The 53463-nt window shown below is 69.3% G+C and carries 70 protein-coding genes and 1 pseudogene (1 of these 71 running past the window's edge); 5 read left to right on the top strand and 66 right to left on the bottom strand.

Translation table 11 applies throughout. From position 1 onward, the window contains the following. Nucleotides 1–55: 55 nt before the first annotated feature. A complete protein-coding gene (gene dnaG, locus WEB29_07260) occupies nt 56–1900 on the bottom strand; it encodes a DNA primase (protein MEX2136737.1) in 1845 nt (614 codons plus the stop codon). A gap of 135 nt (nt 1901–2035) precedes the next feature. Here dnaG and WEB29_07265 point away from each other — a divergent pair, with 135 nt between their 5' ends. Together WEB29_07265 and WEB29_07270 are read left to right on the top strand one after the other, a co-directional pair. Continuing rightward, nucleotides 2036–2674 (top strand): hypothetical protein, encoded by a 639-nt coding sequence (locus WEB29_07265; protein ID MEX2136738.1) that lies wholly within the window; start codon nt 2036–2038, stop codon nt 2672–2674. Between the two features lie 107 nt (nt 2675–2781). Continuing rightward, nucleotides 2782–3318 (top strand): hypothetical protein, encoded by a 537-nt coding sequence (locus tag WEB29_07270; GenBank protein MEX2136739.1) that lies wholly within the window; start codon nt 2782–2784, stop codon nt 3316–3318. A 15-nt stretch (nt 3319–3333) separates the two neighbouring features. Here the strand turns inward: WEB29_07270 and ppdK are convergent, their stop codons facing one another. The 6 genes from ppdK to recO form a co-directional block, all read right to left on the bottom strand. After that, a complete protein-coding gene (ppdK, locus tag WEB29_07275) occupies nt 3334–6114 on the bottom strand; it encodes a pyruvate, phosphate dikinase (GenBank protein MEX2136740.1) in 2781 nt (926 codons plus the stop codon). An 83-nt stretch (nt 6115–6197) separates the two neighbouring features. Then, nucleotides 6198–6557 (bottom strand): helix-turn-helix domain-containing protein, encoded by a 360-nt coding sequence (locus tag WEB29_07280; GenBank protein MEX2136741.1) that lies wholly within the window; start codon nt 6555–6557, stop codon nt 6198–6200. Next, entirely contained in the window at nt 6554–7282 is a 729-nt protein-coding gene (locus WEB29_07285; protein MEX2136742.1) for a tetratricopeptide repeat protein, read from the bottom strand. Before WEB29_07285 ends, WEB29_07280 begins: the two co-directional genes overlap by 4 nt. Further along, complete coding sequence (locus WEB29_07290; GenBank protein MEX2136743.1) at nt 7279–7698, bottom strand: nuclear transport factor 2 family protein; 420 nt, start codon at nt 7696–7698, stop codon at nt 7279–7281. The genes WEB29_07285 and WEB29_07290 overlap by 4 nt, the downstream gene beginning before the upstream one ends. 4 nt (nt 7699–7702) lie before the next feature. Further along, entirely contained in the window at nt 7703–9070 is a 1368-nt protein-coding gene (locus tag WEB29_07295; GenBank protein MEX2136744.1) for a glycine--tRNA ligase, read from the bottom strand. Between the two features lie 84 nt (nt 9071–9154). Next, complete coding sequence (gene recO, locus WEB29_07300; GenBank protein MEX2136745.1) at nt 9155–9940, bottom strand: DNA repair protein RecO; 786 nt, start codon at nt 9938–9940, stop codon at nt 9155–9157. Nucleotides 9941–9979: 39 nt separating this feature from the next. Here recO and WEB29_07305 point away from each other — a divergent pair, with 39 nt between their 5' ends. Then, on the top strand, nt 9980–11029 hold the full coding sequence (locus WEB29_07305; protein ID MEX2136746.1) for a polyprenyl synthetase family protein: 1050 nt from the start codon (nt 9980–9982) through the stop codon (nt 11027–11029). On the opposite strand, the gene WEB29_07310 is transcribed toward WEB29_07305, so the two are convergent. From WEB29_07310 to infA, 33 genes are all read right to left on the bottom strand, one after another. Continuing rightward, a complete protein-coding gene (locus tag WEB29_07310; protein MEX2136747.1) occupies nt 11026–12426 on the bottom strand; it encodes a hemolysin family protein in 1401 nt (466 codons plus the stop codon). The genes WEB29_07305 and WEB29_07310 overlap by 4 nt on opposite strands. Then, nucleotides 12419–13807 (bottom strand): bifunctional UDP-N-acetylglucosamine diphosphorylase/glucosamine-1-phosphate N-acetyltransferase GlmU, encoded by a 1389-nt coding sequence (gene glmU, locus WEB29_07315; GenBank protein MEX2136748.1) that lies wholly within the window; start codon nt 13805–13807, stop codon nt 12419–12421. The genes WEB29_07310 and glmU overlap by 8 nt, the downstream gene beginning before the upstream one ends. Beyond that, nucleotides 13804–14208: a Rid family detoxifying hydrolase gene (locus WEB29_07320; protein MEX2136749.1), complete on the bottom strand. Its 405-nt coding sequence runs from the start codon at nt 14206–14208 to the stop codon at nt 13804–13806. Before WEB29_07320 ends, glmU begins: the two co-directional genes overlap by 4 nt. Nucleotides 14209–14236: 28 nt before the next feature. Further along, nucleotides 14237–15103, bottom strand: coding sequence for a 4-(cytidine 5'-diphospho)-2-C-methyl-D-erythritol kinase (locus tag WEB29_07325; protein ID MEX2136750.1), 867 nt, complete (start codon nt 15101–15103; stop codon nt 14237–14239). Continuing rightward, nucleotides 15100–15993 (bottom strand): 16S rRNA (adenine(1518)-N(6)/adenine(1519)-N(6))-dimethyltransferase RsmA, encoded by an 894-nt coding sequence (gene rsmA, locus WEB29_07330; GenBank protein ID MEX2136751.1) that lies wholly within the window; start codon nt 15991–15993, stop codon nt 15100–15102. Before rsmA ends, WEB29_07325 begins: the two co-directional genes overlap by 4 nt. Beyond that, on the bottom strand, nt 15990–17033 hold the full coding sequence (gene tsaD / locus WEB29_07335) for a tRNA (adenosine(37)-N6)-threonylcarbamoyltransferase complex transferase subunit TsaD (protein ID MEX2136752.1): 1044 nt from the start codon (nt 17031–17033) through the stop codon (nt 15990–15992). The genes rsmA and tsaD overlap by 4 nt, the downstream gene beginning before the upstream one ends. Next, nucleotides 17030–17554: a ribosomal protein S18-alanine N-acetyltransferase gene (gene rimI, locus WEB29_07340; GenBank protein MEX2136753.1), complete on the bottom strand. Its 525-nt coding sequence runs from the start codon at nt 17552–17554 to the stop codon at nt 17030–17032. The genes tsaD and rimI overlap by 4 nt, the downstream gene beginning before the upstream one ends. Next, on the bottom strand, nt 17545–18180 hold the full coding sequence (gene tsaB, locus WEB29_07345) for a tRNA (adenosine(37)-N6)-threonylcarbamoyltransferase complex dimerization subunit type 1 TsaB (protein ID MEX2136754.1): 636 nt from the start codon (nt 18178–18180) through the stop codon (nt 17545–17547). Before tsaB ends, rimI begins: the two co-directional genes overlap by 10 nt. After that, nucleotides 18177–18653, bottom strand: a complete 477-nt coding sequence (gene tsaE / locus WEB29_07350; GenBank protein ID MEX2136755.1) for a tRNA (adenosine(37)-N6)-threonylcarbamoyltransferase complex ATPase subunit type 1 TsaE — start codon at nt 18651–18653, stop codon at nt 18177–18179. The genes tsaB and tsaE overlap by 4 nt, the downstream gene beginning before the upstream one ends. Nucleotides 18654–18679: 26 nt before the next feature. Beyond that, nucleotides 18680–19720 carry a hypothetical protein gene (locus WEB29_07355; GenBank protein ID MEX2136756.1) on the bottom strand — a complete coding sequence of 347 codons (1041 nt, stop codon included), beginning with the start codon at nt 19718–19720 and terminating at the stop codon, nt 18680–18682. Then, a complete protein-coding gene (locus WEB29_07360) occupies nt 19717–21384 on the bottom strand; it encodes a glutamate mutase L (protein MEX2136757.1) in 1668 nt (555 codons plus the stop codon). The genes WEB29_07355 and WEB29_07360 overlap by 4 nt, the downstream gene beginning before the upstream one ends. Next, complete coding sequence (locus tag WEB29_07365; protein ID MEX2136758.1) at nt 21381–22025, bottom strand: hypothetical protein; 645 nt, start codon at nt 22023–22025, stop codon at nt 21381–21383. Before WEB29_07365 ends, WEB29_07360 begins: the two co-directional genes overlap by 4 nt. Continuing rightward, a complete protein-coding gene (locus WEB29_07370) occupies nt 22022–22897 on the bottom strand; it encodes a hypothetical protein (protein MEX2136759.1) in 876 nt (291 codons plus the stop codon). Before WEB29_07370 ends, WEB29_07365 begins: the two co-directional genes overlap by 4 nt. Next, a complete protein-coding gene (locus WEB29_07375; GenBank protein ID MEX2136760.1) occupies nt 22887–23504 on the bottom strand; it encodes a hypothetical protein in 618 nt (205 codons plus the stop codon). Before WEB29_07375 ends, WEB29_07370 begins: the two co-directional genes overlap by 11 nt. Before the next feature lie 5 nt (nt 23505–23509). Beyond that, nucleotides 23510–24352, bottom strand: coding sequence for a DUF6754 domain-containing protein (locus WEB29_07380; GenBank protein ID MEX2136761.1), 843 nt, complete (start codon nt 24350–24352; stop codon nt 23510–23512). Then, nucleotides 24353–24604 (bottom strand): hypothetical protein, encoded by a 252-nt coding sequence (locus tag WEB29_07385; protein ID MEX2136762.1) that lies wholly within the window; start codon nt 24602–24604, stop codon nt 24353–24355. It lies immediately after the preceding gene. 40 nt (nt 24605–24644) lie between these two features. Then, a complete protein-coding gene (alr, locus tag WEB29_07390) occupies nt 24645–25799 on the bottom strand; it encodes an alanine racemase (GenBank protein ID MEX2136763.1) in 1155 nt (384 codons plus the stop codon). After that, entirely contained in the window at nt 25796–26698 is a 903-nt protein-coding gene (locus WEB29_07395) for an NAD(P)H-hydrate dehydratase (protein MEX2136764.1), read from the bottom strand. The genes alr and WEB29_07395 overlap by 4 nt, the downstream gene beginning before the upstream one ends. A 4-nt stretch (nt 26699–26702) precedes the next feature. Then, entirely contained in the window at nt 26703–27083 is a 381-nt protein-coding gene (gene acpS, locus WEB29_07400; protein ID MEX2136765.1) for a holo-ACP synthase, read from the bottom strand. 19 nt (nt 27084–27102) lie between these two features. Beyond that, nucleotides 27103–28932, bottom strand: a complete 1830-nt coding sequence (glmS, locus tag WEB29_07405; protein MEX2136766.1) for a glutamine--fructose-6-phosphate transaminase (isomerizing) — start codon at nt 28930–28932, stop codon at nt 27103–27105. 15 nt (nt 28933–28947) lie between these two features. Then, nucleotides 28948–30276: a phosphoglucosamine mutase gene (gene glmM, locus WEB29_07410; protein ID MEX2136767.1), complete on the bottom strand. Its 1329-nt coding sequence runs from the start codon at nt 30274–30276 to the stop codon at nt 28948–28950. Further along, a complete protein-coding gene (locus tag WEB29_07415) occupies nt 30276–31499 on the bottom strand; it encodes a CdaR family protein (protein MEX2136768.1) in 1224 nt (407 codons plus the stop codon). Before WEB29_07415 ends, glmM begins: the two co-directional genes overlap by 1 nt. Beyond that, nucleotides 31500–32483, bottom strand: a complete 984-nt coding sequence (gene cdaA, locus WEB29_07420; protein ID MEX2136769.1) for a diadenylate cyclase CdaA — start codon at nt 32481–32483, stop codon at nt 31500–31502. 64 nt (nt 32484–32547) lie between these two features. Then, the gene (gene rpsI, locus WEB29_07425) at nt 32548–32940 is read right to left on the bottom strand and encodes a 30S ribosomal protein S9 (protein ID MEX2136770.1); all 393 of its coding nucleotides are present in this window, start codon (nt 32938–32940) and stop codon (nt 32548–32550) included. Beyond that, complete coding sequence (gene rplM, locus WEB29_07430) at nt 32937–33383, bottom strand: 50S ribosomal protein L13 (GenBank protein ID MEX2136771.1); 447 nt, start codon at nt 33381–33383, stop codon at nt 32937–32939. The genes rpsI and rplM overlap by 4 nt, the downstream gene beginning before the upstream one ends. After that, nucleotides 33380–34150: a tRNA pseudouridine(38-40) synthase TruA gene (gene truA / locus WEB29_07435; GenBank protein ID MEX2136772.1), complete on the bottom strand. Its 771-nt coding sequence runs from the start codon at nt 34148–34150 to the stop codon at nt 33380–33382. Before truA ends, rplM begins: the two co-directional genes overlap by 4 nt. Nucleotides 34151–34223: 73 nt before the next feature. Further along, nucleotides 34224–34565 (bottom strand): 50S ribosomal protein L17, encoded by a 342-nt coding sequence (rplQ, locus tag WEB29_07440; protein MEX2136773.1) that lies wholly within the window; start codon nt 34563–34565, stop codon nt 34224–34226. A 15-nt stretch (nt 34566–34580) separates the two neighbouring features. Beyond that, a complete protein-coding gene (locus WEB29_07445) occupies nt 34581–35600 on the bottom strand; it encodes a DNA-directed RNA polymerase subunit alpha (GenBank protein MEX2136774.1) in 1020 nt (339 codons plus the stop codon). A 21-nt stretch (nt 35601–35621) separates the two neighbouring features. After that, complete coding sequence (gene rpsD, locus WEB29_07450) at nt 35622–36248, bottom strand: 30S ribosomal protein S4 (protein ID MEX2136775.1); 627 nt, start codon at nt 36246–36248, stop codon at nt 35622–35624. Between the two features lie 4 nt (nt 36249–36252). Next, the gene (gene rpsK, locus WEB29_07455; GenBank protein MEX2136776.1) at nt 36253–36648 is read right to left on the bottom strand and encodes a 30S ribosomal protein S11; all 396 of its coding nucleotides are present in this window, start codon (nt 36646–36648) and stop codon (nt 36253–36255) included. A gap of 15 nt (nt 36649–36663) precedes the next feature. Further along, nucleotides 36664–37035 (bottom strand): 30S ribosomal protein S13, encoded by a 372-nt coding sequence (gene rpsM / locus WEB29_07460; GenBank protein ID MEX2136777.1) that lies wholly within the window; start codon nt 37033–37035, stop codon nt 36664–36666. 6 nt (nt 37036–37041) lie between these two features. Further along, nucleotides 37042–37155 (bottom strand): 50S ribosomal protein L36, encoded by a 114-nt coding sequence (gene rpmJ / locus WEB29_07465; protein MEX2136778.1) that lies wholly within the window; start codon nt 37153–37155, stop codon nt 37042–37044. Then, a complete protein-coding gene (gene infA, locus WEB29_07470; GenBank protein MEX2136779.1) occupies nt 37152–37370 on the bottom strand; it encodes a translation initiation factor IF-1 in 219 nt (72 codons plus the stop codon). The genes rpmJ and infA overlap by 4 nt, the downstream gene beginning before the upstream one ends. A 632-nt stretch (nt 37371–38002) precedes the next feature. Here infA and WEB29_07475 point away from each other — a divergent pair. Both WEB29_07475 and WEB29_07480 read left to right on the top strand, forming a co-directional pair. Next, the gene (locus tag WEB29_07475; protein ID MEX2136780.1) at nt 38003–38848 is read left to right on the top strand and encodes an IS1 family transposase; all 846 of its coding nucleotides are present in this window, start codon (nt 38003–38005) and stop codon (nt 38846–38848) included. Between the two features lie 31 nt (nt 38849–38879). Continuing rightward, nucleotides 38880–39674, top strand: a complete 795-nt coding sequence (locus tag WEB29_07480) for a hypothetical protein (protein ID MEX2136781.1) — start codon at nt 38880–38882, stop codon at nt 39672–39674. 54 nt (nt 39675–39728) lie between these two features. Here WEB29_07480 and map read toward each other — a convergent pair whose 3' ends face one another. From map to fusA, 26 genes and pseudogenes are all read right to left on the bottom strand, one after another. Then, nucleotides 39729–40496, bottom strand: a complete 768-nt coding sequence (gene map / locus WEB29_07485; GenBank protein ID MEX2136782.1) for a type I methionyl aminopeptidase — start codon at nt 40494–40496, stop codon at nt 39729–39731. Continuing rightward, nucleotides 40490–41185 carry a nucleoside monophosphate kinase gene (locus WEB29_07490; protein ID MEX2136783.1) on the bottom strand — a complete coding sequence of 232 codons (696 nt, stop codon included), beginning with the start codon at nt 41183–41185 and terminating at the stop codon, nt 40490–40492. The genes map and WEB29_07490 overlap by 7 nt, the downstream gene beginning before the upstream one ends. After that, nucleotides 41182–42465 (bottom strand): preprotein translocase subunit SecY, encoded by a 1284-nt coding sequence (gene secY, locus WEB29_07495; protein ID MEX2136784.1) that lies wholly within the window; start codon nt 42463–42465, stop codon nt 41182–41184. The genes WEB29_07490 and secY overlap by 4 nt, the downstream gene beginning before the upstream one ends. 1 nt (nt 42466) lies before the next feature. After that, entirely contained in the window at nt 42467–43138 is a 672-nt protein-coding gene (rplO, locus tag WEB29_07500) for a 50S ribosomal protein L15 (GenBank protein ID MEX2136785.1), read from the bottom strand. Further along, nucleotides 43135–43335 carry a 50S ribosomal protein L30 gene (rpmD, locus tag WEB29_07505; protein MEX2136786.1) on the bottom strand — a complete coding sequence of 67 codons (201 nt, stop codon included), beginning with the start codon at nt 43333–43335 and terminating at the stop codon, nt 43135–43137. The genes rplO and rpmD overlap by 4 nt, the downstream gene beginning before the upstream one ends. 112 nt (nt 43336–43447) lie before the next feature. Beyond that, nucleotides 43448–43945, bottom strand: a pseudogene (rpsE, locus tag WEB29_07510) (30S ribosomal protein S5). Between the two features lie 11 nt (nt 43946–43956). Further along, nucleotides 43957–44316, bottom strand: a complete 360-nt coding sequence (gene rplR, locus WEB29_07515) for a 50S ribosomal protein L18 (GenBank protein ID MEX2136787.1) — start codon at nt 44314–44316, stop codon at nt 43957–43959. Then, nucleotides 44313–44864 carry a 50S ribosomal protein L6 gene (gene rplF / locus WEB29_07520; protein MEX2136788.1) on the bottom strand — a complete coding sequence of 184 codons (552 nt, stop codon included), beginning with the start codon at nt 44862–44864 and terminating at the stop codon, nt 44313–44315. Before rplF ends, rplR begins: the two co-directional genes overlap by 4 nt. 12 nt (nt 44865–44876) lie before the next feature. Then, entirely contained in the window at nt 44877–45275 is a 399-nt protein-coding gene (gene rpsH / locus WEB29_07525) for a 30S ribosomal protein S8 (GenBank protein MEX2136789.1), read from the bottom strand. Nucleotides 45276–45377: 102 nt separating this feature from the next. Beyond that, nucleotides 45378–45563 (bottom strand): type Z 30S ribosomal protein S14, encoded by a 186-nt coding sequence (locus tag WEB29_07530; protein ID MEX2136790.1) that lies wholly within the window; start codon nt 45561–45563, stop codon nt 45378–45380. 11 nt (nt 45564–45574) lie between these two features. Then, entirely contained in the window at nt 45575–46243 is a 669-nt protein-coding gene (gene rplE, locus WEB29_07535) for a 50S ribosomal protein L5 (protein ID MEX2136791.1), read from the bottom strand. Beyond that, entirely contained in the window at nt 46240–46569 is a 330-nt protein-coding gene (gene rplX, locus WEB29_07540; protein MEX2136792.1) for a 50S ribosomal protein L24, read from the bottom strand. The genes rplE and rplX overlap by 4 nt, the downstream gene beginning before the upstream one ends. Before the next feature lies 1 nt (nt 46570). Then, nucleotides 46571–46939 carry a 50S ribosomal protein L14 gene (gene rplN, locus WEB29_07545; GenBank protein ID MEX2136793.1) on the bottom strand — a complete coding sequence of 123 codons (369 nt, stop codon included), beginning with the start codon at nt 46937–46939 and terminating at the stop codon, nt 46571–46573. Further along, nucleotides 46936–47211 carry a 30S ribosomal protein S17 gene (gene rpsQ, locus WEB29_07550; protein MEX2136794.1) on the bottom strand — a complete coding sequence of 92 codons (276 nt, stop codon included), beginning with the start codon at nt 47209–47211 and terminating at the stop codon, nt 46936–46938. Before rpsQ ends, rplN begins: the two co-directional genes overlap by 4 nt. Then, nucleotides 47211–47453, bottom strand: a complete 243-nt coding sequence (rpmC, locus tag WEB29_07555; protein ID MEX2136795.1) for a 50S ribosomal protein L29 — start codon at nt 47451–47453, stop codon at nt 47211–47213. The genes rpsQ and rpmC overlap by 1 nt, the downstream gene beginning before the upstream one ends. 2 nt (nt 47454–47455) lie before the next feature. Continuing rightward, nucleotides 47456–47869 carry a 50S ribosomal protein L16 gene (gene rplP, locus WEB29_07560; protein MEX2136796.1) on the bottom strand — a complete coding sequence of 138 codons (414 nt, stop codon included), beginning with the start codon at nt 47867–47869 and terminating at the stop codon, nt 47456–47458. Between the two features lie 3 nt (nt 47870–47872). Continuing rightward, nucleotides 47873–48643 carry a 30S ribosomal protein S3 gene (gene rpsC, locus WEB29_07565; GenBank protein MEX2136797.1) on the bottom strand — a complete coding sequence of 257 codons (771 nt, stop codon included), beginning with the start codon at nt 48641–48643 and terminating at the stop codon, nt 47873–47875. Continuing rightward, nucleotides 48643–48984: a 50S ribosomal protein L22 gene (gene rplV, locus WEB29_07570; protein ID MEX2136798.1), complete on the bottom strand. Its 342-nt coding sequence runs from the start codon at nt 48982–48984 to the stop codon at nt 48643–48645. The genes rpsC and rplV overlap by 1 nt, the downstream gene beginning before the upstream one ends. Nucleotides 48985–48995: 11 nt before the next feature. Continuing rightward, entirely contained in the window at nt 48996–49280 is a 285-nt protein-coding gene (gene rpsS / locus WEB29_07575; GenBank protein MEX2136799.1) for a 30S ribosomal protein S19, read from the bottom strand. A 9-nt stretch (nt 49281–49289) separates the two neighbouring features. Then, a complete protein-coding gene (gene rplB, locus WEB29_07580) occupies nt 49290–50120 on the bottom strand; it encodes a 50S ribosomal protein L2 (GenBank protein MEX2136800.1) in 831 nt (276 codons plus the stop codon). Between the two features lie 4 nt (nt 50121–50124). Beyond that, entirely contained in the window at nt 50125–50421 is a 297-nt protein-coding gene (gene rplW, locus WEB29_07585) for a 50S ribosomal protein L23 (protein MEX2136801.1), read from the bottom strand. Further along, on the bottom strand, nt 50418–51041 hold the full coding sequence (rplD, locus tag WEB29_07590) for a 50S ribosomal protein L4 (GenBank protein ID MEX2136802.1): 624 nt from the start codon (nt 51039–51041) through the stop codon (nt 50418–50420). The genes rplW and rplD overlap by 4 nt, the downstream gene beginning before the upstream one ends. A 2-nt stretch (nt 51042–51043) precedes the next feature. Continuing rightward, nucleotides 51044–51667: a 50S ribosomal protein L3 gene (gene rplC / locus WEB29_07595; protein ID MEX2136803.1), complete on the bottom strand. Its 624-nt coding sequence runs from the start codon at nt 51665–51667 to the stop codon at nt 51044–51046. 19 nt (nt 51668–51686) lie between these two features. Next, nucleotides 51687–51995 carry a 30S ribosomal protein S10 gene (gene rpsJ, locus WEB29_07600; GenBank protein ID MEX2136804.1) on the bottom strand — a complete coding sequence of 103 codons (309 nt, stop codon included), beginning with the start codon at nt 51993–51995 and terminating at the stop codon, nt 51687–51689. Nucleotides 51996–52001: 6 nt separating this feature from the next. Further along, entirely contained in the window at nt 52002–53204 is a 1203-nt protein-coding gene (tuf, locus tag WEB29_07605) for an elongation factor Tu (GenBank protein ID MEX2136805.1), read from the bottom strand. Nucleotides 53205–53225: 21 nt separating this feature from the next. Then, nucleotides 53226–53463: the final stretch of an elongation factor G gene (fusA, locus tag WEB29_07610; GenBank protein ID MEX2136806.1), read on the bottom strand. The gene runs 1838 nt beyond the window's last position; 238 of the gene's 2076 nt are visible here — the last part of the coding sequence; its start codon lies off the right edge, out of view; it ends in the stop codon at nt 53226–53228.

The following is a 53463-nucleotide window of genomic DNA, read 5'->3' on the forward strand; positions in this document are numbered from 1 at the left end:
GCGCGGACGACGGCGGTCCCCTTGGCCGGCTCCTTGGTGATGGTCTTCGCCACGATCAGTCCCTCCTCGCGCCGACCGCCTGGGCCGGTGATTCCATTTCCCTGTTGAGATCGGCCTTTTCGCGGCCGAGCTTGTTGATTTGTTGCTTGAGTAACTCGAGCTGGGTCCCGTCCTCGTCGCGCTGCGCTTCCGCGAGCAGGAGCTGCCCGTCGTGGATCGCCTCCTCGATGCGCGTCGCGCGGAGCCGCAATAGACAGGTACGGAGTTGGGCACGCGCCTCGCCCGGATCGAGCTGTGCGCCATTTCCGTTGGCCGCCAGGTTGGCCAGCAGGTCGCGGGCGAGGCCCGCGGTCACGGGATCGAGGCTGCCGACGAAGGTCTCCAGGTCCGCCGCCGTCGCGTCGCCCTGCGCCACGCGTTCGCGCCAGGCGGTAACCAGGGCGCCGGTCGCGGCATCCCGGAATGGAAGCGGGCCCTCGGAGGGAAGCTCGGCCGTCAGCGCCGGATATCGGAGCAGGAGGCTCAACGCCTCGCGCTCGAGCGGTCCGAGCCCCCCCACGGCGGGAGTCGCGGTACCCGGACCCACCGGCAGCGGGGCGAGGCGCGGGGCGCGGCGGATCGGCTCGCGCGCGAGCGCCTCCAGCAGGACACTCTCGTCCACGTTGACAAGGCGGGCCAGCCGCTGGAGGTATCCCCGCTTTTCGACTGGGTCTCCCACCCGTTGTAGGACGGCTAGCACCCGCCCTGTGACCTCGCGCTTCCCGGCTACGCTGTCGAGGCCGACCTCCCGTGTCATCCGCTCCATGAAGTATTCGACCAGCTCCTTGGCGTCGGCGACCGCAGTACGCCACGCCTCGGGATCAGTTCTGATCAACTCGTCAGGATCCTTCCCCGCCGGAATGCGCACGACGCGGATCTTGGAAACACTCTGATCGGGTCCAAGTTCCTCGAGCAGCCCGCGCTGCGTGGCTGCCTCGCCGGCGAGGTCGACGTCGTAGGCGAGTGCGATCCCGTCTGCGTAGCGCGTCGCCAGCTCGATCTGGCCCCTCGTCAGCGCCGTGCCGAGGCTGGCCACCACGTTGGCGAAGCCGGCCTGGTGTGCTGCCATGACATCGGTGTAGCCCTCGACGATCACCGTGAGCTTCTCGCGCCTGATCGCGGCCTTGGCAAGGTCGAGGCCGTACAGCGTCCGGCTCTTGTCGAACAGCGGGCCGGCCGGCGAATTCAGGTACTTCGGACCCTCCGCGCCCGGCATGACCCGGCCGCCAAGGCCAACCGCCCGGCCTGAGGCATCGCGGATCGGGATGATGATCCGGCCACGAAACTTGTCGATCACGCCGCCACGGCTCGAGGGCGAGGCGAGCCCGGCGGCGAGGAGCTCGTCATTGGTGAAGCCGCGACCGATGAGCCGGCGCGTCAGCGCATCCCAGCTGGTTGGCGCATAGCCGATCCCGAAACGCTCGAGCGTTTCGGCGGTGAGGCCGCGCTCGTCGAGGTAGGCGCGAGCCTTCTCGGCCTGGGTCGCCTGGAGCAGCACTTCGCGGTACCACGCGATGGCCGCCTCGAGCGCTTCGCGCAGGCGACGCCGATGTCGGTCTTCCTTCGCCGTCTGCGCCGACAGCTCGACACCCGCCTTCTCGGCGAGGCGGGAGAGCGCCTCCCGGAAGTCGATTCCGTCCCGTCGCATCAGGAAGGTGAAGATGTCACCGCCCTCGCCGCAGCCGAAGCAGCGCCAGCTCTCGCGATCGGGAGTGACGATGAAGGATGGAGTCTTCTCGGCGTGGAACGGGCAGAGCCCCTTGTAGGCAGAGCCCGCCCGCTTGAGGGCGACGGTCTCCCCGACCACGTCGATCACCGGAAGCTTGGATTTGATCTCGGCAGCAATGCCGGAAGAGGTCATGCGAAAGATGCACCCCACGCCGTGCGGCGCTTTGTCAAGGGCTTGTCAAGAGGGATGCCGGTATTTTACCACGAAGTCAAGTTTCGGCTGCTGCCTGGCCCGTCGATGATCAGGGTTGCTCGGAGGGAATACACTTTGCAGTCGCTGGTCCGAGCCGACACGCCAGGGAGGAGTCCGACGGCCACTTTTCAGCCTGCGCCCGCGCAAGATGACGCGCTGCTGGCGGCCGCCTTCCGTGAGCTGCACGGGGCACGGCTGCACGGCTTCGCCATCCTCGTCACGCTCGGCGATCGGCAACCCGCCGAGCGCGCCGCCGGCTTCGCACTCGCCGCGGGGGCCGAGCAGGCCGCCGCCCTGCGCCACCCGGAGCGGGCTGCTGCCTGGCTCCGCGCACGAGTCTTGCGGGGCCTGTCGCAGCGGCGATCGGTCACACGATCGACCTCGCTCGAGGCGCGTCGCACGGCGCTAGCCCCCCTGGGCCTGGATGAGGTCGTATATCGGGGGCTGGCCGCCCTCAGCGTCAACGCCCGGGCTGCTCTCGTGGCATCGGCGATCGAGCGGTTCGACCCGATCGACGTCGAGACGATCCTGGATGCGGCGCCGGCCACGACGCGGCATGCGGTCGCTGGGGCACGAAATCGATACCTGCGATACGCCACCCGCGCCTCCGACGATGAGGCCGATGCGGCTCTGGATGAGCCTACCGGCGAGCTCGCCAGTCGCGTGCAGCGCGTCGCGAAACGCGCCTTCTCGACGAGCGACGCGTCCCGATGAAAGAGGCACATGGGCGCTTCCACGACTGGCTCACCGCAGGAGCGGATGGTGATCCACCTCGGGACGTTGCGGTGCACGCGTCGGTCTGCGCAGAATGCCAACAGTCGATGGCCGCGCTCGATGAGCTCGCGAACGTCAACCCCGCCATGGCGAGCATCCCCGGCGAGCCGATGGGCCGCGAACGCGGGCGACTGGCAATGGCAGGGCGGCTCGTGGGGGCCACCGCGGTCCTGTTCAGCGCGGCGATCCTGGGCGTGGGCGTCTCCCAACTGATTGGGGTATCGCATCCAAACGGCCAGGTCGCAAACACAAGTCCCACTCCAGACCAGAATGTGCTGGCGGAGACCGCGACGCCACAGCCGAGCCCTGAGCCCACGACCGCGCCGCCCCAGGAGACGCTGACTCCGCTGGGCACGCCGGGTCCGACGGCAGTTCCGGACCCCTCGTCGACCCCTTTCCCGTATTGGACATTCATCCCGACCCCATTCCCGACGGCCCAGCCAACCGCGACTCCGCCCGAGACGCCGGTGCCGAGCGTGTCGCCGTCCACCTCGGCGTCGCCGTCCACCTCGGCGTCGCCCTCCACCTCGCCGAGCGCGTCGCCCTCCGCCCCGCCGAGCGCGTCGCCCTCCGCGTCGCCGTAGGCCGAAGTCCTTGGGCTAGCGGTCGCGGACCTCGGCTGAAGCGAGGGCTGCCTGGGCGGCGGCGAGACGCGCAACTGGCACCCGGAATGGCGAGCACGAAACGTAGTCGAGCCCGACTTCGTGGCAGAAGGCGATGCTGGCCGGATCGCCGCCATGCTCCCCGCAGATCCCAACCTCGAGCCCCGGACGCGTCGCACGGCCCCGCTCGGTCGCCAATCGCACGAGCTGACCGACACCCTCGCGGTCCAGGACCTGGAACGGGTTCTCGGGCAGGATCTTGCGCTCGACGTACTGCAGCAGGAACTTCCCCTCTGCGTCGTCGCGGGAGTAGCCATACGTCATCTGGGTGAGGTCGTTGGTGCCGAAGCTGAAGAACTCGGCGTGCTCGGCGATCTGGTCGGCGGTCAGCGCCCCGCGCGGAACCTCGATCATCGTCCCGAACTTGTAGTGGACCTGCTGACCGCTCTCGGCAACGATCTTGGCCACCTCGGCCTCGAGCACGCGCCTCGTTTCGGCGAGCTCGTTCACGTGGCCGACCAGGGGGATCATGATCTCCGGCAGCGGGGTCTTCCCCTCCCCCGCCACGCGAGCCGCCGCGGCCAGGATGGCGCGGGTCTGCATCTTGACGATGTCGGGGATCATCAGCCCCAGCCGGCAGCCGCGCATGCCGAGCATCGGGTTCTGCTCGCGCATCGCCTCGACCGCCGACAGGAGCTCATCGGCCTCAGCCAGCTCGGCCTCGATTCCCTCCGGCAGCTCTGATGCGGAAGTCAGCTCGATCACGGTCCGGAGCCGGGTCACCTTGGCCAGCAGCTCATCGTGGCTGGGCAGGAACTCGTGGAGCGGCGGGTCGATCAGCCGGATGACGACCGGCAGCCCATCCATCGCACGGAAGAGGCCCGCGAAGTCATCGGTCTGGAGCTGTTGAAGCTCCGCTAAGGCGCCGTCGAAGATGGCGACGGTTTCGGCATCGTCCGGGGAGAGCTCGTGCCCCCCTCCCAGTCGTCGCTTGGCCTCGGTCGCTCGGGTGGCGGCAAGGATCATGCGGCGCACCGTGGGCAGCCGCTCCTCCTCGAAGAACATGTGCTCGGTGCGGCAAAGGCCGATCCCCTGCGCCCCGAACGCCCGCGCTCGCTCGGCATCCCGCGGGTAGTCGGCATTGGCCCACACCTGCAGGCGTCGGACCGCATCGGCCCAGCCAAGCAGGGTCGCCAGGTCGTGCTCGTCCTCGAAGCGCGCCTCGATTGTCGGCAGCTCGCCGGCGTAGATCTCGCCGGTGGTGCCGTCGATGCTGATCATCTCCCCCTCGCGAACGGTGCTGCCCCCGGCCTCCATCGTGCGCTTCGCATAGTCGATATGGAGCGACTCGGCGCCGGCGACGCAGGGCAGCCCCATGCTGCGCGCAACGACCGCCGCGTGGCTGGTCGCCCCACCCCGCGCCGTGAGCACGCCACGAGCCGCCAGCATCCCGTGCACGTCGTCGGGGCTGGTCTCGATCCGGACCAGGATCACCGGGTGGCCGGCCGCCTTTGCCTCCTCGGCCCGATCCGGGTCGAAGATCGCCTGCCCCGTTGCTGCACCGGGCGAGGCGTTGAGCCCCTTGGCCAGGAACCGGTCCGAGGCCATGGCCTTGGCCGCCTCGTCGAAGCGAGGCAGCAGGAGCTGCACGATCTGCGCCGGCTCGACGCGCCCGAGCGCCTCCTCGCGAGTCAGGATCCCCTCACCCACCATGTCGACCGCGATCTTCACCGCGGCGGGGGCGGTGCGCTTCGCCGATCGCGTCTGGAGCATGTACAGCTTGCCGCGCTCGATCGTGAACTCGAGATCCTGGACGTCGCGGTAATGACGCTCCAGCCGCTCCCCGATCTCCGTGAACTGCTCGTACACCAGCGGCAGCTCGTCGCGCATCTGGCTGATCTTGGCGGGCGTGCGAACCCCAGCCACCACGTCCTCGCCCTGGGCGTTGGTGAGGTACTCCCCGTACAGGACGCGCTCCCCGGTGTTCGGGTCTCGCGTGAATGCGACGCCGGTGCCCGAATCGGCGCCCATGTTGCCGAAGACCATGGTCACGATATTCACCGCGGTCCCGAGGTCGTGCGGGATCTTGTTGAACTCCCGGTAGTCGTGGGCGCGCTTGCCGAACCAGCTGTCGAAGACGGCGCGAGTGGCCAGTTCCAGCTGACGGTACGGGTCGGTCGGAAACTCCTCGCCGGTGGCCGTCCGCACGATGGCCCGATATTCGTCGGCCGCCTCGCGAAGGTCGTCAGCAGTCAGGTCGGTATCGAGCTTCGCGCCACGACGCTCCTTGAGCGCGTCGAACGGCTCGTCAAAGACGGTGGCCGGGATCTCGAGCACGATGCGCCCGAACATCGCGATGAACCGGCGCCACGCGTCATAGCCGAAGCGCTCGTTGCCGGTCAGAGCGATCAGACCGGCGACCGTGTCGGGATTGAGCCCCAGGTTGAGGACCGTGTCCATCATGCCGGGCATGCTGAAGGCCGCCCCCGATCGGACGCTCACCAGCAGCGGGTTGGCCGGGTCCCCGAACCGCTTGCCGGTCTCCTCCTCGAGGGCGTTCATGTGCCCCAGGACGTCGTCCCACAGGCCGGGCGGGAGCTCCTTGCCAGCCGCGTAGTACGCGTTGCAGGCCTCGGTGGTGATCGTGAATCCGGGCGGGACCGGGAGTCCGGTATTCGTCATCTCGGCCAGACCGGCACCCTTGCCGCCAAGCAGCGCGCGCATCCCGGCGTTCCCCTCGCGGAAGGTGTAGATCAGCTTCGTGGCGGTCGTGGCCATGCGGCGCTCGAGGCTCCTCCATATGGGGATCGCGGGGGGCTGATTCTACCCGGCGGGATCGATCTGCCGGTCACCCGCGGGTCTCAGCCGGGTCTGCGACCCGAGAGCCGCCGACGGCCCGGCTGCCGGTAGCGAACCTCCAGCAGCGGCCAGAGATCGGAGACCAGAACCCGGTAGTCTCCGCCAACGACGGTCGCGCGCAGGCGTCCCGTCCGAATCAGGCGCCGCACGTGCTCAGGGTGGAAGCCGAGGATGATCGCCACCTGCCGCGTGCCAACCACCAGCGCCTCGGGGTCGACCTCGGCCGACGGATCCATGCCAGCCATCGCGACCGCCATCGCCTTGGCCCGATCCGCGGTCAGCGCCACCGCCTCAGGCTCGGAGCGTCGCATCGCGCTGGCCATCGCGGCGGCCAGTCGCTCGCGCAGATCGCCGACCTTCATCGCACCCGCAGCCAGCCGCGTCGCAGGGCGAACGCAAAGACACCGGTCGACAAGGCCAGCAGGCGGCCGAGCCAGCCGGCTCGAGGCCGGTAGAGAGATCTGGCCTTGGCGATGATCCGCCCTCGGTCGCGGCCAGAGAGCTCATCGGCCAGGGCGCGGAATTCGCCGAAGGCAGCCGACTCACGCGCGGCCAGCCACAGGGCATCGGCCACTGCCTCTCGCGCGGTGGCGTCCCCGGGCCGCAGGTCGGCTGCGCGCGTTGCTGCCGGGAGTGCTGCCGCGGCATCGCCGAGGTGAATCAGGCCGCGGGCCAGGGCGAGCTGGGCGTCGAAGTTGCCAGGATCGAGGCGGACGGCGCGACGCGCCGCCTCCACTCCCTTTCCCGCCTCGGCCGCCTCGATCCGCTCGGCTGCCTCCGCCACCGTCCAGGCCACCTGGCGGGGGTCGCGGCGTGCCAGGCGGGCGTATTCGGCCGCCGCGTCCGCATGCTCTCCCCGCTGGGACTGGATCTCGGCCAGCAGCTCGCGGTAGCGGACCTCGTCGGGGTCGAGACGGACCGCGTCCATGGCGTCGGCCTCCGCCTCCTCGAGCCGGCCGAGCGCAAGCAGGGCCCGTGCCCGTGCCTCGTGCGCCGCGTCGTCGCCCGGCCGCTCGGCCAGGACGGCGTCGGCGCTACGGACGATCTCCTGCTGATCTAGGACGGAGGGAGGCGATTCCCCGTTCACTCGACCACGACTTCCGTCGGGGCGTAGCGCGATGTCATCAGCCGCATGACGCGCCACTTGCCCGCATCCAGGCGCCACGTGTACGCCAGTCGCCCGTAGACCCGCTCGACAAGGTGCTCCCGGCGCGACCGACGCGTCTCGATGAACGAGCCGACGACGGCCGCGAGGGGCCCCTCGACTGCAACCAGGTCATACATCGGCTCGAACGAGATTGTCTCGAACCCCGCCACGAACTCGGCGAACGCCTCGCCGATCGCCTCGGGCCCGGCGATCGCCGGCTGCTCCGGCCAAAGGAGCTGTGCGTCGTCCGCGAAGCAGCCCGCCAGCGCCGCACCAGCGTCGTGCCGGAACAGATCGTCGAAGGCGCGCTGTGCGGCCTCGAGCTGGATCCGCGATCCTTGCGACCCGGTTCCCATCGGCTCAGTCTGCGGCCGCGGGCCCACGCTCGGTACCCTGCCAGGCAGCGCCGGCCACCAGGGATGCAAGGCGCTCCGGAAGGGCACTCATCACCACCCGCTGCTGCGTCATCGAATCGCGCTCGCGGATGGTCGCGGCGCCGTCGGCAAGGGTCTCCACGTCGACCGTCACGCAGAACGGCGTGCCGATCTCGTCCTGGCGGCGATACAGCTTGCCGATGCTGGCGGTGTCGTCGTAGGTGGCGGGCATGCGCAGCTTCAGGTCGCCGGCCAGGCGCTGTCCCAGCTCGACCAGCTCGGGCCGGTTGCGGAGGAGCGGCATGACCGCGACCCTGATCGGCGCCAGCGACGGGCGAAGGTGCAGCACCACCCGCTTCTCGCCCTCGACCTGCTGCTCCTCGTAGCCGTCGAGCAGGACGGTGAGCAGCGCACGATCCACCCCCATCGCCGGCTCGATCACGTACGGCGTGACGTGCTCGCCGCTCGCCTCGTCGAAGATGGACAGCGACTTGCCGGACGCCGCGGCGTGCGCCTTGAGGTCGTAGTCGGTCCGGTCGGCGACCCCCTCCAGCTCGGACCAGCCCATCGGGAATGCGTATTCGATGTCGGTCGTCTGGCGGCTGTAGTGCGACAGCTCGTCCGGATCGTGCGGCCGCAGCCGGAGACGGTCGGCACCGACCCCCATCGCATCGGTCCACCAGCGCAGGCGCTCCTCGACCCAGTAGGCGAACCACTCGTCCTCCTGCGAGGGATGGACGAAGAACTCCATCTCCATCTGCTCGAACTCGCGGTCGCGGAAGATGAAGTTGCCGGGTGTGATCTCGTTGCGGAAGCTTTTCCCGATCTGGGCGATCCCGAACGGCAGCTTCCTGCGCGCGGTGGTGGCCACGTTCGCGAAGTTGACGAAGATCCCCTGGGCCGTCTCCGGGCGCAGGTAGGCGACCGATGCCGACTCCTCGAGCGGGCCGACGTGGGTCTGGAACATCAGGTTGAACTGGCGCGCCTCGGTCAGGGTGCCACGGTTGCCGCAGTTGGGGCAGGCGATCTCCAAGGGCGGCCCCTTGAGATCGTCAGCGCGGAAGCGGAGCTTGCAGTTGCGGCAGTCCACCATGGGGTCGCTGAAGCCGGCGACGTGACCGGAGACCTCCCACACCCGCGGGTTCATCACGATCGCCGCGTCGAGCCCCACGATGTCGTCACGCAGCTGGACCATGTGCCGCCACCAGGCCGCCTTGACATTGTTCTTGAGCTCGACGCCGAGCGGTCCGTAGTCCCAGAAGCCACCCATCCCGCCATAGATCTCGCTCGACGGGAAGACGAACCCGCGGCGCTTGGCGAGACTGACGATGACTTCCATGTTCGGCGCGGGCATGCCGGCGAGTCTAGCGCAGCCGATCAGCTCGCCCGCCCGGCTCGGTCATGGGCGGGTGGCCTCGTCTGGCTGGTCGGGGGAGGGCTAGGCCGGCGCAGCGACCCCTCGCAGCGCGACCTCGTCGAGGAAATCGCGGCTGCGCAGCTCGCGTTCGAGGACGGCAGACACGCTCGCATGCAAGAGATGCTCGACCTCGCGCTGCGTGACGCCCGGCACACGCAGCCGCAGCACCTCTGTCAGCGGGGAGCGCTGGAGGTGACGCATCACCTTCAGGGCCGCCGCGGAGATCTGCTGCGTCCCGAGCGCGTCGTGCGAGCACTCGGGGCCGACGACCCCACCTGCCACCGGGGAGTAGGCATTTCCGTTTGGCTCGATCTCGACGCCGCAATCGAGGCATTGCCCGAGCTCTGGCCGGAAGCCCATCGCCTCGAGCAGGTGCAGCTCGAACCAGCGCGCCACGATCGCGCGCGAGACCGCGGCAGGGGCGGCGTCGAGCGCCGCCAGCGCCTGGGCCAGGAGCTCGAAGGCCTGGTGCGATTCGGCCGATCCCTCGCAGAAGCGATCGGCCAGCTCCACGACGTACCAGGCCGCCGCGGTCGAGTGCAGGTCGTCACGCAGGCCCAGGTGCGGGTCCTCGAGCGAGGCCTGGGTGACCACGTCGAAAGTCCGTCCCACGGCCAGCACCAGGTGCACGTCGCTGAACGGCTCCAGTCCGCCGCCGAGCCGGGAGCGTGGCCGGCGGATCCCCTTGGCGATCACGCGCAGCTTGCCCAGGCGCGGCGTCAGGACCGTCAGCACTCGATCGGCCTCGCCGAGGTCCATGCTGCGCAGCACGATCGCCTCGGTCTTGTAGAGGCGGGCTCGGCTCACCGGCGCATCGACCTCGGGTACCCTTGGGGCGTGGACGCCATGAGCCAGTTTAACGACCTGCTGGTCGAGATCGAGACGGAGATGCGTTCCGTCATCGGCGAGCACGATGGGCGCGCCCGTCCCCTGTACGAGATGCTTGGCTACCACCTCGGGCTCGACCAGATGGAGGGGCCGCGCGGCAAGCGGCTGCGCCCGCTGCTGGGCCTGCTCGCCTTCAAGTCCCTCGGCGGCGAGTATCGCAAGGCGCTCCCCGCGGCCGCCGCGGTCGAGCTCGGGCACAACTTCAGCCTGGTCCACGACGACATCGAGGATTCCGATCGCGAGCGACGCCACCGGCCAACCCTCTGGGCGCTGTGGGGCGTGCCGCTCGCGATCAACGCCGGGGATGCGCTCTTCGCGCTGTCGCGCCTTGCTCTGTATCGGCTGATGAAGGAGGAGGAGTACGAGCCGCAGAAGCTCCTCGACGTGATGCGCGTCTACGACGAGACCTGCCTGGCGCTGTGCGAGGGCCAGTACCTGGACATCAGCTTCGAGCGCCGCACCGATGTGACCGTCGACGAATACCTCGAGATGATCTCCAAGAAGACCGCCGCCCTGATCGGCGCCTCAATCGAGACCAGCGCGATGATGGCCAGCGACGACCAGGACGTCATCGATGCCTACCATCGGCTCGGGCGCGATCTCGGCATGGCCTTCCAGATCGCCGATGACCTGAAGGGCAGCTTCTGGGCCAGCGCCGACTCGGGGAAGGCGGCGGCGGGCGACATCCGCAAGCGCAAAAAGACCTATCCGGTGGTGTGGGCGATGCGGAACGCAGCCGCGGAGGACGTGGCGCGCCTGATCGCGATCTACCAGCCGGTGATCCGGGCCACGGATGGCTCCGGCCCACCGGACGGCGACATGCCGATGTCGGAGGGCCTGACCGAGGAGGTGCTGGAGATCCTGGAGCGCTCCGGCGCTCGGGAGGCCACCGAGCAGGAGGCCCGCCGCTACCGGGACCTGGCGCTGGTGGAGGCACGATCGCTTCCGGTGCCGGCGGAGCGCGTCGAGGACCTGCGCATGCTCGTCGAGAGCATGATCAGCGCCTAATCGGCGTCGGCGGCCGCCAGCTCCTCGATCGCTGACTCCGGCTGGCGGGGGCGCGTGGCGATCACCTTGGCGATGCGTCGCGGCTCGGCGGTCTCGACCGTCAGCGTCACGTCCCGGAACGGCACCACCGCCCCCGGCAGCGGGATGCGGCCGACGCGGTGCACGATGTACCCGCCGACCGTGTCGTATTCGTCCTCGTCCTCCTCCTCGGTGTCGGAGAGCTCGAACAGGTCGCGCAGGTCGTCCATGCTGACCCGCCCGTCGACCCGGAACGCGATCTTGTCGTCCTCCTCCAGCGCCTCGACCAGCGACTCCTCGCTGTCGTACTCGTCCTGGATCTCGCCCACGATCTCCTCGACCACGTCCTCCATGGTGATCAGGCCGGCCGTGCCGCCGTACTCGTCCACCACGATCGCGATGTGTCGCTTGTCAACGCGCATCTCGTGCAGCAGCTCGTCGACCGGCTTGGTCTCCGGCACGTAGGCGGCGGGACGCGCCAGCGCGCGGACGTCGATCTCGGATGACGGCGCGGCGCCGGGCCGCAGGAACGGCAGCAGATCCTTGGCGTAGAGGATCCCGACGATGTTGTCGAGGTTCTCCTCGTAGACCGGCACCCGCGAATGCCCGGCGCGGACGATCATGTCGAGCACCTCGTCGATCGGGTCGTGGACCTCGACCGCGCGGATGCCGATGCGCGGAACCATCACCTGGTGAACCTTCGTCTCCGCCAACTCGATGACCCCGTGGATCATCTCCTTCTCTTCCTCTTCGATGCCGCCCTGCTCGCTGCCGGTCTCGACCAGCATCTTCAGCTCCTCGGTCGAGAGGTAGCCCGCCTGCGGCCGATCCCTGCCGCCCAGCGCGCGGACCAGGACATTCGAGACGGTCGAGACGAGCCACACCATCGGTCGCAGGAGGCGATCGAACCAGCCGATGGGGCGCGCGACGAAGATGGCGAAGCGATCCGGGAAGCTGAGGGCGAGCGTCTTGGGCACCAGCTCGCCGACGATGATCGAGGCGAGCGCGATGAGCAGCGTGACGAGCACGAAGCTGATGTTCCCGGCGGCGTCGCGAATCGGCCCGAGCGGGATGAGTCGCACGAGGCTGGCAAGCGACCCGGAGAGGGCCACGGCACCCACCGCGGAGGCCAGAAAGCCGAGGAAGGTGATCGCGATCTGGATGGTGGCCAGGAAGCGGCTGGGGTCCTCGGTCAGGCGCTGAGCCACCCGCGCCGCACGGCTCCCCTCGCCGACCAGCTGGTTGAGGCGGTGCCGCTTGACCGTGATCAGTGCGATCTCGCTCGCCGCAAAGAAGCCGCCAACCAGGATGAGCACCATCACGATGGCGAGATCAAGGATCGGGTTGCCGGTCGCTCCGCTTTCGGCTGTCTCAGGCATCGTCGCGCGCTGACGAACCTCCCGAATGCGGATTCCGCCGGCGCGTGCCGATGCGCCGCGCCGGCATGCCGACCACCGTCTCGCCGGCCGGCACGTCGCGGGTCACGACCGCCCCGGCCCCGGTGCGGGCGCCCGGCCCGATGCTCACCGGCGCGCGCAGCAAGGTGTCGACCCCGATGAACGCCCCATCCCCGATCGTGGTGCGGTGCTTTGCGCTCCCGTCGAAGTTCGCCGTGATCGCCCCGGCGCCCACATTCACCGCCTCGCCCAGATCGGCATCGCCCAGGTAGCTGAAGTGGTGGATCTGGCTGCCGGCCCCGACGCGCGTCATCTTGAGCTCGGCGAAGTTGCCGATCCGGCAGCCGGGCCCGATCTCGCACCCCGGCCGCAGGTGGCTGTACGGCCCGATCTGCACGTCCTCGGCCACCACCGACGACTCGACCACGCTCGACCAGACCACCGTTCGCGCTCCGATCCGGGAGTCGGTGACCTGCGATTGCGGACCGATCACAGCCTCCGGCCCGATCGAGGTGGCGCCTGACAGGACGGTCCACGGCTCGATCCGTGCTTCCTCGCCAATCTGGACGTCGACGTCGATGAAGGTGCTCGACGGATCGACGATGGTGACCCCGTTGCGCATGTGTCGTTCGGCGATCTCGCTCCGCATGATCCGCTCGGCGGCGGCCAGCCCGGACCGATCGTTGATCCCCATCGTGAGCTCCGCTCGTGGCGAGCTGACCACCACGACGTGGCCGCCGCTCGAGACCGCCATGGCCACCAGGTCGGTCAGGTACTGCTCCCCCGAGCGCGAGGCAGGCACCGCGCTGATGTTGGCCCGCAGCCATCCTGCGTCGAAGCAGTAGCTCCCGGCATTGACCTCGCCCAGCTCCCGGACCGCGGGGTCGGCGTCTTGCTCCTCCACGATCGCCCGAACCGAGCCGTCGGCATCGCGCAGGATGCGGCCGTAGCCGCTCGGGTCGGCCGGCTTCGAGGCGAGGAGCGCGATGCAGGCGTCCGCAGCGGCCCGTACCGAGAGGAGCTCCTCGAAGAGGGCCGCCGGCACCAGGGGCGCGTCTCCCATCGCCACCACCACCTGCCGGGTGCCGGGGTCCAGTTGCTCGAGGCCGATGCGCACGGCATCGGCGGTCCCCTTCTGCGGCTCCTGTCGGACGGTCGTCACGCGGCCGTCGAGTGCCGCCTCGACCTGGTCCGCGTCATGCCCGACGACGACCACCCGCTCCTCGATCCCAGCCTCCGCGAGCGACGCGAGCACATGCTCGAGCATCGGTCGCCCGGCCAGCGGGTGGAGCACCTTCGGTAGCCGGGAGCGCATGCGCGTGCCCTGTCCGGCGGCCAGGACGACCGCCGCAGTCCCTATCACGATCGTGCCGGCTCCTCGTCAGAGGCGACCGCAATCATCTCGATCTCCACCAGCGCGCCCTTTGGCAGCGCCTTGACCGCGATCGTGGATCGTGCCGGGAAGGGTGGCGACAGGTGACTGGCATACACCTCGTTGACCGCCTGGAAGTCACCCATGTCGGCCAGGAAGATGGTGGTCTTCACCACCTCGTCGAGGCTCGATCCGGCCGTTGCCAGGACCGCGGCAAGGTTGCGCAGGGCGCGATCGGCCTGGGCTGCGACGCCATCCGCGAGCGCGCCGTCGGAGGGGTCGGCCCCGACCTGCCCCGCGGTGAAGACGAATCCGCCCACGCGGATCGCCTGGCTGTATGCGCCGATCGCGGCGGGCGCGGCATCGGTCTGGACCTGGTCGCGGACCGTCATGGCTCCTCTATCGGGCATCGGCCTTCGATCATCCCATGCTCGGCGCCGTGGCGCCAGCATCCTGCGGCGCCTCGCCGAGCTCGAGGATCCCTGCCGGCTCCCGCCGGAGGCGTGTCAGGGTGACCCGCACGCCGGTCCTTCGGAGGCGGGCGGCGATCGCCGTCGCGCGCTCGGCGTCGTCGGTCAGCGCGAAGATCGTGGATCCGGAACCGGTCAGGAGCGGCTCGCCCCCGGCATCCGAGACGTGCCGCATCAGGTCGCCCAGCTCGGGGCGCAGGCGCAGCGCGGGCGCCAGGAGGTCATTGGCGTGGGGCCGATCCGCGGCCAGGTCGGCTGGACGCAGCTCGCCGAAGACGGCCTCGGTCGACAGCCGGAAGGCTGGGTGGGCGAGGATGGCATTGGCTGGGGCAGGGCCACCCAGCGGCGTCACCACCTCGCCGATACCCGTCACGCGAGCGGCGGCGGCAGCGGCAGCGAAAAACGGCACGTCGGCGCCGAGGCGCGAGAGCGAGACCAGATCGGCCGGCGCGGCCACATCCGGCGCGCCCGAAGCCCTTCGACCAAGGCGCCAGGCCGCCGCGGCATCCGACGAGCCCCCGCCGAGCCCGGCGCCGGAAGGGATCCGCTTTTCGAGCGCCAGACAGACCTGGTCGGGTTGCGCGCCGGTGGCTGCGACGAGGCCGCGCCAGGCAAGGTTGCTGTGATCGGTGGGGATGTCATCGCCCGGCGCCGCCTCGACCCGCAGCCCCGGAGCTCCCGGCAGGAGCAGCAGCCGATCGGCGAGCTCAAGCAGCACCATCTCCGTCTCGAGCAGATGGAATCCATCCGGCCGCCGTCCCACCACCCGCAAGGACAGGTTCAGCTTGGCCGGAGCCTCGAGGCTGAGCGGCGTCAATCGTCGCCCGCCGTCGTCGTATCGAGAAGCGGTACGAGATGCCCGCGGAGGCAGTCCCACTCACCGAGGGCCAGGGTCTGCGCCCGGCGCTCCGAGTCGATGCCGCACGCCGCGAACGCGGTCTCTAACGCCGTCCGCGGCACGGGCAGCTCCCGTCCGAGCGCGTTGTGGAGCTGCTTGCGTCGCTGGCGGAAGCCCGCCTGGACCAGCCGATAGAACGGCTCTCGTCCCGGCCCCGCCGCGACCTGGGGCGTGGCGCGGCGGCGCAACCGGAGGATGGCGGAGTCGACCTCGGGAGGCGGCTCGAAGGCGGCGGCGTCCACGCGGCCGACGATCTCGGCATCGGTCACGTTCTGGACGAAGACCGACAGGTAGCTCATCTGGCCCGCGGCGGCCGCCACCCGCGCCGCCACCTCGGCCTGCACCAGGAGGACTGCCAGCTGCGGAGGCCGATCGCCCTCCAGGAAGGCATGCAGCAGCGGGCTGGTGATGTGGTACGGGATGTTGGCGACCAGCTTGAAGTCCTCGCCCGGGAAGCATTCGCGGGGATGGAGCGAGAGCGCATCGGCCTCGATCAGCTCGAATCCGGCGGCCCCGCTCAGCTCCCGCCGCAGGTACGCGGCCAGGCGCGGATCGAGCTCCACCGCCAGCACGGTTGCGCCAGCGGCCAGCAGGCGGCGGGTGAGCACCCCGAGCCCGGGCCCCACCTCCACCACCCGGTCCCCCGGCACCAGCTCGGCCGCGGCCACGATCGCGTCGAGGGCGGCGGCGTCGGTCAGGAAGTTCTGGCTGAGCGCCTTGCGCGGCCGCAGCCGCTCGGCGGCCAGGAGGCGGCGCAGCTGACCCGGCGTCGGCGGCACGAGCCGCTCGGGCGCAAGCGGGCCGCTCACGAGTCGGCCCACGCCAGCGAGAGGTTCGGAATCGCCTCGAGCGCCGGGCCGGCACGATCGCCGGCGAGGAAGCGGAAGCCGGCGGCGGCCCCGATCATCGCCCCGTTGTCGGTGCACCAGGCAGGCGGCGGCACGAGGAGCGGGAGGCCAAGGGCGTCGAGCCGGTCACGCAGGACGCTGCGCAGCGACGCATTGGCGGCTACCCCACCACCGATCGCCACCGCGGCCACGCCGTGCTCGTCCGCCGCGGCGACGGTCTTGGTCGCCAGAGCGTCGACGACCGCCTCCTCGAAGGCTGCCGCCAGGCCGTCGATCGGGATCGGGGCATTGCGAACCCGGTAGCCGGCGACCTCGCGCAGGACCGCCGTCTTCAGCCCCGAGAAGCTGAAGTCGTACGGGCCTACCGTGCGCGCTCGCGGGAAGCGGGTCGCCGCCGTCGCCCCCTCGGCGGCGGCGCTGATGGCCGGGCCGCCCGGGTACGGCAGGCCGAGCAGCCGCCCGACCTTGTCGAAGGCCTCGCCGGCGGCGTCATCGACGGTCTGACCCAGGAGCCGATACCGACCGTGATCGTGCATCAATACCAGCTGGGTATGCCCCCCGCTGACCACGAGGCAGAGCAGCGGGAACGGCGGCTCGGCGGGGAGTGGATCCTCGGCGGGCGCATCGGTCAGCCAGTTGGCGTAAATGTGGCCCTCGATATGGTTGATCCCGACCAGCGGCAGGTCGTGCACCACGGCCAGCGCCTTGGCCACGTTGACCCCGACCAGCAGCGAGCCGATCAGGCCGGGGCCATAGGTCACTGCCACCGCGTCGAGATCGTCCCAGTCGACACTGGCCTCGGCCATGGCGGCGCGAACGGTGGGCACGATCCAGCGCAGCTGCTGGCGCGCCGCCACCTCGGGCACGATGCCCCCGGTCTCGGCGTGCAGGGCGATCTGGGTCGCGACCTGGCTCGAGGCGATGCGCCTGCCTCCGCTCACGACCGCCACGCCGGTCTCGTCGCAGCTCGTCTCGATGGCGAGCACCCGCGGCCCACTCATCGGGCGTCGTCCTCCGAGGCCCGAGCCCGCTCGGCCGCCAGCACGGCCTGCATTGCCAGGCCGGCCAGATCGGGGGTGGTCATCACCAGCGCGTCCTCGCCGTCATCGCTGTAGTAGGCGACCCTGCGCCCGGTGACGTTGAAGCCGAACGACCCATACAGCCGCTGCGCGGGCTGGTTGCTGATCCGCACCTCCAGGGTCATGCGCGCCGACCCGAGCTCGATGGCCACCTCGGCGAGCTGGAGTAGGAGCCGTCGGCCGATCCCCCGCCGGCGATGATCGGGATGCACGCCGAAGGTGGTGATGTGCGCCTCATCGACCATCAGCCAGATGCCCCCAAAGGCGACCACGCGGTCCCCCAGGCGCGCCACCCGGTAGTGGGCCAGGCGATTCGCGGTCAGCTCCTGCTCGAACGCAAACGCAGGCCAGGGCGAGCTGAAGCTGAGCCGCTCGATCTCGAGGACCGCTGCGACATCGGCCATCCGCATCGGCCCAACCACCAGCGGCGCGCTCACGGCCATCGGCTCACCGCCTCCGAGGATGTGACACCCCTTGCGGCCCGGAGGTACCACGGCTCGAGTCGCGCCAGATCGTCCCCGCCCGGAACCAGGGAGAGCCGCGCCGCCGCCAGTCGCCCGACGGCAGCCGCGGCCTCGTGCGGTGGAAGCGTTCCGGACAGGCCGAAGGCCAGGGCAAGCTCGGATGGAGCCGCCAGCGGCGACCCGCCGACCAGAGCCCGGAGGTCGGATGCTGCGACGATCTGCGGCTCCGCGGTGCCGCGCGTGAGCAGGTAAGCGTCCTGCGCCCCGGCCCGGACGATCGCAGCCGCGGCGCGCGGCTCGGCCTCGAGCCAGGCCTCGAGGCTGGGGATGCCGACCACGGGCACGCGCAGGGCCAGGGCCATCCCCTTGGCCAGGCTCATCGATACGCGCAGGCCGGTGAACGAGCCGGGTCCCACGCCGACTGCGACCGCGGTCGCCTCGCGCAGGTCGCGCCCGGCGCGCGCCAGCAGGACCAGCAGGCGCGGCAACAGCTCGCTTGCCTGGCGTCCCTCGCCGGCCCAGCCGTCGGTGGCGAAGGCGACACCATCCCCTGCGGTCAGCGCGAGCGACGGATCGCTGGAGGCGCTCTCGATGGCGATGATCATGGCGTCGTCAGCGCGTCGTCGGCGAGCCGCAGGTGGGCGGCGCCGACCGCCCGCCAGCTGATGCGCCGCTGGTCGCTCCCGTCCGGCTCGGGCAGCAGGGTCAGCTCCAGTCGCTCGGCGGGCAGGCGATCGGCGAGCCGATCGGCCCACTCCACCACCGCCACCCCCGCGGCCTGTCGATCGTCGAACAGGCCGGCGGCGACCGCCTCCTCTGGATCGTCGAGGCGGTAGGCGTCGATATGGAAGAGCCGCAGCCGGCCGACATGCTCATTCATGAGCACGAACGTCGGGCTGTTGACCACGCTCGTCACCCCCAACCCTTCGGCCACCCCCTTGGCCAGCTCCGTCTTGCCGGCTCCCAACGGTCCGATGAGCGCCAGGAGGGCACCCGCGTGCGCATGCGAGCCGAGCGCGCGGCCGATCGCCCTCGTCTCCTGCGCCGCAGCCGTGCTCAGACTTCCCTGGCCTTGCATGGCGCGAAGGATACGGGAGCCGCCTCTCAGCGGCCTTCGGGCAGCACCGTGGCCTCGATGTTGGCCAGTGGGACCGGGGCAAGCCTGCCATCTTCGAAGCGCACGAGCGCCATGCGCGTCGGAATCCCCGATTGGGCAGCGTGCATCTCCTCCAGCACCGCGACCAGCACGCCACCCCGCCCCTGGAACGGGCGCCGATGGGCGATCACGCGATCCCCGACCCGGGCCAGCGCGCGACGCGTCGGCAGCGGAGCCGCGTCATACACGTAGAGGAGCGCATCGGCTCCGAAGAGGCTTGCGACCCGGCCGGCGTGCGTGCGGAACCATCCGAAGAGCTGGGGATCGATTCCGACCTTGCCGAACCCTTCCACCAGCAGGATTCCGAACGAGCCGGTCAGACCGCCCGCCTCGCGCCGGCGGCGCTGGATCGCCTCGAAGTCGCGCAGCTCCTTGTCCAGCACGCCGCCGAGCACGATGCCGGCCACCCCCATCGCCCGGGCCCGGGTCAGCGTCTCGGCCGAGGCTCGGGATCCGCCGACCAGGATCTTCCCCGTGGCGCCCGCGTCGATCGCGCCCGCCCGGAGCTCGTCGCCGGGATTCGGTACCCCGACCACCAGCTCTCCGTGCACGGCCTCGCCACTGCCCCCCACCCCGTGCAGCCGCGCCGCGGGGACCTCGATCACCAGCGACCCCTCCTCGACGGCGCGCACCCGACCGCGAACGTGCCCGATCACCGTCTCCTCGGCGGCGAGCGGAGCGAGGAGGAGCGTCCCATCGCGTCCCGAGGCCGCCAGCACCAGCCCGGCGACGGGGGCGAGCACCACGCCGCCACCCTCGACCAGCGCGAGCGGCTGCTCGGCCTCGACCCGCTCACCGGGCCGCACCACGAGCAGCTCCTCGATCTCGCCCGGCTGACGGTGGAGAGGGCGCGTGACGGGCACCCGGACCGGCGCCATCGCCCCGCGCCGCAGTCCGATGACCTCATCGGGCCTGATCTCGGCACCCACGCGCACGCTGACGGCCGTTCCCCGCGGCAGGTGGATGCGATGCAGTGACGCCTCGATCATGCCGCCCCCTCGCTCGGCGGCCGAACCTCGCGCTGGAAGGTGTCGCGCCATGCGCCGAGCACCGCCCGCCGATCGTCGCTGCGCCGCGGCAGGAGGAGCGGAGCGTCGCGCGCATCCAGCACCACCCCGACCGCGCCGCCGCTGACGGACGCCCGCAGGCGGCGGGTGCGGCGCGGTGCGCCGAGACTCACCCCGGGATCGAGCTCGATCTCGAGCTCGGCCACCTGCCCACGCGGCAGCGGCACTACCTCCAGCTGTCCGGGACGCACCTCGATCGGGCCGAGCGAGCGCCAGCCGACCCGATGCACCGTGACGCGCATCGAGAGATGGCCGGTGCGCCCGCCACGGGTGACGACCGCGGCGCCGAGCGGCGTCAGCAGGTCGTCGCGCAGGGTTCCGAGGCCCTCCACGATCTCGTCGTCGCGCAGTGCGCCGAGCGGCCCCAGCGCGCCGGCAGGATCGATGGCGACCTGCACGATGCCGATCGGGCGAATGCCGTCGAGCAGCATCTGCATCGCCTGGGCCGGCAGCGGCGCGCTGCCGATCGTGCGCCCCGAGCCGATCAGCAGGTCAACCCCCTCGGGCTGCGGACCATTGGCCGCCAGGTCGGCGAGCAGGTGCCGGGCGGCGCCGTGGACCACCGCCAGCTCCTCATCGGTCTGGGGGATCGATCCGGGGCGGGCGCGCAGGTTCTGGAGGGCATCCGCCACGGCCAGCTCGTCGAGCGCCAGGGGCAGGCTTCGGGCGATACGCGCGGGACCGCCCGGTGCCGTCAGGCTTGGCGATGCAAGCCCACCGAGCGCGACGACCCGGCTGTCGGCCATGCCGTTCTCGTCCGCGCTGGCCCAGGTCGCGTATCGGGCGCCGACGTCCACTCCGACCACGCGAAGGCGCGACGCACGGGCGAGCTCAGCCACCGCCCGACCGAATCCGATGGGCGCCAGCTGCCGCGCAGCCCCGCGCTCGACCAGGCGCTCGATCAGGCCGTCGAGATATCGGCGCAGGGGAAGCAGGTTCTCGCGGTCGGCAGAGGGACGGGGATTGGCGACCGCCCTCAGGACGCCCGGCTCAAAGAAGGCCCCGACCCGCTCGGTGAGGCCCGCCGAGCCCGCCCACACGACGGGCGATCGGCCGCCGCCGCGAGCCGCCGCCACGAGGCCGGCCACTTCGAGCGCGCCCTCACCCCCCTCCTCGTCGAAGCCCCCGGCGATGAGCCAGGCGTCGACCTCGGCGGACTGCAGCGCGGAGAGCCGCTCGACCACGGGTCGGCCGTCATCGACCGTCACGGCCTCGACAACCACCCAGCCGGCAGCCTCGGCCGCTCGACGCGCCGCATGGCCGGACAGCTCCGATGAGACGGCCGCGAGGGCGATGCGACCCGGCCGGGCAGGCGTGTGCACGGCGATGCGGGGCGCGTCCGCGAGGAGGGCCGCGATCCGCCTCGAGACGCGAGGATCGGCCGGGCCGGCCAGCCGAGCCGCCAGGGTGGCAATCAGCTCGTCCTCGTCCCAGGCGCTGGGTTGTGCGGCGTGCGCCGCGATCCTCCATCGGCCGAGCGCACGACCGACCACGGCCGCCTTCGTCCAGGCGGAGCCGATGTCGACCAGCAGCGACAACTCGGCCGTGGCGCGGCCGGGCTCACGCGCAGGGGCATCGGTCGTCATCGGAGGACAGTAAGCCAATCGCCGAGCAGGAATCCGACTCGGTCGACGAGCAGCGAGAGGCGACTGACGACGAGGAACCCGAGCCAGCCGCCGATTCCCCCGACCAGCAGCCATCGACCGACGATCGCTCCGCGAGTCGTCAGCCTCCCACGGGGAGTCCCATGCAGGAAGGCGAGCAGGACCAGCGAGGTGATGGCGAGCGAGACCACCTCACCCGCCAGGTCAGGCGAGGCTGCATTGGCCCTCGGCAGAGCGGCGGCGATCTGCGGCAGGACGGTGCCGACCACCGCGCCCCCCAGGGCAAAGGCGGCGATCCCGCCGACCAGGATCGCGGCCACGGGTGCCATGACCCGTCGGGGGAGCCACCGGGCACCGATCAGCATCGCCACCAGTACCAGGGCGGGAACCAGCAGCAGCCGGTCAGGAGGGCTCTCGATCAGGGGCACCGCCAATCGCGGCACCAGCACATCGCGGATCGCCAGCAGGACCAGGTACCCGGTCGCCAGGCCGGCGAGCAGGTGCTGCATCAGGACGAAGAGCCGCCGCCAGCCGACCAGGTAGGACCATACCGCAATGGTGGCGACGGCCGCCACCCAGGTCGCCACCGTCCCGCCAAGATCGGCGCCGGCGAAACCGTTCATGACGGCGCGCGGCCGCCCGCGGGGCGCCGGCCGCGGCGACCGAGGTGGCGGAACGCACTCTCGGCCAGGACCGCCAGCGCTGCGAGCATGCCGATCAGCATCGGCAGCGGGCCGGCGATCGGCCCGGGATTTGTTGGCGATCCCGCGGAGACCGCCTCGACGTACGCCACTCCCTCGCGCAGGGTGGCAAGAAGCGCGGTCAGCTGGCCCGACCGCAGGTAGGGCTCGAGCTCCGGATCGAGGAAGGTGGGAGCGATGGCCACCATCGACAGGTCGGGGAGGCGCGTCCCGACCTGCTCGACCCAGCTGCGCGCCGAGATGTCACTCCCCGACACGATCAGGACCATATCAAAGGCGCCGATGCCCCCACCCCGCGCGCGGATCGCATCGAAGGTCCCGCCCTCAGCCGCGGACGGGACGATCGACTCGATGCTGCGCACCAGGCCGGCCTCGGCGCCCGCGATGAACCCGAGGTCAGCGGGCGGCTGCTCCGTGCCGGCTCGAGCGATGCGCTCACGCTCCGCCGCGGCAATCGCGCGACCCTCCGGCGTGAAGCTGACGATGGCGAGCCGCGCATCATGGGCCGCCAGGTCGCCAACCGCGGCGCGGGTCGTCGCCCTGATCTCCGGGTAGGTCCCCAGGTCGGCGTCGAACGCGACCAGAACCAGTGCCCCGGACGGGAGCTCCCCGATCGCCCTCCGCAGCTGATCCACGTGCGATCGGTCCGGGCTTGCCAGGCGCAATCCGTCGGTGCTCGCGGAGAGCAGCGAAGCCACACCGAGCACGAGCAGCAGGAGCAGGGCCGGGCCAGCGCGGCGCAGCCGGGCGGCGGTCTCCGCGCTCACCAGGGTCGGCGAGACGCTATTCGTCATCGCCGTCAACGGCTATCAGCGTGCGGGCGGCGCTGACCGCGACCAGGATCCCGATGCCGATCAGCAGCCCGCGAAAGACGCCGGCGAGTGGGACGTCGCGCACCCACCCCGCACCCGCGGCCAGCCAGTCGCCGGCCTCGCCGCCCACCGGCAGCAGCAGGACGATGACGACGGCCGCGGCCCCGGCCATCAGTGTGGTCTCGCGGATGCGCAGTGCGAATCCACGCCGGAAGGCGGCGAGCAGGAAGATGAACAGGAGAGCGAAGACCGATGCCGCGATCGGTGCCAGCAGCGCCGCCACCAGCCACAGCACCGCCGGGTCGGAGCTCCCGCTCGATCCGGGACGCAGGCCGGCCACCAGGATCGAGGCCATCCCCAGCAGCAGAACGATCGAGGCCGTGGAATCGCCGTCCCCCGCCGAGAGGTTGCGAGCGTGGTGTGCCACCAGCGTGGCGCCGCCTCCCACCGCCGCGGCGGCGGCAAGCAGCACGAGCAGCTCATTGACCGCGCCCGCCGCACCGTGGAGCGAGGGGTTGACGATCATCAGGTCCAACAGGACCAGCAGCCCCGTCACCAGGACGATGCCGGCGATGATCGAGCGACGCATCGCGGTCAGCGTCCCGTCAGGAAGGCAGCGACCTGTGGCCCGCCGGCCCACGTGATCAGGGAGCCGATCAGCAGGAGCGCGACGGCGCTCCAGATCAGGCGATTCGCAGCCCGCACCGCGGTCCGCGATTGGCCGGCGGCGCCGATCTCGCCTGCCGCCTGGAAGAAGGCAGGCCCGACCAGGCTCCCGTCGCCATTGAGGAGCGGGCCGGCCACCTGGGAGCCGCTCGCCGTGGCGGCGAGGCTCCATTCGGCGTCACCGAGCACCCCGTCGAACACGAGCAGTGCATCCTCGCCGAGCCCGCCGGCGACAACGGCCACGCCGTGTGGCTGAGCCGTGGCGAGGGCGGAGGCGGCGGAGGTGGACCGACCCTCGCCGAGGTATTCCACCGCCGCCGCAGAGGCGCGCTCCGGCGTGGCCGTTCGCCGGTGCGCCCCCGCGAGCGTCGCCTGCGCGAGCAGCGCCGCGACCGGATCGTTCGTCGTCACCCGAAGCGGGACGCCGGCGCGTGCGGCCGCGTCCGCGACATGGCCGAGCAGCGGCAGCGCGGCGAGCGTCTGCAAGCGGTCGGTCGCGGATGCCGCTCGGCTCACGCCGGCGCTGCCCAGTGAAATCGTCGCGTCGGCGCCCGACTCGGCCGCGAGCGCCATCATCCGACCGACCCGCGCGAGTCCGCCAAGGTCCGAGCCGATCCACCGCGCACCGGGTCGAGCGACGAGCGACAGGAGCACGAGCAGCACCACCAGGATGGCGACCGTGGGAGCGGCGCCGAGGCGCATCGACGATGAGCCGATGGTGTCGGTCAGCAGACCGACCAGGTACGAGGCGAGCTCGCCGAGGTTGGGCATCTAGGGCGTTCGATCCGGGCGCCCACCGGCCAGCCTGGCGGCGATGCGGTCGTAGGTGGCCGAGTCGTCCAGGGCCTGCCGCAGCAGGCCGAAGCGGCGCGCGCCCAGCAGCGGGTTCAGGAGCGGGCCAAGGAAGATGACACCCTGTCGAAGGAGCGGCAGGAGGGGCCGATGGGCATCCATCAGGATGGCGGCTGGCCCTCCGACTCCGCGTCGTTCGAGCTCATCGGCGAGGGCGTCGGCCCGCTTCACGCTGCACCCTCCCTGCGTCATGGTCGCTCGCTCGACGACCTCACCCGGCGTTCGCGGCTGCCTCCGGCAGATGCACGCGCGGGAGGCGGTCACGGAGGGCGGTCGTCACTTCGTAGTTGATGGTGCGTCGCTGCGCGGCGACCTCATCGGCGTCGATGCGGGCACGCATCTGCTCGCCGATCAGGACGAACTCGTCGGCGTAGGTTACATCATCAAGATCGCCCAGATCGACGGTGATGCCGTCCATGCTCACGGCGCCGACGACCGGGCGACGAACGCCGCGCACCAGCACCCAGCCGTTGTTGGCGTGGGCGCGCGGCCACCCGTCGCCATACCCCATCCCGAGGGTGGCGATGCGTGTCGCGCGCTCGGCTCGGAAACGCAGTCCGTAGCCGATCCCCTCTCCGGCGGCAAGATTGAAGATCCGCAATGGAAGCGCCTTGAGTGAGAGGACGGGCTGCAGACCCAGCTCACGGCCAGCTGCCCAGACGGGAGCCATGCCGTACAGTCCGAGGCCGGGGCGAATCGCGTCGCCGAACGTGCCCGATCCGGCCAGCACGCCCCCGGTGGCTGCCAGGTGAACGATTCCCGGATCGACGCCTGCCGATCGCATGGCGTCGAGCGCCTGGGCCAGGCGCAGAACCTGAACGTCGGTATACGCCTCGTCCTCACCGGGGACCGCCAGGTGGCTGAAGGTGCCACTCAGGTGCAGCTGCCGGCTGCGCGTGATGCGCAGCGCCAGCTCGACCGCCACTCCCGGATCGCTCCCCTGCCGCCCGAGCCCGGAGTCGATCTTGAGCTGCACCGATGACCGCCGCCCGAGCGCCGCGGCCGCCCGTTCGAGCAGCTCGATCCCCGCCTCGTCGTAGACGACCGGCTCAAGGTCGGCGGCGACGGCCCGCTCGGCCTCGGGAGCTCCCAGCGCCCACAGGACGAGGATGGGGGCCTCGATGCCGGCATTCCTCAGCTGGAGCGCCTCCCCGAGCGTGGCCACGGCGAGGCGCTCCACTCCGTGGTCCAGCAACGTGCGGGATACCGCGATCGCCCCGTGGCCGTAGGCATTGGCCTTGACCACCGCGATCACGCTCATCTGATCCCCGGCGAGGCGACGAAGCGCTACGAGGTTGCCGACCAGGGCGTCGTGATCGACCTCGATCCAGGCGCGGTGCGGGCTGCGCGCCGGCGCGAGGCTCATCGGCCCCGGCCGCCGCGAAGCTGCTGCATCGCCGTCGGCAGCAGGTTGGCGATGTCGCGCGCCACCACCCCGGATTGGCCAATCCGATCCTCGGCCAGCAGCCCGGCGGCGCCGTGCACCGCCACCCCGCATCCGGCCGCGTCGAATGGATCCAGCCCGGCCGCCAGAAACGCGCCGATCGCGCCGGCCAGCACATCGCCGCTGCCTGCCGTGGCGAGCGCCGGCGTGGCGATGTCGGAACGCAGGAGGCCGCCGGTCGGTGACCCGATCACGGTGTATGCGCCCTTCAGCACCACGACCTGGCCCCAGCTCGCCGCCGCCTCGCGAGCCGCCTCGGCGCGCTGTGCATCGTCATCGGCGAGCGACTCCGCCTCCGGCACCCGCATCAGGCGGGCGAACTCACCGGGGTGCGGGGTGAGGACCAGCGGCGCGCGGACCGACTGCCACCAGCGCTGGACCTCCGCCAGAGCGGTGAGCCCATCGGCGTCGATCACGGCAGGACGGCGCAGCTCGCTGATGAAGGTGCGTGCCCGGCGCAGGGTGGCCGGCTGCCGGCCGAGCCCTGGACCGACGACGAGGGCGTCATAGGTCGGAGCCTCAGCGGCCAGGCGACGCCAGCCACCCGGGGCGGTCAGGCCCGGCGCCTCCTCGGGCAGCAGCATGGAGGTCAGCTCAGGGACGAGCCCCATCAGCCGGGTGCCCACCGCCTCCGGCGTGGCCAGGCACGCGAGGCCGACGCCCGTGCGAATGGCCCCGAGCCCGGCCAGGAGAGCTGCGCCTGCGTACTCCAGGGAGCCGGCGACGATGAGCAGCCTCCCGAATGTGCCCTTGTGTGCACGTGGTGGCCGGGCCGGGAGGCTCCTGGCGACCCACTCCTGGGTCAGGCCCACGACCTCCATCGGCCTAGGCGTCCGGTGCGCGATGCGCGACCGCCACCGCCACCGCTATGTGCCGCTCGTGCGAAATGCTCACCGTCACGTCTTCGAGCCCGAGCGCCGCCGCGCGGGCCGCGGCCCGAGCGTGGAGGTAGACCTGTGGCGCGCCGGCCCAGTTGGGCAGGATCTCGATCTCCCGCCAGCCGACGCCGCGAACGCCCAGGCCCAGCACCTTGCTGATCGCCTCCTTGGCGGCCCAGCGGCCGGCGATTCGCTCGGCCCGCGCCCCACAGTAGCGAGCCTCGCCGTCGGTCAGGACGCGCTCACGGAACCGATCGGGAAAGCGGCCAAGGGTCGAGATGATGCGGTCGATGTCGATCAGGTCGACACCGATCTCGTGGCGGCTCATCGCGGCAGTGCGGCTGCGGCTATTCGACCGTGACCGACTTCGCCAGGTTGCGGGGCTGGTCGACGTCCGCGCCGCGCGCGACGGCCACCTCGTAGGCAAGCAGCTGGAGGGGCACGATCGCGATCACCGGCGCCATCTCTTCGGGCGTCTCCGGGATGTACAGCACGTCCTGCGCGTATCGATCGATCATCTCGTCCCCGATCGTCGCGACCGCCACCACAGGCGCCTCGCGGGCGTGCACCTCGGCGACGTTGCTGACCACCTTGTCGTAGGTGGCGCTCTTGTTCGCAATCGCCACCAGCGGGGTGTGGGGGTCGAGCAGCGCGATCGGGCCGTGCTTCAGCTCGCCGGCCGCATACCCCTCGGCGTGAACGTAGGAAAGCTCCTTGAGCTTCAGCGCACCCTCCATGGCGACAGGGAATCCGAGCGCTCGACCGACGAACATCACGTCGCGCACGCCGCCCCAGCGCCTGGCCAGCTTCTTCACCTGCGGAGCGAGCTTGAGGACCTCGGCCGCCTGGCCGGGGAGGTCACGCAAGGCCAGCCCGAACGAGCGGCGCCGCCGGTCGCTCAGCGTGCCGCGCAGCTGCGCCAGGTGGAGGGCGATCATCTCGAGCACCACAACCTGGGTCACGAACGCCTTGGTCGACGCGACGGCCACCTCGGGCCCGGCCTGCAGGTAGCAGACCGCATCCGCCTCTCGGGTGAGCGCGCTGCCGACCACGTTGGTGACGACCACGATCACCGCACCTCGCTCCGAGGCGAGCTTCTGCGGCGCCAGGGTGTCGGCCGTCTCACCCGACTGGCTGACGCTGATGACGAGCGTTCGGTCATCGATGGGGGGCGGCGAGTAGCGCATCTCGGAGCCGATCTGTCCATTCGCCGGCAGCCCCGCCCAGCTCTGGATGAGGTGCGCCCCAACCTCGCCCGCGTAGCGTGCCGTCCCGCAGCCGACCACGTACACCCGCTCGACACGACGCAGCTTGTCCTCGATCGCATCCAGCTCGGCAAGCTTCACGTTGCCGGCCTGGTCGACTCGGCCGCGCAGGGCCTCACCGATGGCGTGCGGTTGCTCGTAGATCTCCTTGAGGGTGAAGTGCGGGAAGCCACCCTTCTCGGCAGCAGCGATGTTCCACCGGATCCTGGTGACCGGGCGCTCGACGCGGACGCCGTCCATGCCGATGATGGTGACCCCCTCCGGCGTCACGTCCGCGATGTCGCCCTCCTCCAGGATGACGACGTTCTTGGTGTGCTCCAGGATCGCCGGCACGTCGCTCGCCAGGAACGCCTCGCCGGTTCCGAGCCCGACGATCAGCGGCACGTTCATGCGAGCCCCAATGATCCGGTTGGGCTGGTCAAGGTGCATCACCCCGATCGCGTACGCACCGCGCACCTCGCCCAGCGCATCCCGAACCGCTTCGAGCAGGTCGCCCTGGTAACGCTCCTCGATCAGGTGCGCCAGGACCTCGGTGTCGGTCTCCGAGGTGAAGCGATGGCCGCCGGCCAGCAGCCGCTCCTTGATCTCGGCGTAGTTCTCGATGATCCCGTTGTGGATCAGGGCCAGGCGACCGCTGCAGTCGCGATGCGGGTGGGCGTTGGCGTCATTCGGGCGGCCGTGGGTAGCCCAGCGGGTGTGGGCGATGCCGGGGTGCCCGGCGGGAGCGTCGCCGTTGAGGTGTTCGGTCAGGTTGGAGAGCTTCCCCGCCTTCTTCTCGACGAACATCTCACCGGCGTCGGTGAGGATCGCCAACCCGGCCGAGTCGTAGCCCCGGTACTCGAGCCGACGCAGCCCCTCCAGCAGGATCGGCGCCGCGTCACGCGGGCCGACGTACCCGACGATGCCGCACATGACTTCTGGTGACTCCTAGTTCAATCTGGCATGCGCGAGCTCGGACAGCTCCCGCGCGATCTGGTTGATCTCGTCCGCGTCCTCGCCCTCGACCATGATCCGGATCTTTGGCTCTGTCCCGGAGGGTCGCACCAGGATCCTTCCACGCGCGCCGAGACGGGCGTCGGCCTCTGCCACCGCGACCGCGAACTCCGGATCAACCTCCCACTGGTCCCGATGGCGGACGGCCGAGTTTATCACCACCTGCGGCAGCATCTGGATCTGGGCAGCCGCCTCCGCGAGCGTGGCGCCGGTATCGCGCAGGGTTCGGAGCAGCTGGATGCCGGTGAGGATCCCATCCCCGGTCACGGCCAGGTCGCGGAAGATGATGTGGCCCGATTGCTCGCCGCCGAGTGACGCGTCGGACCGCTCCATCGCCTCGAAGACATGGCGATCGCCGACCGGGGTCCTGATCACGCGCCCTCCGGCGGCGGCGACGGCGCGGTCGAGGCCGCCGTTGCTCATGATGGTCGTGACCAGGATCCGGTTGCGCAGCGCCCCTTCGGCCAGGCGCGCCAGGGCGCAGATGCCCATCACCCCGTCGCCATCGACGACCGAGCCACGTTCATCGACAGCGATCAGCCGGTCCGCGTCGCCGTCGAATGCCATCCCCATCTCGAGGCCCTCGGCCAGCACCGCGGCGGCCAGCGCCTGCGGCTGGGTCGAGCCGGAGTCGAGGTTGATGTTCGTCCCGTCGGGGGATGCCGACAGCACGGTGACGCTCGCCCCCAGCTCCCGGAGCAGGTCGGGAGCGATCGCCGCAGCCGAGCCATTGGCGCAGTCGATCCCGATCCGCCTTCCGCGCAGCAGATCGCCCGCCTCCGCCATCAGTGAGGCGCGGTAGGCTTCGATCGGCCGTGGGTCACGCGTGATCCGCCCGATCTGCCGATTGGGCATCCCGGGAAGTGACTCGGCCTGGAAGAGGAGGTGCTCGATCTCCTCCTCGACCTCGTCGTCGATCTTGCGTCCGCCCGAGAGCACCTTCAACCCGTTGTCATCTGCCGGGTTGTGGGACGCGGAGACCATGATCCCCGCGGCGTACTCACCGCTCGCGGCGGCGTGCGCCAGGCACGGCGTGGTCACCACCCCGAGCTGAATGGCGTCCGCCCCGACCGAGGTCAGGCCCGACGAGACGGCGGCGACCAGCATGTCTCCCGACCGGCGGGTGTCCTGCCCGATCACCACGCGACGCCCGAATGCCTCGAGCAGATGCCCGACGGCGCGGCCCAGGTCGTAGGCGAGGGTCGGCGTCAGGTCGACATTGGCGACGCCGCGGATTCCGTCCGTTCCGAAAAGACGACCCATCAGGGCGCAGGCGTCGCCGGCGGAACGATCGTGACCGTGACCGAGATCGGCGAGATGGTGACGAGGGTCACCCCCTGGGGGAGGGTCACGGTCGGCTGGACCAGGTGATCCCCCGGGCCGAGCCCCGTGACATTGAGGGTCGCGGTCAGCTCGCCAGGGTCAATTGCATCGAGGTCCGAGACCGTTCCGCTCACGGTGCCGGCAACCTCCTGGATCTGGGGCAGGCAGGCGCTTCCCGAAGGAGCCCCGGCACACACCAGGCCGAGCAGCAGCGTTCGGGTGGCGATCGTCTCGCGAATCTGGACAACGATGGTCGGCTCGGACGCCGCGGGATCCGCGAGCCGCACTCCCTCGGGCAGGACCAGCGTGCCGGTCGCCCGCAGGGTGGAATTGCTGTCCGACAGGCTGATCGGCTCGGTCAGCACCTCACCGATGGTCGCCAGCACCTCGGGTCCGCCGCGCAGCGTCACCACCGATGGGTCGGCGGTCACGGTGCCGACCTCGAAGCCCGCCGCCGGCGCCCCGATCAGCAGGGGACGAATCGGCACCGTGCGGCTGGTCTCGACCGTGTTGACCTCGATCTGGATTCGCACCGTGGACGGGTTCAGCTCCACCGATTCCACCCGACGCCCATCGATGTCGACCGGCACCAGGTCGACCTGGCCGCAGCAGTCGATTCCGGAGGGGTCGATGCGGACCGTGGCGAGCGCACGGTCGACTCGGTCCAGCAGGCTCTGCGGGCCGCTGGCCGTGACCTCCTGCACGCTCAGCTGCGCCGAGCTGATCTCCAGGCCCGCTGGCACGTCACCGGAATCGACCGCGATGCGGACCTGCACCTGGTCGAGGCGGTCGAGCGCCACCGAGACCGCATTCGGCGTGAAGCTGAGCACTTCCACGCCGTCGCTCAGGGGACGGACCTGGATCTTGAGCGACTGCACCTGCGGCGCCTGGGACATGTCGTAGGTCGCCAGGTCGATGGTGACGGCGAACGACTCGGCCGTCACGGTGGCCGGCGGGTCGGTGGCGCTGCGGTACTTGATGTCGACCGTCCCGAGCTGCTGCGTGAGCAGGTACGTCCCCTCCGGCTGGGCGAGAGCCGTGACCGAGACGCCGGGGAAGGTCTTGTCGCTGAACGAGCCCGAGAAGACCAGGCCCGTATACAGGATCGTGGCCAGGGCCACGGCGCCCAGCTTCAGGGCCCAGTTGCGAAAGAGCCAGCCCATCTACAGGCGCTTCGGGGAGGGAGCGGCGGCGGCCGGCTCGGGCGGCTCCGCTGCGCCGCCGGAGATCATCGGCTTGTCGTCGCCCGTCGCCTCGACGACCCGCGCATCAGGATCGATGGGCGGCTCCGCGTCCGGGGTAGCGACCCCCCAGCGGCCCTCCAGCGAGCGCCGCAGGAGCGGGGCCTGCCGACGGGGAGCCTGTGGGCGGATCAGGTTGAGGATCCGCCTGCGCAGCTGCTCCTCGGTCAGATTGCGCTCGATCCGGCCGCGCATCACGAGGGAGATCGACCCGGTCTCCTCGGAGACGACCACCACGATCGCGTCCGATTGCTCGCTGATCCCGATGGCCGCCCGGTGGCGCGTGCCGTAGCGCTCGGAGTCGAGCACATTCTGGGAGAGTGGCAGCAGGACCCCGGCCGCCAGGATCCGATCGCCGGAGACGATCACCGCGCCGTCATGCAGCGCCGTCCCGTGATAGAAGAGGGTCGCGAGCAGCTCGGCTCGCAGGTCGGCGTGCAGGAGCACCCCGGACTCGGCGGCGAGATCGGCGAGTCCCGTTTCGCGCTCGAGCACGATCAGCGCACCGTGCCGCGAGCCTGCCAACAGGCGCGCTGCCCGGCTGATCTCGCGGGCCACCCGCTCGGCCTCTGCGATGTCACTGCTCACGAAGAACCGATTGAACGAGCCGAAGCGGCCGATCTGCTCGAGAGCACGCCGCAGCTCCGGCTGGAAAACGACGACGATCGCGAAGAGACCGACCACCGCGCCTGTCTGCAGGAGCGTCGACAGGAGCCGCAGGTCACTCGCCTCCGCCACGAGGTAGACCAGGTACAGGATCGAAAGGCCGATCACGATCCGGACCGCTCGTGTGCCGCGGATCAGGATGAAGACCCAGTAGATGACGATCGCAACCAGCAGGATGTCGACGACCGACGTCCAGCTGCCGAGCAGATAGAGCCTGAGGAAGTCAGCGATGGAGTCCAACAAGGGGACCGATGATACCAAAGGGCCCCGGACTCCCCCTTCCGCGCCACTCGGTATACCGCGGCTAGCGCTTGGTGTACTGCGGTGCCTTGCGAGCTCGCTTCAGGCCGTACTTCTTGCGCTCCTTGGCGCGCGGATCGCGCGTCAGGAGTCCCGCCGCCCGCAGTGCGCCCCGTGCGTCGGGGTGCGCGCTGAGCAGCGCCCGGGCGATCCCGTGCCGGATGGCTCCAGCCTGCCCGGAGAAGCCACCGCCGGCGACCAGGACGCTGGCAGAGTAGCGACCCTCGGTCTCGGTCACCCGGAAGGGAAGACGGAGGGTGGCCAGTCCGGGGGTCCCGCCAAAGTAATCGGCGGCGTCCTTGCCGTTCACCACGATGCTGCCGTCACCCGGCAGCAGCCGCACGCGGGCGACCGCCTCCTTGCGTCGCCCGGTTCCGTAGACATAGGTCGTGCTCACCGATTGCGTTCCTCTTGAAGTTCAACAGCGGTCGGCTGCTGAGCCTGATGTGGGTGCTCCGCCCCGCGGTAGACACGGAGCTTCTTGAACATCGCCCGACCGAGGCGGTTCTGAGGCAGCATCCCCTTCACGGCCCGCTCGATCACGATCTCGGGCTTTCGAGCCATGAGGGACTGCAGGCTCTCCTCCTTCAGCCCGCCCGGGTAGCCGGAGTGGCGGTAGTACGCCTTCTGCAGCAGCTTGTTGCCGGTCACCTTGATCTGCGCGGCGTTGATGACGACCACATGGTCGCCGGTGTCGAGGTGAGGGGAGTAGATCGGCTTGTGCTTTCCCTCCAGCAGCGTGGCGATGCGCGTGGCGAGGCGACCCAGCGTCTGGTCGGTGGCATCCACCACCCACCAGCTGCGCTCGATCTCGCTCGCCTTGACTGCGTACGTTGTCACGTTGCCTTCTTCCTCGATCCGGTTGCTGCCGATGTCGCCTTCGCATAGATGACCCGCTCGAGCGTGAGCCCACGCGCCGGAGCCGCGCGCCCGTGCAGCGCACGCTCTCCCGCGTCGAGCAACCCGGCGACCGATCCCGGTGCCAGCCTCCGCCGCCCCGCCTCCAGCAGGATGGCCACGATGCTGCGCACCATTCGCCTCAGGAACGCGTTGGCCGTGACCCGGATCTCCACGGAGGTCCCGCGGTGCACGACCGACACCTCCCGCAGGTGACGGATGGTTCGGCCCTCTGCATCGCTCCCCAGCGCTGCGAAGTCTCGCTTGCCGGGCAGCTCCGCCGCAACGGCCCGCATGGCCGCGACGTCGAGCCGATCCTGGATCTCGAGCGTCCGATACCGGTCCGCTGGCCGCTTGTCGCCCGCCATCCGAATTCGGTAGCGGTAGATGCGCGTGCGAGCGTCACGCCGCGGGTCGAATCCCGCGGACGCTGGGCGGAGCGACCGCAATGCCAGGTCCGGCGGGAGAACGGCATTCAGTCGTCGCCGCAGCTCCGGCCATCCGATCCCCTCGCCGCGAGGGCGGCGAACGAGGCAGAAGGCCACGACCTGGCCGGTGGCGTGCACCCCGGCATCGGTTCGCCCGGCGAATCTGACTCTCGTCCGCTCGCCGGTCAGTCTGTTAAGCGCCTCCTCCAGCTCCCCCTGCACCGTCCGCACCCGCGGCTGGTACTGGGATCCGGCGAAGTCGGTTCCGTCGTACTCGATCACCGCCCGTGCACATCGTCGTCCAGCGGTTGGCATCGGTCCGTCTTCCATTGTCCGCCCAGGCGCGCTGGTCTCGCTAGACCAGTTCGATCTGGACGATGGCCGCCGCATCTCCCAGCCGCGGCCCGATCTTGACGATGCGGGTGTAGCCAGAGGTACGGTCGGCGTATTTGGTGGCCAGCTCGCCCATCAGCTTGTCGATGATGAGGGGCTCGTCCGGCATTGCCGAGATCAGGAGGCGGCGTGCTGAGAGGTCGCCACGCTTCGCCAGCGTGATCATGTGATCCACGCGCCCGCGGACCTCCTTGGCCTTGGCCTCGGTGGTCCTGACCTTCTCGTAGCGGAGCACCGATACCGCCAGGTTGTCCAGCATGTGCAGGCGATGCTCGCTCGTGCGGCCGAGCCTGCGGCCGGCCAACCGATGGGGCATCGCTCAGCCCTCTCGATCGAGCTCGGCGGCGACCGCCTCGTCAAGCTCGGCCGTGGCCGGCAGGTCGGACTCGTCGACGCTCCCCGCGCCGCTCTCCGGCACGATGAAGCCGCGGAGCGCCAGGCGCTCCTTCATCTCGTCGAGGCTCTTCTTGCCGAAGTTGCGCATCCGCAGCAGCTCGTCGTCGCCGAGCGCCAGGAGCTGCCCGATCTTGGTAATGTTGTTGCGCTTCAGGCTGTTGTAGGCCCGCATTGGCAGGTCGAGCTCCTCGATCGGCGCGTCGAGCAGGTTGGCGCTCACCAGGGCCGGGACATCCTCGGTCCCCGGCAGCGGCCGGCGCCCGATCTCGGCAAAGCGGCTGAACTCCTGCACCAGGATCTCGGCGGCACTCGACAGCGCCGCCTTGGGGGTCGTCGTGCCATCGGTCTCGATCTCGAGGGTCAGTCGGTCGAAGTTGGTCATCTGACCCACGCGGGTGTCACTGACGATGAAGTTCACGCGGCGCACGGGGGTGAAGATGGCGTCGACCGGGATGATCCCGATCGGCAGATCCTCCGCGTGCTCGGCGGGTCGGTACCCGACGCCGGTCTCCACGGTGAGGTCCATCTCGATCGATCCGGCATCCGAGTCGAGGGTCAGCAGGAGCAGGTCAGGGTTGACGATCTCGACGTCGGCCGACTCGGTGATATCGGCGGCGGTGACCGGACCGGCCCCGTGCTTCATCAGCTTGAGGGTGACCGCGTGGCGCGCGAACGAGCGCAGGCGCAGCTTCTTGATGTTGAGGACGATCTGGGTCACGTCCTCCTTGACGTTGTCGATGGTGCTGAATTCGTGGAAGACGCCTGCCACCTGCACCGACGTGACGGCAGCTCCCTCGAGCGAATTCAGCAGGACGCGGCGCAGCGCGTTGCCGAGCGTCACCCCGTAGCCATCGGCCAGGGGATTGACCTCGAAGATTGACAGGTCGCCGCGCGATTCGACCTCCTCGATGCGGGTGGTCGGCGTGGACTCAAGTTCGATCATGAAGGCGTATGACTCCTGCTGCTATCGCGAGTAGTACTCGACGACGAGCTGCTCGTTGAATTCGAGCGGCATCTGCTCCCTCGCGGGTTCGGCCAGCACCGATCCGGCCAACTTGGCCCCATCGATGCTCACCCACTCGGGGATCGCTGCCGACTTCATTGTCTCGGCGGCGGTCTTGAAGATCTCCCGACCGCGCCGGCTCTCGCGGACCTCGATCCGGTCGCCGACCTTGGTCCCGAAGCTCGGGATGTTGGTGGGCCGGCCATTCACGGCGAAGTGCCGGTGGTTGACGAGCTGGCGCGCCTCGGCCCGAGACCGCGCGAAGCCCATGCGGAATACGACGTTGTCGAGGCGCATCTCGAGCATGCGCAGCAGGTTCTCGCCCGTCATCCCCTTGCGCTGCTCGGCCTTGGCGAAGTAGTTGCGGAATTGCTTCTCCAGCACCGAGTAGCTGCGGCGCACCTTCTGCTTCTCGCGCATCTGCATGCCGAACTCGCTCACCTTGCGGCGGCGCTGGGTGTTCATGCCCGGCGGCGTGCTGCGCCGCTCGAAGGCGCACTTCTTGCTGAAGCAGCGGCTCCCCTTCAGGAAGAGCTTGAGCCCCTCGCGACGGCAGATGCGGCAGACCGGATCGGTATAGCGTGCCATCGGCTCAGACCCTGCGCCGCTTGGGAGGGCGGCATCCGTTGTGCGGGATCGGCGTGACGTCGGTGATGGCGGTCACCTCCAGGCCGGCCGTCTGGAGCGAGCGGATCGCCTGCTCGCGACCGGCGCCCGGGCCCTTCACGAAGACCTCGATCTGGCGCATCCCGTGCTCCATGGCGCGCTTCGCGGCGCCGTCGGCGGTCTGGGCCGCAGCGTATGGCGTGCTCTTGCGCGAGCCCTTGAAGCCGACCAGTCCGGCACTTCCCCAGCTGATCACGTTCCCGGTCATGTCCGTGATGGTCACGATCGTGTTGTTGAACGTCGACTGGATGTGCGCGTGCCCGGTCGGCACGTTCTTCTTCTCGCGCTTCTTGGTGCGTGTCGCCTTCTTCCGCTCAGCCATGAAACTCCTGTGTCGCTACTTCTTTCGCCGAACGCCGACGGTCTTGCGCGGACCGCGCCGCTGGCGGGCGTTGGTCTTGGTGCGCTGACCCCGCACCGGGAGGTTGCGCCGGTGGCGAATGCCCCGATACGAGCCGATCTCCATCAGCCGCTTGATGTTCATGCTCACTTCGCGCCGGAGGTCGCCCTCCACCTTGAAGCGCTTGTCGATCACCTCGCGGAGGCGGTTGACCTCCTCCTCGGTGAGGTCGCGGACCCTGGTCGCCTGCGGCACGTTGGCCGCCGTAAGGATCTTCTGTGACGAGCTCGGCCCGATCCCGTGGATATAGGTCAGCGAGATGACGACCCGCTTCTCGCGGGGAATGTCGACGCCAGCGATACGCGCCATCCGCCCCTAACCCTGTCGCTGCTTGTGCTTGGGGATGACGCAAATGACCATGACCACGCCGGAGCGCTTGATGACCTTGCACCGCTCACAACGCGGCTTGACCGAGGCAGAAACCTTCATCTCATCCTGTAGGTGATGCGACCCCTGGTGAGGTCATAGGGACTCAGCTCGACGCGCACGGTGTCGCCGGGCAGGATGCGGATGAAGTTCTGGCGCAGCTTGCCGGAGATGTGGGCGAGGACCTCGTGACCATTCTCCAGTCGCACCTTGAACATCGCGTTGGGCAGGGGCAGCACAACCTCGCCCTCGACCTCGATCGCATCCTTCTTCGCCAAGCGCTACGCACCCTCGAACTGCTGATTAGCTGCAAATGGGGTTGGGAACACACGGAAAGGCCGCCGCTCGGGGCGACCACGGAAGGAGCAGTATACACGAGCCGGGACGCCGAGCACAACGCCGATCAGAGCGGGGTAGTGGCTCAATTTGGATTCCGGCTCGCTTGCTCTCACGCATCGCCTCCCGCTATGCTTGCCGGGCTATGCAGCGATCCAAGATGCCCCGCGATCCCAACCAGCGAGCCAAGGCCGTTGTTGATCTGGCGACTGGGCAGCGATCCCCCGAGCCGCAGAAGGTCAAGGACCCTGCGGCCATCGCGCGTGGGCACAAGGGCGGGCTGATCGGCGGGCACGCTCGGGCGGCGAAGTTGACCGCCGCCGAGCGAAGCGCGAGTGCGAGTAAGGCCGCCAAGGCCCGTTGGGATAGAGAGCGCTCGGCCTAGGTGGGCGAGTGGGACCTCATTGAGGTCGTCCGCAAGAACGGGGCTTACCTGATTGTTGCAGTCCTGACCTTGGCCGCTGCCATCGGGTTGTGGGTGCGCCGCTCCCGGTAGACGCCGCCTCTCCAACCCAATCTTTCCTCTCACGCATCGTGACACACTGTTGTCACGGCTCTCACGCATAGTGTCAACATGAACCGCCTGAACATCGAAGAACGCACCGCCATCATCCGCTGCCTGATCGAGGGAAACTCGATCCGCTCCACGGCTCGGATCACTGGTGCTGCCCGCAATACGATCACTTCCCTGCTGGTGCAGCTGGGCGCGGCCTGCTCCGAATATCAGGACCGGACCCTGCGCAACCTTCGACCCGAGCGCATCGAGTGCGACGAGATTTGGTCGTTCTGCTACGCGAAGGCCAAGAACGTCCCCGAGCAGCACGCCGGGGAGTGGGGCTATGGCGACGTGTGGACCTGGACCGCGATTGATCCCGACTCCAAGTTGGTCCCCGCCTGGCTGGTCGGAACGCGAGACGAATGGGCGGCCTTCGACTTCATCACCGACCTCTACTCGCGGATCGCGACCCGCGTGCAGATCACAACCGATGGCTTGCGCGACTACCGCCCGGCCATCGAAACGGTCTTCGGAGCCGATGCCGACTACGCGCAGCTGATCAAGACCTACGGCGTCGAGATTAGTGAGGACGCGTCCCCCACGGCGCGGCGGTACTCGCCCAACAAAGTCACGGCGCAGGAAGTCCGAGTGATCTTCGGCAACCCTGACCCGGACCATATCTCGACCTCCTACGTCGAGCGCAACAACCTGACCATGCGGATGAACATGCGGCGCTTCACACGGCTGACCAATGGGTTCTCCAAGAAGGTTGAGAACCACGCGGCGATGGTCAGCCTGCACTTCATGGCCTACAACTTCGCGAAGCCTCACGGGTCGCTCGACAAGAACCGGACCCCGGCGATGGCGGCTGGCGTGGCTGATCACGTTTGGACCGTGCAGGAGATCGCCGCGCTGCTCGACTGAGGGTATGCGTGAGAGGGATAGACTCTTACGCATGATCCGTGCACTCGATGCCATCCGCCTGAAGATCGTCCGGGCGCTGGATGATCTCCAAACTCTGTACGAAGAAGGGTCGAAGTACCTGAGTACGGAACCGCACAGCCTGCGATTCGAGCGTTATGTCGATCAAGGCGAGTCGAGAGTCCGCGCCCTCTTGGTCATCCAAGAGCCGCCGCCCCCGCCCCTCGGAATCCTGGCTGGAGAAGCCGTCTACCACCTGCGCGGGGCGCTGGATCACTTGATCTACCAGCTCGCGCTGCTCAACAAGCCCAACCCGACCAGTACGCAGTTTCCTCTTGCGCTCGATGAGAGGGTTTACCGGACCATTGCCCCCGGCAAAAAACTCAGCCCCCGAAATTCGATGCTCAAAGGTGTCCGCGAGGAGCACCGGGCAATCATTGACGAGTTCCAGCCGTACCACGACGGGGCGCGGGCGAAGGTGAACATGCTCTATGTGATCGGCCAGTTCGCGAACACAGACAAGCATCGTTTCATCCAGACCGCTTTCGGGCGTCCCGACTCCATCACGATCGAGCCAACGCAGGATGGCGTCGAGCTTGATGTCCGGCTCCCCAACCTGAAACCCCCAGTCAATGAGGGCGCAGAACTGTTCAACGTGCGTTGGATCGAGGGATACTCGGACGTGCCCATGAAGTACAGCGTCCGATTCACTCTTGCCTACGGGACTGGTCGGCCCGACTACGTCTCGCGTATGTACATCGTGCTGGCGGGCGAACGCATCCACGAGATCATCACGGAGGTTGAGCGGCGCGTCCCTGCGCTCCAATGATCTAGCCATTTAGAACACTTGGCTCTGAAATTGAGCCAGTACCCAGAGCGGCGATCAGGCACGCGTGAGCACCTCGGGGCCCGATGGCGTGACCGCGATCGTGTCCTCGAAATGGGCCGAGATGCTGCCATCGGTGGTGACCACCGTCCAGCCGTCGTCCAGCAGCACGACGTCGTCGCCGCCCAGGTTGAACATCGGCTCGATCGCGAAGCACATCCCCGCCTCGATGCGCATCCCGGTCCCCGGGCGCCCGTGGTTCGGAACCTGTGGATCCTCGTGCATGGCGGTGCCGATGCCGTGGCCCACGAACGGTCGCACGATGCCGTATCCGTGCTCGTGGGCGACCGCCTCGATGGCGGCACCGACATCGCCGAGGCGGCTCCCGGGGATGGCCGCCGCGATCCCCGCTGCCATCCCGCGGCGCGTGGCGTCGATCAGCTGCGCGAGTCGCTCGGGGAGCGGCTCGATCCCGAAGGTGCGCGCGGTGTCGGCGTGCCACCCCTGCCAGATGCAGCCGATGTCCAGTCCCACCACGTCACCGGTGCTGATGCGGCGCCTCTCGGAAGGGATGCCGTGGACCACCTCGTCGTTGAGCGAGACGCAGATCGAGCCGGGGAATGGGATCGTCCCGCGCGCACCGCCGTACCCCAGGAACGATGGGGTCGCCCCCGCGTCGCGGATCATCCGCTCCGCGATGGCATCGAGCTCAGCGGTCGTGACGCCCGGGCGCAGTTCGCCCTCGAGTACGCGCAGGACATCCGCCAGGATCGTCCCCGCATGTCGCATGCGGGCGACCTCCTCGGGACGCTTGATCGTCACCATCCGGCGCGAATGCCCTCGAGGATCTCCTTCGCCACGGCAGGGATCGGCTGCGTGCCGTCCACGTGCTGCACGATCCCCTTCTGGTCGTAGTAGTCGAGCACGTCGAGCATCGGTCGGACCTGCTTCTCGAGCCGTGCGCGGACGACCTCGGAGCGATCGTCGTCGCGCTGCTGCAGCTCGGCGCCGTCCCTGTCGCAGCGACCCGGCACGCGCGGGGGGTCGCTGTCGACGTGGTAGGGCGTCCCGCACTCGGGACATACCCGGCGCCCCGCGACGCGCGCGACCAGCTCCTCCACGGGCACTTCGATCGAGATGACGCGTTCGATCCGCTCCCCCCGCTCGGCAAGGGTGGCGTCGAGCGCGCGAGCCTGCGCCACGGTACGCGGGAAGCCGTCGAGGATGGCGCCACGCGCGGCGGCCGGCTGCGAAAGCTCGTGCATGAACATCTGGATCGTCATGTCGTCGGGCACGAGGTCGCCGCGCTCCATGTAGGCGCGCGCCTGCTCGCCCAGCTCGCTTCCATCGCGCAGCGCCTCGCGGAAGAGATTGCCGGAGGCCAGGTGCGCCAGGCGAAGCTCGCTGCTGAGAGCCGCCGCCTGCGTCCCCTTGCCCGCGCCGACCGAGCCGACCAACAGCAGGATCCGACGCCCCGTGGACGACGCCTGCTGGTCGCCGCCCGGATCGGTCATCGGATGAAGCCCTCGTAGTGACGCATCAGCATCTGCGCCTCGAGCTGCTTCATCGTCTCGACCACCACGCTGACCACGATCAGGACGCTCGTGCCACCGAGCTGCAGCCCCTCCGTGCCCGGAATCGCGGTCGAGACCACGAGCGGCAGCACCGCCAGCGATGCCAGGAAGAGGGCGCCGCCCAGCGTGATCCGATTGGTGATGCGCCCGAGGAACTCCTCCGTCGGCTTCCCGGGCCGGATGCCCGGGATGAAGCCGCCGTTCTTGCGGAGGTAGTCGGCGGTCTGATCGGGACGGAACTGGAACGCCGTGTAGAAGTAGGTGAAGAAGACGACCAGCACGAAATAGAGCAGTCCGTAGACGACCGGGTTGCTCTGGCTCAGGTTCGCCACCAGGAAGTTCGCGACGTCCTTGACCCAGTCGATGGTCGAGGCGGTGAAGTACTGGGCGATCTGTGCCGGGAAGAGCAGGATGCTGATGGCGAAGATGATCGGGATGACGCCGGCCATCGTCACCTTGAGGGGCAGATACTGGGTCTGGCCCTGGTACATCTTCCGGCCGCGCACGCGGCTGGCGTACTGGACCGGGATCCGCCGCTGGCCCTCGTTGATGAAGACGACGCCGGCGATCACCACGATCGCGATCAGGATGAACGGGATGATGCGCAGCAGCCCGTCGGGACCGGTCACGACCGGCGCGGCCTGGTGAGGCAGCCGCCCGACGATGCCGGCGAAGATGATGAAGCTGATTCCGTTCCCGAGTCCGCGCTCGCTGATCAGCTCACCCAGCCACATCAGCAGGATCGTTCCGGCGGTGAACGAGACCAGGAGGGACAGGGTCTCGAAGCTGAAGAGCGGATTCTGTGGAATGACGCCGTTGGCCGCCAGCAGCACCGAGAAGCCATAGCCCTGGGCGAAGGCCATCGGGATCGTCAGCAGGCGGGTGTACTGGTTGAGCCGATTGCGTCCGTACTCACCCTCGCGGGCGAGCTCCCCCAGGCTCGGGACCACCCCCTGCATCAGCTGCATGATGATGCTGGCGTTGATGTAGGGGTTCACCCCCATCCCGATGATCGACGCGGTGGCCAGGCCGCCGCCGGAGAAGAGATCGAGCAGGCCCAGCAGCTGGTTCGTCTCGAACAGGTTCTTCAGCTGTGCCTGGTCCACGTTCGGGACCGGGACGTTCGTCAGCGCGCGGAAGACCAGCAGGATCCCCAGCGTGAAGAGGATCTTGCGGCGAATATCCGGTGCGCGGAAGGCCTGGACGAGGGACTCGATCAAGTCACGACTCGCTTTCGCTCCGTTCGGTGCCCTCGACCTCGGCGTCCTCTGCTGACGGTGCCTCCTGCTCGGCAGGCTCTTCCTCGTCGGCCGGTGCCTCCTGCTCGGCGGGCTCGTCCTCCGCGGCTGCATCGGCCGCAGGCTTGGCGGCTCGCTTCGGCCTCGGCTTGGGCTCGGGCTTCGGCTCTGCCTCGAATGCGATGGGGGCGCCATCCGGCCAGCTGATCAGCTGGGCGGTGCTGCCCGCATCAGCCAGCTTGGCGAGAGCGGAGCGGGTGAAGGCGTGCGCGTGGATCGTGACTCCGCGGGGCGCATCGCCACCCCCCAGGATCTTGACCGGCATCGGCCTCGTCTTCTGATCGCGCAGCAGCTGGTCGTGGCGCAGGACGTCAGGCGTGATCAGGGTCCCGGCCGCCGCTTCGGCAAGGCGCCCCAGGTTCAGCGGGGCGTACTCCACCCGGAACCGGTTTTTGAAGCCGTGCAGCTTGGGGGTGCGGATGTGGAGCGGGGTCTGCCCACCCTCGAACCAGGCGGGGATGCCGCCGCCGGCGCGCGACTTCTGCCCCTTCGTGCCACGCCCGGCGGTCTTGCCGCGGCCCGAGCCGTGGCCACGCCCAAGCCGGCGCGGTGGCTGGTGCGAGCCGGGGCGCGGTTGCGGATCGTGCAGCTTCATCTAGCCTCCCCCTTGGCGGTGGCGGTCGACTCGTCCACGGTCACCAGGAAGTCGACGCGGCGCAGCATCCCCCGGATCACCGGCGTATCGGCGACCTCGACCGTCTCATGAAGCCGATGCAGGCCCAAGGCCCGGATCGTGCCGCGGGCTCCCGCCTTGTGGCCGATCGTCGATTTCACCCAGGTGACGCGCAGCATCGGCCCGCTGCTCGCCGCCTTGCGCCTACCTGCCACGGCCGCCTCCCTGGTACGCGGGCGCGGGTCGTTCGACATATTCATGCGGTCGGCGGGCGGCCTCCGCGCCTCGCTTGCCGAGAAGGCGCTCGGCGGTTGTCCCCCGGCTTCGCGCGATGTCATCCGCCGAGCGCAGCGAGCGCAGCGCCTCGATCGTGGCTCGCACCACGTTGACCGGGTTGTTGCTCCCCATCGACTTGGAGAGGATGTCGCGAATGCCGGCCGCCTCCACCACCGAGCGAACCGAGCCGCCGGCGATGACGCCGGTGCCGGCCGAGGCCGGCCGCAGGAGGACGGTGCTGGCGCCGAAGTCGACGCTCACCATGTGCGGGATCGAGGTGCCGACCAGAGGCACCTTGATGAGGTGCTTCTTGGCGTCCTCGACCCCCTTGCGGATCGCCTCCGGCACCTCGCCGGCCTTGCCGAGCCCGGCGCCGACGATCCCGTTTCCGTCGCCCACGACCACGACCGCGCTGAAGCTGAAGCGCCGGCCGCCCTTGACGACCTTCGCGACGCGGTTGATCTGGACGACCTTCTCCTCGAGGTTGAGCTTGGTTGGGTCGATGCGAGCCATTGGTTCCTCCGCTACAGGTCGAGGCCGCCCTCGCGGGCGCCCTCGGTGAGCGAGCGAACCCGCCCGTGATATCGATATCCACCGCGGTCCAGGACCACGGCACTGACCCCGGCCGCCTTCGCCCGCTGGGCGAGCGCCCGGCCCACTGCGCGGGCGGACTCGACCTTGCCGGGACCGCCGGCCAGGGTCACCTCCCGACTCGAGGCCGAGGCAAGGGTGCGTCCACTCGTGTCGTCGATCACCTGGGCGTAGATGAACTTGGCGCTGCGGAAGATCGAGAGCCGCGGGCGAGCCGAGCTGCCCGCGATGCGGAGCCGGATCCGTTCGTGGCGCTTGCGACGCAGCACGTCGCGCGAGAGCTTCTTGATCACTTGCCGGTCCCGACCTTGCCGGCCTTGCCAGCCTTGCGCAGGATCTGCTCGCCGGCATACCTGATCCCCTTGCCCTTGTAGGGCTCCGGCTTGCGACGCGAGCGGATGTACGCGGCCGTCTGACCGACCAGCTCCTTGTCCGCACCGACCACGGCCAGGCGGGTTGGCGTCTCCAGCTGGAAGCTGATCCCCTCGGGCGGGTCGACCTCGACGGGATGCGAATAGCCGAGCGCGAGCACGAGCTTGGTCCCCTGCAGCTGCGCCCGATAGCCGACCCCGCTGATCTCGAGTCCCTTCGTGAATCCGGTGGTCACTCCGACGACCATGTTGTTGACCAGGGTCCGCGTCAATCCGTGCAGGGCCCGGTGGCGCGGCTCGTCACTGGGGCGCACCACGCGCAGCTCACTATCTCCGCGCTCGATCACCATCTCGGGGTGAATCGTCCGCTCGAGCGTGCCGAGGGGACCTCGCACGCTGAGGCTTGCACCCTCCTGGGTTACCACCACGCCCGACGGGAGCGGGATCGGCATCCGACCGATGCGTGACATCGCGTTCGCTCCTTACCAGACGTAGCAGAGGACCTCGCCGCCGAGATTCAGCTTCCGGGCGCTCTGCCCGGTCATGATCCCGTGGGAGGTTGAGAGGATGGCCGTGCCGAGCCCGCCCAGGACGCGCGGGATCTCGGTCTTGCGGGCATAGACCCGCAGCCCCGGCTTGCTGATTCGCTTCAGGCCACTCACGACGGGGGTCTTGCCCTCGACGTACTTGAGCTGGATGGTCAGGAGCTCCTGGACGCCGTCCTGGCCCGTGGCATATGACTCGATGAACCCCTCCTCGACCAGGATCCGGGCGATATCGCGCTTGATGCGGGACGAGGGCAGGGTCAGCTCGCGATGCCGGGCCAGGCTCGCATTGCGAATCCTGGTCAGCATGTCGGCGATCGGGTCAGTCACATTCATGTTGGCTTCTGTCTCTCCTCGGCGGTGGTTCGCCCGGAGCCTCCCGGCTTCGGCGCCTGCCGCTGATGGGGCCGCTGCGTGGCGGCCGACTGGCTCTTCGAGCTACCAGCTCGACTTGGTGACGCCGGGCAGCTGACCCTCGAGGGCCCGCTCCCGGAAGCAGATGCGGCACAGCGCGAAGCGCCGCATGTAGCCGCGCGGGCGTCCGCAGACGGCACAGCGGCTCTTGTGCTGGACCGCGAAGCGCGGCTTGCGCTGCGACTTCACGATCATCGACTTCTTGGCCACTCGAATCCTCGCTAACTGGCCTGGAACGGCATGCCGAGCAGCTGGAGGAGCTTCAGCCCCTCCTCGTCGGTCTTGGCGGTGGTGACGATGCTGATCTCCATCCCCCGCAGGCGATCGATCTTGTCGTAGTCGATCTCCGGGTAGACGAGCTGCTCCCGCAGCCCCAGGCTGAAATTGCCGCGCCCATCGAACGAGTTGCGGCTGATCCCCCGGAAGTCACGGATCCGCGGCAGCGCCAGGCGCATGGTGCGCTCCAGGAAGTCGTACATCCGCTGGCCGCGAAGCGTCACCTTGGCCCCGATCGGCATCCCGGTGCGCAGACGGAACTGGGCGATCGAGCGCTTCGCGCGGGTCACGATCGGCTTCTGGCCGGTGATCTGGGTCAGGTCCCCGACCGCCGCGTCCAGTGCCTTGGCGTTCTGGATCGCCTCCCCCAGGCCGATGTTGACGACCACCTTCTCGAGACGCGGGATCTGCATCGGGTTGGCGTAGCCGAACTCGCGGCGCAGGGCGGGCGCCACCTCGTCCACGTACCGGCGACGGAGCCCGCCGGCCTCCGCTGCCGGCGCGGATCCGCCTGCCTGGGCCGGCGGGGCGGCTGCGGCGGCCGCCGCCGGGCGTCGAGGGGCGCGGCGGGGCGCCTTGGGGGCAGCCTTCGGGGTCGCCTGGTCGTCGCTCACTGGGCCACCTCCATCTGCTCGCCGCAGTGCTTGCAGACGCGGACGTGCTTTGTGCCACCCTCGAGCAGCTGGTGCGAGATGCGGGTGGGGCGATCGCAGCGTGGGCAGACGACCTGCACGTTGCTGACATGGAGCGGGACGGGCAGGTCGAGGATCCCGGCCTGCTGGGTCCGCGTCCGGGGACGCTGATGTCGCTTGGCCATGTTGATGCCCGGCACCACCACGCCAAGGCCGCGCTTGGTGCGCTCGACGCGTTCGACGACGCCGCGCTTTCCGCGATCCTTGCCGGCCAGCACGATGACGGTATCGCCCTTTTGAATGTTCATCTCACAGCACCTCCGGGGCGAGCGACACGATCTTCATGTAGTTGCGCTCGCGGAGCTCGCGAGCCACGGGCCCGAAGATGCGGGTCCCGCGCGGGCTTCCCTGGGGTGTGATCAGCACCGCGGCGTTCTCGTCGAAGCGGATATGGCTGCCGTCCGGGCGCCCGAACTCCTTGGCGGTGCGCACAATGACGGCTCGCACCACCTCGCCCTTCTTGACACCGGTGTTGGGCAGCGCCTGCTTGACGCTGGCCACGATGACATCGCCGACCTCGGCGGTGTCGCTGCTCGACCGGCCGATGACGGTGATGCACATCAGCTCGCGGGCTCCGCTGTTGTCGGCGACTCGCAGCCGTGTGGACTGCCGGATCATGCGGTGTCCATCATCTCCTCGCCCGATCCGCGAGCCACCACCTCGACCACCCGCCACCGCTTCTCGCGCGAGAGGGGCTTGCTCTCCTCGATCCGCACGGTGTCGCCGACGTGCGCCGAGTTCTCCTCGTCGTGCGCCTTGAACTTGCTGGACAGCCGGACCACGCGCTTGTAGATCGGGTGGCGGCGCAGCCGTTCGACGCTCACGACGACCGTCTTGTCCATCTTGTCGGAGATGACTCGGCCCACCTTGGTGCGACGCTTGCCCGCCATCAGCTGGCCTTCTCGACGGCAGTCGCCGCATCGTCCGCCGCTGCGTCATCCGCCGCGTGCTGTCGTTCGGTCATCACGGTCAGGATGCGGGCGATCCGCTTCCGGGTCGCCGGCAGGCGGCTGTAGTTCTTCTCCTGGCGGGTGGCCAGGTCGAAGCGGATCTTCCAGAGCTCCTGTTTGGCGTCGACCAGCGCGCTCTGCAGGTCGAGGTCCGACAGCCCCCGGATCTCGTTGATATCCATGATCAAGCGCCCTCCTTGGCGACGAACCTGGTCTGAATCGGCAGCTTGTGGCTCGCCAGTCGCATCGCCTCGCGAGCGATCTCCTCCGGCACGCCGGACATCTCGAACATCACGCGGCCGGGCTTGACCACCGCGACCCAGTGATCGGGGGCACCCTTGCCGGATCCCATCCGGACCTCGGCCGGCTTCTTGGTGACCGGCTTGTCGGGGAAGACTCGGATCCAGATGCGACCACCGCGCTTGATGTGGTGGGTCATGGCACGACGCGCCGCCTCGATCTGGCGGCTGGTGAGCCAGCAGACCTCCTCGGCCATCAGCCCGTACTCGCCGAAGCTGACGGTGGTGCCTCCCTTCGCCAGGCCGCGGCGGCGGCCACGCTGGACCTTGCGGTGTGTGACTCGCTTCGGCATCAACATGGCTCAGGCCTCCTCGCCGGCGGCGGGAGCCGATTCGGCGGCCCCGGCAGCGGTCGCTGCGGCCGCCGGCGTGGCTGCCTTGGTCCGGGTGCGCGTGCTCGGACGCTGTCGCGGCTCGCGTGGCTCGGTGCGCGCCGAGCCGGGTCGCTCGCCGAGCTGGTCGCCGCGGTAGACCCATACCTTGACGCCGATGCGGCCGTAGGTGGTGCGGGCGTGGACGACCCCGTAGCTGATGTCGGCCCGCAGCGTCCCCAGCGGGATGCGGCCTTCCTTGTCCCATTCGGTGCGGCTCATCTCGGCCCCGCCGAGGCGACCGGAGACCTGGATCTTGACCCCCTTGGCGCCGGCCTTGATGGTGCGCTGCACCGTCTGCTTGACGGCCTTGCGGAAGGCGATCCGGCGCTCCAGCTGGCCTGCCACGTTCTGCGCGACCAGGACGGCGTCGAGCTCCGGCTGCAGGATCTCTTTGATCTCGAGCTTGACCTTCTTGTCGGTCAGCTTGCCGACCGAGGTGCGCAGCAACTCCACGTTCTGCCCGCCCTTGCCGATGACGATCCCCGGCTTGGCGGAGTGCACTGTCACCGTCACGTGGTTGATGCCGCGCTCGATCTCGACCTGGCTGACGCTGGCGTTGGCCAGCTGCTTGCCGACGAGGGCGCGGATCTTCATGTCCTCCTGCAGCAGCGTCGCGTAGTCCTTGTCGGCGTACCACTTCGCCAGCCATGGCTTGTTGATGCCGATCCGGAAGCCGTAGGGATGAACCTTGTGTCCCATCAGGACTCCTCTCGATCGGCCACGGCGACCGTGATGTGGCTGGTCCGCTTCAGGATGCTGAAGGTCCGCCCCTGGGCCCGCGGGCGGAACCGCTTGAGGGTCGGACCATCGTCGGCGGTTGCGCTCAGCACGTGCAGCTCATCGGCCGACAGGTTGAAGTTGTTCTCCGCGTTGGCAGTCGCGCTCTTGAGGACCTTGGCCACGTCCCGCGCGGCGGCGTTCGGCAGGAAGCGCAGGATGGCGGCAGCCTCCTCGACCGGCTTGCCAGTGATCAGCTCGGTCACCAGGCGCACCTTGCGCGGGCTGATGCGGATGTACTTGGCGGTGGCGACGACACGCATTTCGTGCATTCCTACTTCAACGCGGTGGAGCGATCGGTGGCCTTGCCATGGCCGCGGTAATGGCGGGTGGGCGCGAACTCGCCGAGCCGATGCCCGACCATGTTCTCGGTGACGAAGACGGGCACGTGGCGCCTGCCGTCGTGCACGGCGATGGTGTGCCCGATCATCGACGGGAAGATCACGCTGGGGCGCGACCAGGTCTTCAGCACCTTGCGCTCGTTGCGCTTGTTCATCTCCTCGATCCGGCCGAGGAGGCGGGCATCGACGAAGGGTCCCTTCTTGACGGAACGGCTCATCGCGCTCTCCTAACCTCGTCCATAGCGACGACGGATGATCATCTTGCCGGTCGTCTTGTTCTTGCGGGTGCGCAGGCCCATGGCGGGCTTGCCCCACGGCGTCTTGGGCGGCATGCCGGTCGGGGACTTGCCCTCGCCGCCGCCATGCGGATGGTCACGCGGGTTCATGACCACGCCGCGCACCTCGGGCCGGCGGCCCATGTGGCGGCTGCGTCCCGCCTTGCCGATGTTCTGGTTCTCGTGATCCAGGTTGCTCACCTGGCCGACCGTGGCCATGCACTCAGCGCGAACCCGCCGCACCTCGCCGGAGGGCAGTCGGATGGTGGCCATCTCCCCCTCCTTGGCGAGCAGCTGGGCGCTGCTCCCTGCGCTGCGCACGATCTGTCCGCCGCGTCCGGCGACCATCTCCACGTTGTGGATCTGGGTGCCAAGCGGCATCCGTCCCAGCGGAAGGGCGTTCCCGACCCGCGCCTCCGCATCGGCTCCGGAGACGACCACGTCGCCGACGCCCAGGCCATGGGGCATGAGCATGTAGCGCTTGTCGCCATCGGCGTAGTGCAGCAGGCCGATGCGTGCCGAGCGGTTCGGGTCGTACTCGACCGTGGCGATGGTGGCGGGGACGCCGAACTTGTCGCGCTTCCAGTCGATCACGCGGTACAGCCGCTTGTGACCGGCGCCCTGGTGGCGGACCGTCAGCCTGCCCTGGCTGTTGCGACCCGCCTTGCGCACGAGGCGCTCAGTCAGGGGCTTGTGCGGCTCATCGGCGGTGATCTCGTCGAAGGTCGAACGCGTCATCTGGCGCAGCCCCGGGCTGGTGGGTCGATAGTTGCGAAGTGGCATCTCGTTACACGGCCTCGAAGAGTTCGATCTTCTGTCCGGCGGCGATGGTGACGACCGCCTTGCGCCAGCCGGGCACGGTGCCCATCGTTCGGCGGCCCCGCCGCTTTTGCTTGGGCTTGACCCAGAGGACCCGCACGCCCAGCACGGTCACCTTGAACTCGGCCTCGACGGCGTCCTTGATCTGGAACTTGTTGGCGTCGCGGCCCACCGCGAAGGTGTAGTTGTTGCGCTCCGTCTGGGCGACGCTCTTCTCGCTGATCACGGGGCGGATGAGGATGTCGTGAACGCTGACGGCGGTCATCCGTACACCTCCTGCGCGCGTGCCAGGGCGTCGGCCGTGAAGACGATCGTGTCGGCCTCCAGCAGGTCGACCACGTTCAGGCTGTCGGCCAGCAGGACGCGCACCTCGCGCAGGTTGCGGCACGAGCGCTCGACTACCGGATCGCGCGCCGGCAGGACGATCAGCACCTTGCCCTCCGTCTTCCAGGCGACGAGGCGCTCGGCAAATGCCTTGGTCCCCATCGTCTCGAGGCCGAATCCCTCGACGACCCGCAGCGCCCCATCGTCGGCCTTCGCGCTCAGGACACCCTGCAGCGCGGCGCGGCGCATCTTGGCCGGCATGCGCTGCTCGTAGCCGCGCGGGTGCGGACCGAAGACGACGCCGCCACCCTTCCACTGCGGTGCCGAGCGGGTTCCCTGCCGAGCGCGGCCAGTCCCCTTCTGGCGCCAGGGCTTCTTGCCGCCGCCCCTGACCTGGCCGCGTGTCAGCGTGTCGGCGTTGCCGAGGCGCTGACCCGCCAGTTGGCGGACCACGGCGTGGTGGATGAGGGCCTCCTTCACGGGCGCGGCAAAGAGCGAGGGGACGAGGTCCACCCTGCCCGCCTCCGAGCCCGTCACGGTGAGGATCGGCGCCTGCTCCATCGTCACTTCGCCTTCTGGACGAGCAGGACGGCGTTGCGGGCACCCGGGACCGCACCCTTGACCAGGATCAGGTTGCGCTCGGCGTCGATCTTGACGACCTGCATCTTCTTGACGGTCACCCGGTCGTCGCCCATGTGGCCACCCATCTTGGTCCCGCGGAAGACGCGGCCCGGCGTGGTGCCGGCCCCGATCGACCCCGGCTGGCGAATGTTGGTCGAGCCGTGCGTCTTGGGGCCGCGCTTGAAGTGGTGCCGGGCGATGGTGCCGGTGAATCCGTGGCCCTTGCTGACGCCGGTCACGTCCACCAGGTCTCCGGGCGCGAAGAGGGTGACGTCGATCCGCTGACCGAGCTCGTAGCCGTCGGTCGACTCGACCCGGAACTCGCGGACCTGGCGCGGTTGCTGCAGCTCCTTGTCGAGCTCCTTGAACTGGCCGGCAACCGGCTTGCTCAGCCGCTTGGCCGAGCCGGCGCCGACCTGCAGCGCGGCATAGCCGTCCCGCTCCGTCGTGCGGAGCCGCGTGACGCTGTTGGGCGTCGCCTCGATGACGCTCACCGGCACGACGCTCCCGTCGTCACCGAAGATCCGTGTCATCCCGAGCTTGCGCCCGATCAATCCTGCCGGCACTGCTTCTCTCGTTCCCCGCTCACATCTTGATTTCGATGTCAACGCCTGCTGCCAGGCTCAGCCGCATCAGCGCATCCACCGTCTTGGTCGACGGATCGATGATGTCGATCAGCCGCTTGTGCGTCCGGATCTCGAACTGCTCCCGGCCGTCCTTGTGGACGAACGGGCCGCGGATGACGGTGAACTTCTCGATCCGGGTCGGCAACGGCACCGGCCCCGCGATGCCGGCGCCGGTCCGCGTAGCCGTCTCCACGATCTGCTCGGCCGACTGGTCGAGCAGCTTGTGGTCGTACGCCTTGAGCCGGATGCGGATGCGCTGTTTGGCCATCGTCGATTAGCCGACCAACGCCGTGATCACGCCCGCGCCGACAGTGTGCCCGCCCTCGCGGATGGCGAATCGCTGACCCTGCTCGATGGCAATCGGGGTGATCAGCTCGACATCGATGTTCACGTTGTCGCCTGGCATGATCATCTCCACGCCCGGCGGCATCGAGATGGCGCCTGTCACGTCGGTGGTGCGCAGGTAGAACTGCGGACGGTAGCCGGCGTAGAACGGCGTGTGGCGACCGCCCTCCTCCTTGGTCAGGACGAGCACCTCGGCCTTGAACTTGGTGCCGGGCTTGACGCTGTTCGGCTTGGCCATCACCTGGCCACGCTCGAGCTCCTCGCGCTCGATGCCTCGCAGCAGCAGGCCGACGTTGTCGCCCGCCTGCCCCTCGTCGAGCGTCTTCTTGAACATCTCGACGCCGGTCACCACCAGTTGGCGGCTCTTGGCATGGATGCCGACCAGCTCCACCGTGTCGCTGGTGTGGACCACGCCGCGCTCGATGCGGCCGGTTGCCACGGTGCCACGGCCCTTGATCCCGAACACGTCCTCGATCGGCATCAGGAAGGGCTTGTCGACCTCCCGCACCGGGGTCGGGATGTAGTTGTCGACGGCGTCCATCAGCTCCTTGATGGAGGCGTACTCAGGGGCGTCCTGGTCGGTAGAGGTCGACTCCAGCGCCTTGAGCGCCGAGCCGCGGATGACCGGGATATCGTCACCGGGGAAGTCGTACTTGCTGAGGAGCTCGCGGACCTCCATCTCGACCAGGTCGATCAGCATCTCGTCGTCGACCATGTCGACCTTGTTGAGGTACACGACCAGCGACGGAACCTCCACCTGGCGGGCGAGCAGGATGTGCTCACGCGTCTGGGGCATGGGACCGTCGGCGGCCGACACGACCAGGATGGCGCCGTCCATCTGCGCGGCGCCGGTGATCATGTTCTTGATGTAGTCCGCGTGCCCCGGGCAGTCGACGTGCGCGTAGTGGCGCGCCGCCGTCTGGTACTCCACGTGGCTGATGGCGATCGTGATTCCGCGCTGCTTCTCCTCCGGAGCGTTATCGATCGAATCGAAGGCGCGGAAGTCGGCACCGCCCTGCAGGGCCAGGTACTTGGTGATCGCCGCGGTCAGGGTCGTCTTGCCGTGATCGACGTGACCGATGGTCCCGACGTTGACGTGCGGCTTGCTTCGGTCGAACTTCTGCTTTGCCATGGTGTGTCCTTCGTTGCTCCTTTAGCTCTTGGACTTCGCGATCAGCTCGTTGGCCAGGTTGGTTGGGACTTCTGAGTAGCGGGAGAACTCCATCGAATAGGTGGCGCGCCCCTGCGTCATGCTGCGCAGCTCGGTGGCGTAGCCGAACATCTCGGCCAGCGGGACATGAGCACGGATGACGCGCGCGCTGCCTCGCTCGTCGATCCCGTCCATGTGACCCCGCTTGCTGTTCAGGTTGCCGATGACGTCGCCCATGTAT

Source organism: Chloroflexota bacterium (assembly GCA_040902225.1).
GTDB lineage: Bacteria > Chloroflexota > Limnocylindria > QHBO01 > QHBO01 > CF-167.

What these genes read in the sequence shown, in the direction of transcription:
- dnaG (MEX2136737.1), bottom strand. Translation starts at nt 1,900, where the DNA reads ATGACCTCTTCCGGCATTGCTGCCGAGATCAAATCCAAGCTTCCGGTG.
- WEB29_07270 (MEX2136739.1), top strand. Translation starts at nt 2,782, where the DNA reads ATGGCCGCGCTCGATGAGCTCGCGAACGTCAACCCCGCCATGGCGAGC.
- ppdK (MEX2136740.1), bottom strand. Translation starts at nt 6,114, where the DNA reads ATGGCCACGACCGCCACGAAGCTGATCTACACCTTCCGCGAGGGGAAC.
- WEB29_07280 (MEX2136741.1), bottom strand. Translation starts at nt 6,557, where the DNA reads ATGAAGGTCGGCGATCTGCGCGAGCGACTGGCCGCCGCGATGGCCAGC.
- WEB29_07290 (MEX2136743.1), bottom strand. Translation starts at nt 7,698, where the DNA reads ATGGGAACCGGGTCGCAAGGATCGCGGATCCAGCTCGAGGCCGCACAG.
- WEB29_07295 (MEX2136744.1), bottom strand. Translation starts at nt 9,070, where the DNA reads ATGCCCGCGCCGAACATGGAAGTCATCGTCAGTCTCGCCAAGCGCCGC.
- WEB29_07305 (MEX2136746.1), top strand. Translation starts at nt 9,980, where the DNA reads ATGAGCCAGTTTAACGACCTGCTGGTCGAGATCGAGACGGAGATGCGT.
- WEB29_07310 (MEX2136747.1), bottom strand. Translation starts at nt 12,426, where the DNA reads ATGCCTGAGACAGCCGAAAGCGGAGCGACCGGCAACCCGATCCTTGAT.
- WEB29_07320 (MEX2136749.1), bottom strand. Translation starts at nt 14,208, where the DNA reads ATGACGGTCCGCGACCAGGTCCAGACCGATGCCGCGCCCGCCGCGATC.
- tsaD (MEX2136752.1), bottom strand. Translation starts at nt 17,033, where the DNA reads ATGAGTGGGCCGCGGGTGCTCGCCATCGAGACGAGCTGCGACGAGACC.
- rimI (MEX2136753.1), bottom strand. Translation starts at nt 17,554, where the DNA reads ATGGCCGTGAGCGCGCCGCTGGTGGTTGGGCCGATGCGGATGGCCGAT.
- tsaB (MEX2136754.1), bottom strand. Translation starts at nt 18,180, where the DNA reads ATGATCATCGCCATCGAGAGCGCCTCCAGCGATCCGTCGCTCGCGCTG.
- tsaE (MEX2136755.1), bottom strand. Translation starts at nt 18,653, where the DNA reads ATGCAAGGCCAGGGAAGTCTGAGCACGGCTGCGGCGCAGGAGACGAGG.
- WEB29_07355 (MEX2136756.1), bottom strand. Translation starts at nt 19,720, where the DNA reads ATGATCGAGGCGTCACTGCATCGCATCCACCTGCCGCGGGGAACGGCC.
- WEB29_07360 (MEX2136757.1), bottom strand. Translation starts at nt 21,384, where the DNA reads ATGACGACCGATGCCCCTGCGCGTGAGCCCGGCCGCGCCACGGCCGAG.
- WEB29_07365 (MEX2136758.1), bottom strand. Translation starts at nt 22,025, where the DNA reads ATGAACGGTTTCGCCGGCGCCGATCTTGGCGGGACGGTGGCGACCTGG.
- WEB29_07370 (MEX2136759.1), bottom strand. Translation starts at nt 22,897, where the DNA reads ATGACGAATAGCGTCTCGCCGACCCTGGTGAGCGCGGAGACCGCCGCC.
- WEB29_07375 (MEX2136760.1), bottom strand. Translation starts at nt 23,504, where the DNA reads ATGCGTCGCTCGATCATCGCCGGCATCGTCCTGGTGACGGGGCTGCTG.
- WEB29_07380 (MEX2136761.1), bottom strand. Translation starts at nt 24,352, where the DNA reads ATGCCCAACCTCGGCGAGCTCGCCTCGTACCTGGTCGGTCTGCTGACC.
- alr (MEX2136763.1), bottom strand. Translation starts at nt 25,799, where the DNA reads ATGAGCCTCGCGCCGGCGCGCAGCCCGCACCGCGCCTGGATCGAGGTC.
- WEB29_07395 (MEX2136764.1), bottom strand. Translation starts at nt 26,698, where the DNA reads ATGGAGGTCGTGGGCCTGACCCAGGAGTGGGTCGCCAGGAGCCTCCCG.
- acpS (MEX2136765.1), bottom strand. Translation starts at nt 27,083, where the DNA reads ATGAGCCGCCACGAGATCGGTGTCGACCTGATCGACATCGACCGCATC.
- glmS (MEX2136766.1), bottom strand. Translation starts at nt 28,932, where the DNA reads ATGTGCGGCATCGTCGGGTACGTCGGCCCGCGTGACGCGGCGCCGATC.
- glmM (MEX2136767.1), bottom strand. Translation starts at nt 30,276, where the DNA reads ATGGGTCGTCTTTTCGGAACGGACGGAATCCGCGGCGTCGCCAATGTC.
- WEB29_07415 (MEX2136768.1), bottom strand. Translation starts at nt 31,499, where the DNA reads ATGGGCTGGCTCTTTCGCAACTGGGCCCTGAAGCTGGGCGCCGTGGCC.
- WEB29_07445 (MEX2136774.1), bottom strand. Translation starts at nt 35,600, where the DNA reads ATGATCGAACTTGAGTCCACGCCGACCACCCGCATCGAGGAGGTCGAA.
- rpsD (MEX2136775.1), bottom strand. Translation starts at nt 36,248, where the DNA reads ATGGCACGCTATACCGATCCGGTCTGCCGCATCTGCCGTCGCGAGGGG.
- rpsK (MEX2136776.1), bottom strand. Translation starts at nt 36,648, where the DNA reads ATGGCTGAGCGGAAGAAGGCGACACGCACCAAGAAGCGCGAGAAGAAG.
- rpsM (MEX2136777.1), bottom strand. Translation starts at nt 37,035, where the DNA reads ATGGCGCGTATCGCTGGCGTCGACATTCCCCGCGAGAAGCGGGTCGTC.
- rpmJ (MEX2136778.1), bottom strand. Translation starts at nt 37,155, where the DNA reads ATGAAGGTTTCTGCCTCGGTCAAGCCGCGTTGTGAGCGGTGCAAGGTC.
- WEB29_07475 (MEX2136780.1), top strand. Translation starts at nt 38,003, where the DNA reads ATGAACCGCCTGAACATCGAAGAACGCACCGCCATCATCCGCTGCCTG.
- WEB29_07480 (MEX2136781.1), top strand. Translation starts at nt 38,880, where the DNA reads ATGATCCGTGCACTCGATGCCATCCGCCTGAAGATCGTCCGGGCGCTG.
- map (MEX2136782.1), bottom strand. Translation starts at nt 40,496, where the DNA reads ATGGTGACGATCAAGCGTCCCGAGGAGGTCGCCCGCATGCGACATGCG.
- WEB29_07490 (MEX2136783.1), bottom strand. Translation starts at nt 41,185, where the DNA reads ATGACCGATCCGGGCGGCGACCAGCAGGCGTCGTCCACGGGGCGTCGG.
- rplO (MEX2136785.1), bottom strand. Translation starts at nt 43,138, where the DNA reads ATGAAGCTGCACGATCCGCAACCGCGCCCCGGCTCGCACCAGCCACCG.
- rpmD (MEX2136786.1), bottom strand. Translation starts at nt 43,335, where the DNA reads ATGCTGCGCGTCACCTGGGTGAAATCGACGATCGGCCACAAGGCGGGA.
- rplF (MEX2136788.1), bottom strand. Translation starts at nt 44,864, where the DNA reads ATGTCACGCATCGGTCGGATGCCGATCCCGCTCCCGTCGGGCGTGGTG.
- rpsH (MEX2136789.1), bottom strand. Translation starts at nt 45,275, where the DNA reads ATGAATGTGACTGACCCGATCGCCGACATGCTGACCAGGATTCGCAAT.
- rplX (MEX2136792.1), bottom strand. Translation starts at nt 46,569, where the DNA reads ATGAACATTCAAAAGGGCGATACCGTCATCGTGCTGGCCGGCAAGGAT.
- rplN (MEX2136793.1), bottom strand. Translation starts at nt 46,939, where the DNA reads ATGATCCGGCAGTCCACACGGCTGCGAGTCGCCGACAACAGCGGAGCC.
- rpsQ (MEX2136794.1), bottom strand. Translation starts at nt 47,211, where the DNA reads ATGGCGGGCAAGCGTCGCACCAAGGTGGGCCGAGTCATCTCCGACAAG.
- rpmC (MEX2136795.1), bottom strand. Translation starts at nt 47,453, where the DNA reads ATGGATATCAACGAGATCCGGGGGCTGTCGGACCTCGACCTGCAGAGC.
- rplP (MEX2136796.1), bottom strand. Translation starts at nt 47,869, where the DNA reads ATGTTGATGCCGAAGCGAGTCACACACCGCAAGGTCCAGCGTGGCCGC.
- rpsC (MEX2136797.1), bottom strand. Translation starts at nt 48,643, where the DNA reads ATGGGACACAAGGTTCATCCCTACGGCTTCCGGATCGGCATCAACAAG.
- rplV (MEX2136798.1), bottom strand. Translation starts at nt 48,984, where the DNA reads ATGCGTGTCGTCGCCACCGCCAAGTACATCCGCATCAGCCCGCGCAAG.
- rpsS (MEX2136799.1), bottom strand. Translation starts at nt 49,280, where the DNA reads ATGAGCCGTTCCGTCAAGAAGGGACCCTTCGTCGATGCCCGCCTCCTC.
- rplB (MEX2136800.1), bottom strand. Translation starts at nt 50,120, where the DNA reads ATGCCACTTCGCAACTATCGACCCACCAGCCCGGGGCTGCGCCAGATG.
- rplW (MEX2136801.1), bottom strand. Translation starts at nt 50,421, where the DNA reads ATGACCGCCGTCAGCGTTCACGACATCCTCATCCGCCCCGTGATCAGC.
- rplD (MEX2136802.1), bottom strand. Translation starts at nt 51,041, where the DNA reads ATGGAGCAGGCGCCGATCCTCACCGTGACGGGCTCGGAGGCGGGCAGG.
- rpsJ (MEX2136804.1), bottom strand. Translation starts at nt 51,995, where the DNA reads ATGGCCAAACAGCGCATCCGCATCCGGCTCAAGGCGTACGACCACAAG.
- tuf (MEX2136805.1), bottom strand. Translation starts at nt 53,204, where the DNA reads ATGGCAAAGCAGAAGTTCGACCGAAGCAAGCCGCACGTCAACGTCGGG.